The sequence below is a fragment of the Pseudomonas sp. WT-JTC genome, assembly GCF_056711565.1.
In genome coordinates this window covers 1,889,412-1,947,082 of sequence record NZ_CM160042.1, presented here as the reverse complement: position 1 = coordinate 1,947,082, position 57,671 = coordinate 1,889,412, and the positions used below count along the sequence as shown (strand labels likewise).

Annotated in this window: 49 protein-coding genes and 1 tRNA gene (2 of these 50 cut by a window edge); 23 read left to right on the top strand and 27 right to left on the bottom strand. The window is 59.9% G+C overall.

What is annotated here, in order from left to right; genetic code table 11:
* From AC06G5_RS08825 to cobA, 8 genes are all read left to right on the top strand, one after another.
* A protein-coding gene (locus AC06G5_RS08825) for a CmpA/NrtA family ABC transporter substrate-binding protein (RefSeq protein WP_413422035.1) crosses the window boundary here: on the top strand, positions 1–1,148 show its 3' portion. Its footprint begins 64 nt before the window's first position; the window shows 1,148 of its 1,212 coding nt (coding positions 65–1,212); its start codon lies off the left edge, out of view; the stop codon is at positions 1,146–1,148.
* A 15-nt stretch (positions 1,149–1,163) separates the two neighbouring features.
* Positions 1,164–1,739, top strand: a complete 576-nt coding sequence (locus AC06G5_RS08820) for an ANTAR domain-containing response regulator (protein ID WP_008021841.1) — start codon at positions 1,164–1,166, stop codon at positions 1,737–1,739.
* Between the two features lie 337 nt (positions 1,740–2,076).
* On the top strand, positions 2,077–3,288 hold the full coding sequence (locus AC06G5_RS08815) for a nitrate/nitrite transporter (RefSeq protein WP_104449766.1): 1,212 nt from the start codon (positions 2,077–2,079) through the stop codon (positions 3,286–3,288).
* A 7-nt stretch (positions 3,289–3,295) separates the two neighbouring features.
* Positions 3,296–4,963 (top strand): bifunctional protein-serine/threonine kinase/phosphatase, encoded by a 1,668-nt coding sequence (locus AC06G5_RS08810; RefSeq protein ID WP_413422032.1) that lies wholly within the window; start codon positions 3,296–3,298, stop codon positions 4,961–4,963.
* A gap of 290 nt (positions 4,964–5,253) precedes the next feature.
* Entirely contained in the window at positions 5,254–7,707 is a 2,454-nt protein-coding gene (gene nirB, locus AC06G5_RS08805) for a nitrite reductase large subunit NirB (RefSeq protein ID WP_413705387.1), read from the top strand.
* Complete coding sequence (gene nirD / locus AC06G5_RS08800) at positions 7,704–8,021, top strand: nitrite reductase small subunit NirD (protein WP_102698809.1); 318 nt, start codon at positions 7,704–7,706, stop codon at positions 8,019–8,021. The genes nirB and nirD overlap by 4 nt, the downstream gene beginning before the upstream one ends.
* Positions 8,021–10,738, top strand: coding sequence for a nitrate reductase (locus AC06G5_RS08795; RefSeq protein WP_413705388.1), 2,718 nt, complete (start codon positions 8,021–8,023; stop codon positions 10,736–10,738). The genes nirD and AC06G5_RS08795 overlap by 1 nt, the downstream gene beginning before the upstream one ends.
* 10 nt (positions 10,739–10,748) lie before the next feature.
* Positions 10,749–11,534, top strand: a complete 786-nt coding sequence (gene cobA / locus AC06G5_RS08790) for a uroporphyrinogen-III C-methyltransferase (RefSeq protein WP_480459250.1) — start codon at positions 10,749–10,751, stop codon at positions 11,532–11,534.
* A 75-nt stretch (positions 11,535–11,609) separates the two neighbouring features.
* On the opposite strand, the gene AC06G5_RS08785 is transcribed toward cobA, so the two are convergent.
* The 8 genes from AC06G5_RS08785 to ppsA form a co-directional block, all read right to left on the bottom strand.
* Positions 11,610–12,656, bottom strand: a complete 1,047-nt coding sequence (locus AC06G5_RS08785) for an OmpA family protein (protein WP_057399268.1) — start codon at positions 12,654–12,656, stop codon at positions 11,610–11,612.
* Between the two features lie 107 nt (positions 12,657–12,763).
* Entirely contained in the window at positions 12,764–13,354 is a 591-nt protein-coding gene (gene sigX / locus AC06G5_RS08780) for an RNA polymerase sigma factor SigX (RefSeq protein ID WP_075949123.1), read from the bottom strand.
* Positions 13,355–13,444: 90 nt separating this feature from the next.
* On the bottom strand, positions 13,445–14,269 hold the full coding sequence (locus AC06G5_RS08775; RefSeq protein WP_046053154.1) for a mechanosensitive ion channel family protein: 825 nt from the start codon (positions 14,267–14,269) through the stop codon (positions 13,445–13,447).
* A 2-nt stretch (positions 14,270–14,271) separates the two neighbouring features.
* Positions 14,272–14,520: a hypothetical protein gene (locus AC06G5_RS08770; protein ID WP_008017601.1), complete on the bottom strand. Its 249-nt coding sequence runs from the start codon at positions 14,518–14,520 to the stop codon at positions 14,272–14,274.
* 62 nt (positions 14,521–14,582) lie between these two features.
* Entirely contained in the window at positions 14,583–15,578 is a 996-nt protein-coding gene (locus AC06G5_RS08765) for a zinc transporter ZntB (RefSeq protein WP_413422023.1), read from the bottom strand.
* Between the two features lie 27 nt (positions 15,579–15,605).
* Positions 15,606–16,094 (bottom strand): ribonuclease E activity regulator RraA, encoded by a 489-nt coding sequence (gene rraA / locus AC06G5_RS08760; RefSeq protein WP_177323558.1) that lies wholly within the window; start codon positions 16,092–16,094, stop codon positions 15,606–15,608.
* A gap of 140 nt (positions 16,095–16,234) precedes the next feature.
* Complete coding sequence (locus AC06G5_RS08755; protein ID WP_413422021.1) at positions 16,235–17,224, bottom strand: alpha/beta fold hydrolase; 990 nt, start codon at positions 17,222–17,224, stop codon at positions 16,235–16,237.
* A 197-nt stretch (positions 17,225–17,421) separates the two neighbouring features.
* Positions 17,422–19,797 (bottom strand): phosphoenolpyruvate synthase, encoded by a 2,376-nt coding sequence (gene ppsA, locus AC06G5_RS08750; protein WP_008017605.1) that lies wholly within the window; start codon positions 19,795–19,797, stop codon positions 17,422–17,424.
* A gap of 174 nt (positions 19,798–19,971) precedes the next feature.
* Here ppsA and ppsR point away from each other — a divergent pair, with 174 nt between their 5' ends.
* Positions 19,972–20,790, top strand: coding sequence for a posphoenolpyruvate synthetase regulatory kinase/phosphorylase PpsR (gene ppsR, locus AC06G5_RS08745; RefSeq protein ID WP_008048584.1), 819 nt, complete (start codon positions 19,972–19,974; stop codon positions 20,788–20,790).
* Positions 20,791–20,916: 126 nt separating this feature from the next.
* Here ppsR and prpD read toward each other — a convergent pair whose 3' ends face one another.
* The 6 genes from prpD to AC06G5_RS08715 all read right to left on the bottom strand — a co-directional run bounded on the left by prpD (position 20,917) and on the right by AC06G5_RS08715 (position 29,478).
* Positions 20,917–22,401, bottom strand: coding sequence for a 2-methylcitrate dehydratase (gene prpD / locus AC06G5_RS08740; RefSeq protein WP_480459249.1), 1,485 nt, complete (start codon positions 22,399–22,401; stop codon positions 20,917–20,919).
* A gap of 124 nt (positions 22,402–22,525) precedes the next feature.
* Positions 22,526–23,716: a 2-methylaconitate cis-trans isomerase PrpF gene (gene prpF, locus AC06G5_RS08735; RefSeq protein ID WP_480459248.1), complete on the bottom strand. Its 1,191-nt coding sequence runs from the start codon at positions 23,714–23,716 to the stop codon at positions 22,526–22,528.
* 66 nt (positions 23,717–23,782) lie between these two features.
* Positions 23,783–26,377 (bottom strand): Fe/S-dependent 2-methylisocitrate dehydratase AcnD, encoded by a 2,595-nt coding sequence (gene acnD / locus AC06G5_RS08730; protein ID WP_480459247.1) that lies wholly within the window; start codon positions 26,375–26,377, stop codon positions 23,783–23,785.
* 205 nt (positions 26,378–26,582) lie between these two features.
* Positions 26,583–27,710 carry a bifunctional 2-methylcitrate synthase/citrate synthase gene (gene prpC / locus AC06G5_RS08725; protein ID WP_480459246.1) on the bottom strand — a complete coding sequence of 376 codons (1,128 nt, stop codon included), beginning with the start codon at positions 27,708–27,710 and terminating at the stop codon, positions 26,583–26,585.
* A 161-nt stretch (positions 27,711–27,871) separates the two neighbouring features.
* On the bottom strand, positions 27,872–28,762 hold the full coding sequence (gene prpB, locus AC06G5_RS08720) for a methylisocitrate lyase (RefSeq protein ID WP_008061726.1): 891 nt from the start codon (positions 28,760–28,762) through the stop codon (positions 27,872–27,874).
* Complete coding sequence (locus AC06G5_RS08715; protein WP_008017617.1) at positions 28,759–29,478, bottom strand: GntR family transcriptional regulator; 720 nt, start codon at positions 29,476–29,478, stop codon at positions 28,759–28,761. Before AC06G5_RS08715 ends, prpB begins: the two co-directional genes overlap by 4 nt.
* 296 nt (positions 29,479–29,774) lie before the next feature.
* Here AC06G5_RS08715 and rloA point away from each other — a divergent pair, with 296 nt between their 5' ends.
* The 4 genes from rloA (at position 29,775) to pabB (ending at position 34,371) form a co-directional block, all read left to right on the top strand.
* The gene (gene rloA, locus AC06G5_RS08710) at positions 29,775–30,311 is read left to right on the top strand and encodes a retropepsin-like aspartic peptidase RloA (protein ID WP_413422009.1); all 537 of its coding nucleotides are present in this window, start codon (positions 29,775–29,777) and stop codon (positions 30,309–30,311) included.
* Between the two features lie 5 nt (positions 30,312–30,316).
* Positions 30,317–31,852 carry an osmotic stress tolerance membrane protein RloB gene (gene rloB, locus AC06G5_RS08705; RefSeq protein ID WP_413422007.1) on the top strand — a complete coding sequence of 512 codons (1,536 nt, stop codon included), beginning with the start codon at positions 30,317–30,319 and terminating at the stop codon, positions 31,850–31,852.
* Positions 31,852–32,838 (top strand): alpha-L-glutamate ligase-like protein, encoded by a 987-nt coding sequence (locus AC06G5_RS08700; RefSeq protein WP_413422005.1) that lies wholly within the window; start codon positions 31,852–31,854, stop codon positions 32,836–32,838. The genes rloB and AC06G5_RS08700 overlap by 1 nt, the downstream gene beginning before the upstream one ends.
* 189 nt (positions 32,839–33,027) lie before the next feature.
* On the top strand, positions 33,028–34,371 hold the full coding sequence (gene pabB, locus AC06G5_RS08695; RefSeq protein ID WP_413422003.1) for an aminodeoxychorismate synthase component I: 1,344 nt from the start codon (positions 33,028–33,030) through the stop codon (positions 34,369–34,371).
* Between the two features lie 123 nt (positions 34,372–34,494).
* Here pabB and thrH read toward each other — a convergent pair whose 3' ends face one another.
* Positions 34,495–35,112 (bottom strand): bifunctional phosphoserine phosphatase/homoserine phosphotransferase ThrH, encoded by a 618-nt coding sequence (gene thrH / locus AC06G5_RS08690; RefSeq protein ID WP_413422001.1) that lies wholly within the window; start codon positions 35,110–35,112, stop codon positions 34,495–34,497.
* A 173-nt stretch (positions 35,113–35,285) separates the two neighbouring features.
* Here thrH and AC06G5_RS08685 point away from each other — a divergent pair, with 173 nt between their 5' ends.
* The 3 genes from AC06G5_RS08685 to AC06G5_RS08675 all read left to right on the top strand — a co-directional run bounded on the left by AC06G5_RS08685 (position 35,286) and on the right by AC06G5_RS08675 (position 38,934).
* On the top strand, positions 35,286–36,026 hold the full coding sequence (locus AC06G5_RS08685) for a phosphoadenylyl-sulfate reductase (RefSeq protein WP_007971943.1): 741 nt from the start codon (positions 35,286–35,288) through the stop codon (positions 36,024–36,026).
* Positions 36,027–36,607: 581 nt separating this feature from the next.
* Positions 36,608–38,149 (top strand): NCS1 family nucleobase:cation symporter-1, encoded by a 1,542-nt coding sequence (locus AC06G5_RS08680; protein ID WP_413421999.1) that lies wholly within the window; start codon positions 36,608–36,610, stop codon positions 38,147–38,149.
* A 56-nt stretch (positions 38,150–38,205) separates the two neighbouring features.
* On the top strand, positions 38,206–38,934 hold the full coding sequence (locus AC06G5_RS08675; protein WP_007988885.1) for an aspartate/glutamate racemase family protein: 729 nt from the start codon (positions 38,206–38,208) through the stop codon (positions 38,932–38,934).
* A gap of 147 nt (positions 38,935–39,081) precedes the next feature.
* Here the strand turns inward: AC06G5_RS08675 and AC06G5_RS08670 are convergent, their stop codons facing one another.
* Complete coding sequence (locus AC06G5_RS08670; protein ID WP_413421997.1) at positions 39,082–40,005, bottom strand: LysR family transcriptional regulator; 924 nt, start codon at positions 40,003–40,005, stop codon at positions 39,082–39,084.
* Positions 40,006–40,129: 124 nt separating this feature from the next.
* On the opposite strand from AC06G5_RS08670, the gene AC06G5_RS08665 reads away from it, so the two are divergent.
* Positions 40,130–40,876 (top strand): 3-oxoacyl-ACP reductase family protein, encoded by a 747-nt coding sequence (locus AC06G5_RS08665; protein WP_413421995.1) that lies wholly within the window; start codon positions 40,130–40,132, stop codon positions 40,874–40,876.
* A gap of 59 nt (positions 40,877–40,935) precedes the next feature.
* Here the strand turns inward: AC06G5_RS08665 and AC06G5_RS08660 are convergent, their stop codons facing one another.
* Entirely contained in the window at positions 40,936–41,631 is a 696-nt protein-coding gene (locus AC06G5_RS08660; RefSeq protein WP_413421993.1) for an HAD-IA family hydrolase, read from the bottom strand.
* A 249-nt stretch (positions 41,632–41,880) separates the two neighbouring features.
* Between AC06G5_RS08660 and AC06G5_RS08655 the strand changes: the two genes are divergently transcribed.
* Positions 41,881–45,003 (top strand): RHS repeat-associated core domain-containing protein, encoded by a 3,123-nt coding sequence (locus tag AC06G5_RS08655; RefSeq protein ID WP_480459245.1) that lies wholly within the window; start codon positions 41,881–41,883, stop codon positions 45,001–45,003.
* A gap of 116 nt (positions 45,004–45,119) precedes the next feature.
* On the opposite strand, the gene AC06G5_RS08650 is transcribed toward AC06G5_RS08655, so the two are convergent.
* From AC06G5_RS08650 to AC06G5_RS08630, 5 genes are all read right to left on the bottom strand, one after another.
* Positions 45,120–45,302 (bottom strand): hypothetical protein, encoded by a 183-nt coding sequence (locus tag AC06G5_RS08650; protein ID WP_413421989.1) that lies wholly within the window; start codon positions 45,300–45,302, stop codon positions 45,120–45,122.
* Positions 45,303–45,318: 16 nt separating this feature from the next.
* A complete protein-coding gene (locus AC06G5_RS08645) occupies positions 45,319–45,786 on the bottom strand; it encodes a glycine zipper domain-containing protein (RefSeq protein WP_413421987.1) in 468 nt (155 codons plus the stop codon).
* Between the two features lie 113 nt (positions 45,787–45,899).
* On the bottom strand, positions 45,900–46,268 hold the full coding sequence (locus tag AC06G5_RS08640) for a bacteriocin (protein ID WP_102672845.1): 369 nt from the start codon (positions 46,266–46,268) through the stop codon (positions 45,900–45,902).
* A 310-nt stretch (positions 46,269–46,578) separates the two neighbouring features.
* Complete coding sequence (locus AC06G5_RS08635; protein WP_108218939.1) at positions 46,579–46,767, bottom strand: hypothetical protein; 189 nt, start codon at positions 46,765–46,767, stop codon at positions 46,579–46,581.
* A gap of 145 nt (positions 46,768–46,912) precedes the next feature.
* Positions 46,913–47,233, bottom strand: a complete 321-nt coding sequence (locus AC06G5_RS08630) for a YbjQ family protein (protein ID WP_007971919.1) — start codon at positions 47,231–47,233, stop codon at positions 46,913–46,915.
* Between the two features lie 151 nt (positions 47,234–47,384).
* Between AC06G5_RS08630 and AC06G5_RS08625 the strand changes: the two genes are divergently transcribed.
* Positions 47,385–47,969 carry a hypothetical protein gene (locus AC06G5_RS08625; protein WP_413705393.1) on the top strand — a complete coding sequence of 195 codons (585 nt, stop codon included), beginning with the start codon at positions 47,385–47,387 and terminating at the stop codon, positions 47,967–47,969.
* Between the two features lie 134 nt (positions 47,970–48,103).
* Here the strand turns inward: AC06G5_RS08625 and AC06G5_RS08620 are convergent.
* Positions 48,104–48,193 (bottom strand) — tRNA-Ser (locus AC06G5_RS08620).
* Between the two features lie 308 nt (positions 48,194–48,501).
* On the opposite strand from AC06G5_RS08620, the gene AC06G5_RS08615 reads away from it, so the two are divergent.
* The 3 genes from AC06G5_RS08615 to AC06G5_RS08605 all read left to right on the top strand — a co-directional run bounded on the left by AC06G5_RS08615 (position 48,502) and on the right by AC06G5_RS08605 (position 51,261).
* Positions 48,502–49,191 (top strand): crotonase/enoyl-CoA hydratase family protein, encoded by a 690-nt coding sequence (locus tag AC06G5_RS08615; RefSeq protein WP_413421982.1) that lies wholly within the window; start codon positions 48,502–48,504, stop codon positions 49,189–49,191.
* Positions 49,192–49,405: 214 nt separating this feature from the next.
* A complete protein-coding gene (locus AC06G5_RS08610) occupies positions 49,406–50,128 on the top strand; it encodes a lysophospholipid acyltransferase family protein (RefSeq protein WP_413421980.1) in 723 nt (240 codons plus the stop codon).
* Between the two features lie 161 nt (positions 50,129–50,289).
* Complete coding sequence (locus AC06G5_RS08605; protein WP_413421978.1) at positions 50,290–51,261, top strand: magnesium and cobalt transport protein CorA; 972 nt, start codon at positions 50,290–50,292, stop codon at positions 51,259–51,261.
* A 100-nt stretch (positions 51,262–51,361) separates the two neighbouring features.
* Here AC06G5_RS08605 and AC06G5_RS08600 read toward each other — a convergent pair whose 3' ends face one another.
* The 3 genes from AC06G5_RS08600 to AC06G5_RS08590 all read right to left on the bottom strand — a co-directional run bounded on the left by AC06G5_RS08600 (position 51,362) and on the right by AC06G5_RS08590 (position 55,554).
* Positions 51,362–52,084 (bottom strand): amidotransferase, encoded by a 723-nt coding sequence (locus AC06G5_RS08600; protein ID WP_413421976.1) that lies wholly within the window; start codon positions 52,082–52,084, stop codon positions 51,362–51,364.
* A 95-nt stretch (positions 52,085–52,179) separates the two neighbouring features.
* Positions 52,180–54,324 (bottom strand): 3-hydroxyacyl-CoA dehydrogenase NAD-binding domain-containing protein, encoded by a 2,145-nt coding sequence (locus AC06G5_RS08595; protein WP_480459244.1) that lies wholly within the window; start codon positions 54,322–54,324, stop codon positions 52,180–52,182.
* Between the two features lie 24 nt (positions 54,325–54,348).
* A complete protein-coding gene (locus AC06G5_RS08590; RefSeq protein ID WP_429369299.1) occupies positions 54,349–55,554 on the bottom strand; it encodes an acetyl-CoA C-acetyltransferase in 1,206 nt (401 codons plus the stop codon).
* A gap of 599 nt (positions 55,555–56,153) precedes the next feature.
* Here AC06G5_RS08590 and AC06G5_RS08585 point away from each other — a divergent pair.
* Positions 56,154–56,975: a c-type cytochrome gene (locus AC06G5_RS08585; protein WP_480459243.1), complete on the top strand. Its 822-nt coding sequence runs from the start codon at positions 56,154–56,156 to the stop codon at positions 56,973–56,975.
* A gap of 116 nt (positions 56,976–57,091) precedes the next feature.
* Here the strand turns inward: AC06G5_RS08585 and AC06G5_RS08580 are convergent, their stop codons facing one another.
* A protein-coding gene (locus AC06G5_RS08580) for a transglutaminase family protein (protein ID WP_413421968.1) crosses the window boundary here: on the bottom strand, positions 57,092–57,671 show its 3' portion. Its footprint extends 230 nt past the window's final position; 580 of the gene's 810 nt are visible here — the last part of the coding sequence; its start codon lies beyond the right edge, outside the window — the gene reads right to left on this strand; its stop codon occupies positions 57,092–57,094.

The window sequence follows — 57,671 nt, the reverse complement described above, 5'->3', positions numbered from 1 at the left end:
AAATCAATCTCGGCTTCATGGCCCTGAGCGACTGCGCCTCGGTGGTTGTCGCCGCCACCCAGGGCTTCGCCCAACCCCACGGCTTGACCCTGAACCTCAAGCGCCAGTCGTCCTGGGCCAACCTTCGAGACAAGCTGGTCAGCGGCGAACTCGATGCAGCCCACAGCCTCTACGGTCTGGTCTACGCCGTTCACTTGGGCATCGGTGGTGTGGCCGCGACCGATATGGCCGTGTTGATGGGCCTGAATCAGAACGGCCAGAGCATCAATCTGTCCCGCGGCTTGCAGGCGCTGGGAGTGACCAGTCCTGAGGCATTGGATCGGCACGTGCACCAAACTCGCTCAAAACTCACCTTCGCCCAGACTTTTCCAACCGGCACCCATGCCATGTGGCTGTATTACTGGCTCGCCAGCCAGGGCATTCACCCGCTGCAGGATGTCGACAGCGTGGTGGTGCCGCCGCCACAAATGGTCGCGCACCTGCAAGCAGGGCGCATCGACGGTTTATGTGTCGGTGAGCCCTGGTCCGCCAGCGCAGTGCAACAGGGTCTTGGTTTCACGATGGCGACCACCCAGACCCTCTGGCCCGATCACCCGGAAAAGGTCCTGGGCTGCACCCGCGCCTTCGTCGAGCAATACCCCAACACTGCCCGCGCGTTGGTGATGGCGATTCTGGAGGCCAGTCGCTTCATCGAAGAAAGCAGCGAAAATCGTCGCAGCACCGCGCAATTGCTCAGTGCAGCGCAATACCTCGATGCACCACTGGAATGCATCGAGCCGCGCCTGCTGGGCGACTATGCCGATGGTCTGGGCAATCGCTGGCAAGACCCGCACGCCCTGCGCTTCCATGGTGAAGGCGAGGTCAATCTGCCGCATCTGTCCGATGGCATGTGGTTCATGACCCAATTCCGTCGCTGGGGTTTGTTGCGCGACGACCCGGATTACCTGGCCGTGGCCCGTCAAGTCCAGCAACTAGACTTATATCGTGAAGCGGCCAGCGCTGTAGGTGTCGCGGCACTGGGTAAGGAGATGCGCAGCAGTCAGTTGATCGACGGCAAAATCTGGGACGGCTCGGACCCGGCCGGCTATGCCCGCAGTTTCAAACTGCACGCCCTGAGCGACAGCTCAACCCTTTTTGCCAGCCGCTGACAGGAGACCACGAACATGCTGCGTATCCTGCTGATCAACGACACTGCCAAAAAAGTCGGACGCCTGAAGGCCGCCCTGACCGAGGCCGGTTTCGAAGTGATCGATGAATCCGGCCTGACCATCGACTTGCCCGAACGCGTCGAAACGGTGCGTCCGGATGTGATCCTGATCGATACCGAGTCACCGGGGCGCGATGTCATGGAACAAGTGGTGCTGGTGACTCGCGACCAGCCCCGACCGATTGTGATGTTCACCGACGAGCACGACCCCGAGGTGATGCGACAGGCGATCAAGTCCGGGGTCAGTGCCTACATCGTCGAAGGCATTCACGCACAACGCCTGCAGCCGATTCTCGATGTGGCCATGGCGCGCTTCGAAAGCGACCAGGCCTTGCGTGCCCAGTTGCATGCCCGCGACCAGCAATTGGCCGAGCGCAAGCGCATCGAACTGGCCAAAGGGCTGCTGATGAAAATGAAGAATTGCAACGAGGAAGAGGCCTACACCCTGATGCGCCGCCAGGCGATGAGCCGACAGCAGAAGCTGATTCAAGTGGCGGAGCAGATCATTGCCATGAGCGAGTTGCTTGGCTGAAGTCCAGTGGTGAATGTTCTATTGCCTTCGCGAGCAAGCCCGCTCCCACAGGTTTTGTGGACACCCACTATCCATGTGGGAGCGGGCTTGCTCGCGAATGGCGGCGACTCGGTCTCTAACTGTTGGCACAAATCTCGCTAAGTAATCACCACAGGTAACCAACGGCGGTTGCCCCACCTACGACAAAGACGTCGCGCACCTCATTTGCCCCTGGCGAATCGGGTCGCGGCGTTTTTTCGTTTTGGCCCCACAGCACGGGGCCGGTGGTGCGGCCGTAACGGCGCCCCACCTGCAAGCTCATGACTCCTTCCGAGACTCTTCACAGCTGAGGTGCGCGATGAATTCAAGCTTCTGGAAATCTGGCCATACACCGACATTGTTCGCAGCCTTCCTCTATTTCGACCTGAGCTTCATGGTCTGGTATCTGCTCGGACCTCTGGCGGTACAGATCGCCGCCGACCTGCACCTGACAACGCAGCAACGCGGCCTGGTGGTGGCCACGCCCATTCTGGCCGGGGCGGTCTTGCGTTTTATCATGGGAATGCTGGCTGATCGCCTGTCGCCCAAAACAGCCGGCCTGATCGGTCAGGTCATTGTAATCTGCGCCCTGTTCGGCGCCTGGAAACTCGGTATCCACAGCTACGAGCAAGCGTTGCTGCTGGGGCTGTTCCTAGGCATGGCCGGCGCGTCTTTCGCCGTCGCCCTGCCCTTGGCATCGCAGTGGTATCCGCCGCAGCATCAAGGCAAGGCCATGGGCATCGCCGGTGCAGGGAACTCGGGTACGGTGTTCGCCGCATTGATCGCCCCGGTGCTGGCGGCGGCGTTTGGCTGGAGCAACGTGTTCGGCTTCGCCCTGATTCCGCTGATCCTGACCCTGATCGTCTTCGCCTGGCTGGCCAAAAACGCCCCCGAGCGGCCAAAAGCCAAATCCATGGCCGACTACTTCAAGGCCCTGGGCGATCGTGACAGCTGGTGGTTCATGTTTTTCTACAGCGTGACGTTCGGCGGCTTCATCGGCCTGGCCAGCGCCCTGCCCGGTTACTTCAACGACCAGTACGGCCTGAGCCCGGTCACTGCCGGCTACTACACCGCTGCCTGCGTGTTCGGTGGCAGCCTGATGCGCCCCTTGGGCGGTGCGCTGGCTGACCGTTTCGGCGGTATTCGGACCTTGCTGGCGATGTACACCGTCGCGGCAATCTGCATTACCGCTGTAGGTTTCAACCTGCCGAACTCCTACGCCGCACTGGCGCTTTTCGTCTGCACCATGCTCGGTTTGGGTGCCGGTAATGGCGCGGTATTCCAGTTGGTGCCGCAGCGTTTTCGTCGGGAAATCGGCGTGATGACCGGCCTGATCGGCATGGCTGGCGGCATCGGTGGTTTTGCCCTCGCGGCCGGCATGGGCGCGATCAAGCAAAGCACCGGCAGCTATCAACTGGCGCTGTGGTTGTTCGCCAGCCTCGGCGTGCTGGCCTGGTTCGGCCTGCACGGCGTGAAACGCCGCTGGAGAACCACCTGGGGTTCGGCCGCCGTGACAGCTGCGCGGGTCTGAGGTCGCGATGAGCCTGCAACTGAGTTTCGCCGAAGCCAGCGCCATCGGTCCCCGCGAGGAAAACCAGGATGCCTTGCGCCTGGTCACGCCGGCTCCTGCGCTGGCGGCGAGCAAAGGCTACCTGTTCGCCATCGCCGACGGTGTCAGCCAGTGCGCCGATGGCGGTCTGGCTGCCCGTTCGACGTTGCAGGCGCTGGCGCTGGATTACTACGCCACGCCGGAAACCTGGAGCGTCGCCCAGGCACTTGACCGTCTGCTGTTGGCACAAAACCGCTGGTTGCAGGCCAACGGCGGCGGACAACCGCTGCTGACCACCCTCAGTGCGCTGGTCCTGCGCGGTCGGCGTTTTACCCTGGCCCATGTCGGTGATTGTCGGGTGTATCGCTGGCACGCCGATCGATTGCAGCGAATCAGCGAGGATCACGTCTGGGACCAGCCGGGCATGCAACATGTGCTGAAACGGGCGCTGGGCCTCGATCAACATCTGGTGCTGGATTTTCTTGACGGTGAGTTGCGCCCCGATGAAAGTTTCGTCCTGCTCAGCGATGGCATCTGGGCCGTCCTGGGCGATACCGCCATTGCGGCGATCCTGCGTGATCAACCGGACTTGAAAAGCGCTGCGCAAACCCTGGTCAATGCCGCACACCTGGCGGGCAGCCAGGACAATGCCAGCGCTTTACTGGTGCGGATTGATGCCCTCGGTGAAGCAAGCATTGGCGATGCGTTGATTCACTTGCAGCAATGGCCACTGCCGCCAGCCTTGAAACCGGGTCAGGCGTTCGAGGGCTGGCAAGTCGAGGGGATCGTCGCCCAGAGCCAGCAATCACTGCTTTATCGCGTTCGCGACAATCAGCAACAACCCTGGCTGCTGAAAACGCTGCCGGGGCGCCTGCACGACGATCACCAGGCCGGGCAAGCACTGCTGTCGGAAGAGTGGTTTCTCAAACGCGTGGCCGGTCGACATTTTCCTGAAGTCCATGCCGCCAGTCAGCGTCAGCATTTGTACTACGTGATGCGTGAATATTCGGGCGCTACCCTGGCGCAACGGTATGAGCAAAGCGGACCGTTGCCGCTGCCCCAGTGGCAAGACATCGCCGAACGCTTGTTGCGAGCGGTCGGCCTGTTGCATCGACGGCAGATTCTGCATCGCGATATCAAACCGGAAAACCTGTTACTGGGGCACGATGGTGAGCTGCGCCTGCTGGATTTCGGCCTCGCCTACTGCCCCGGTCTCTCGCAAGATCTACCCTGGGCCCTGCCGGGTACACCCAGTTACATCGCGCCAGAAGCCTTTCGCGGCGAAATGCCGACGCCACAGCAGGACTTGTACGCCGTCGGTGTGACCTTGTATTTCCTGCTCACCGGGCACTATCCCTATGGCGAAATCGAAGCGTTCCAGCGCCCCAGGTTTGGCATCCCGGTCAACGCCAGCCGCTACCGGCCCGACTTGCCGGACTGGATCGCCCATAACCTGGAGCGCGCCGTGGCGGTGGCCCCCGATCAACGCTTCGAAACGGCGGAAGAATGGCTGCTGCTGATCGAACAGGGCGAACGCCGCAGTTTGAATGTGCGCCCCAAGCCGTTGCTGGAACGCGAGCCACTGAAAGTCTGGCGGACATTGGCGCTGGTATCGCTGTTGCTCAATCTGGTGCTGCTGGTGGTTGCGCTCCATTAGCGGGCAGCGCGCTTTGAATCGGTGCATTCCCTCACGATTCTGTCCCTATGAAGAGGATGAACGCCAATAAACACGGGACCTGAGCGACTTGGCACAACCGCTGCATTACCTCTTTCAACAGACATAAAGCGCAGGCTTCAACGACGAAGGCTGCACTTCCCGAGAGAACGGGACCAGGACAAAGGTGTCCTCGCCAGGTAACTGGCGGGACGCCTTTTTTTGTTTGCGCAAAATTTGTCGAGCATGGCCTGAACCCTGATGAGGCAGGCCTGAGCTCCCCGGAGAACCTGATGAAAAAACTAAAACTGGTGATGATCGGCAACGGCATGGCCGGGGTCCGGACCCTGGAAGAACTGCTCAAACTGAGCACAGAGCTGTACGACATCACGGTCTTCGGCGCCGAACCGCACACCAACTACAACCGCATCCTGCTGTCGCCGGTGCTGGCGGGCGAACAGACCTTCGAAGAGATCGTGCTCAACGACCTGAGCTGGTACCTGGACAACAACATCAAACTGCTGCTCAACCGCAAAGTGGTGGAGATCGACCGGGTCAGGCGCCGGGTCATTGCCGAAGACGGCAGCGAAGCCGAATACGATCGCCTGCTGATCGCCACCGGCTCGACACCTTTCATCCTGCCCATTCCCGGCAACACCCTTGAGGGCGTGATCGGCTACCGCGACATCGCCGACACCCAGGCCATGATCGACACCGCGAAAACCCACCGGCACGCCGTGGTGATCGGTGGCGGTCTGCTCGGCCTGGAGGCCGCCAACGGCCTGATGCTGCGGGGCATGCACGTCACCGTGGTACACATCGGCGAGTGGTTGATGGAGCGGCAACTGGACAAGACCAGCGGCCAATTACTGCAAACCGCCCTGGAGGCTCGTGGCCTGCACTTTCGCCTGTGCGAACAGACCCAGGCCTTGCACGACGCGGGCAACGGCCGGGTCGGTTCGGTGCAATTCAAGAACGGCGACATCATCCCCGCGGATCTGGTAGTGATGGCCGCCGGCATTCGCCCCAATACCGAACTGGCGGAGAAATCCGGCATTCCGTGCAACCGCGGGATTCTGGTCAACGACACCCTGCAAACCTACGACCCGCGGATCTATGCCATCGGTGAGTGCGCCAGTCATCGCGGCATCGCCTATGGTTTGGTGGCGCCACTGTTCGAACAGGCCAAGGTCTGCGCCAACCACCTCGCGCAACTCGGTTTTGCCACCTACAAGGGCTCGGTGACCTCAACCAAACTGAAGGTCACCGGCATCGACCTGTTTTCCGCCGGCGACTTCATGGGTGGTGAAGGCACCGAGACCATTACCCTCTCGGACCCGATCGGCGGGGTCTACAAAAAACTGGTGATCAAGGATGACGTGCTGGTCGGCGCCTGCCTGTACGGCGACACGGCAGATGGCGGCTGGTATTTCCGGCAGATCCGTGAAAACCATGCCATCAGTGAGATCCGCGATCACTTGATGTTCGGTGAAAATGCACTCGGCGACGTAGGACACCAGGGCCAGGACAAAGCCATGAGCATGGCCGACAGTGCCGAGGTCTGCGGCTGCAACGGCGTGTGCAAAGGCACCATCGTCAAGGCGATCCAGGAGCACGGGCTGTTCAGTGTCGACGAAGTCAAGAAACACACCAAGGCGGCCAGCTCCTGCGGTTCATGCGCGGGTTTGGTGGAGCAGATCCTGATCAACACCGTGGGCGGCGCCGCCGACGTCAAGCCGAAAAGCGAAAAGGCCATCTGCGGCTGCAGCGATCTCAACCACGGACAGATCCGCCAGGCCATTCGCGAGCAGCACCTGCTGACCATCGCCGGCACCATGAGCTACCTGAACTGGCGCACACCCAATGGTTGCGCCACTTGCCGGCCGGCACTCAATTACTACCTGATTTCCACCTGGCCGGGGGAAGCCAGGGACGATCCGCAATCGCGCCTGATCAACGAAAGAGCTCACGCCAACATCCAGAAAGACGGCACTTACTCTGTCGTCCCGCGGATGTGGGGCGGTGTGACCAATCCTTCGGAACTGCGGCGCATTGCCGACGTTGCCGACAAGTACAACGTGCCGATGGTCAAGGTCACCGGTGGCCAGCGCATCGACTTGCTGGGCATCCGCAAGCAAGACCTGCCAGGGGTATGGAAAGACCTGGACATGCCGTCCGGCCACGCCTACGGCAAATCCATCCGCACGGTGAAAACCTGCGTCGGCAGTGAGTTCTGCCGCTTTGGCACCCAGAACTCCACACAGTTGGGTATCGAGCTGGAACATGACCTGTTCAACATGTGGTCACCGCACAAGGTGAAACTGGCTGTCTCCGGTTGCCCGCGCAACTGCTCGGAAGCCGGCATCAAGGATGTAGGAATCATCGGCGTGGACTCCGGCTGGGAGATGTACATCGGCGGCAACGGCGGGATCAAGACCGAAGTCGCGGAATTCTTCGTCAAACTGAAAACCGCCGAGGAAGTCCGCGAATACAACGGTGCATTCCTGCAGCTCTATCGCGAAGAAGCCTTTTATCTCGAACGCACCGTGCACTACCTGCAGCGGGTCGGCATGGACCATATCAAGAAAGCCGTGCTTGAGGACCCGGAGCGTCGCAAGGCGCTCAACGATCGCCTGCAATTCTCGCTGTCGTTCGAACAGGACCCGTGGAAGGAACGCCTGGAACAGCCACAGCTGAAAAAAGAATTCGACGTCATCCCCGTGAAAAACCTGGAGGTGCTGGCATGAACTGGCTGGATATCTGCGCACTGGATGAAATCAATGCCCTGGGCTCGCGGATCGTCGCCGGCCCAAAGGGAGACATCGCGATTTTTCGTACCAGCGACGACGAAGTGTTCGCCCTCGATGACCGCTGCCCGCACAAGGGCGGCCCGCTGTCCCAAGGCCTGATCTACGGCAAACGAGTGGCCTGCCCGCTGCACAACTGGCAAATCGATCTGCAAAGCGGCGAAGCCCTGGCCCCGGACGTCGGCTGCGCCCACCACCACCCGGCACGGGTCGAAAATGGCCGAGTGATGCTGGCCTTGCGGGACGCAGGCTGATGGACCGCCAGATCACCGCGTCCACCTGCTGTTACTGCGGGGTCGGCTGCGGGGTGCTGATCGAGCACGACGGCGAGCGCATCCTCGGCGTCAGCGGCGATCCGGCACACCCGGCCAATTTCGGCAAACTGTGCAGCAAGGGCTCGACCCTGCACCTGACCGGGGACGTGACGGCGCGGGCGCTGTACCCCGAACTGCGCCTGGGCAAAGGCCTTGCCCGCCACCGCACCGACTGGGATACCGCCCTCGATCACGCCGCCAGCGTTTTTGCCGCGACCATAACCGAACATGGCCCGGACAGCGTGGCGTTCTACATTTCCGGGCAACTGTTGACCGAGGACTACTACACCTTCAACAAGCTGGCGCGTGCCCTGGTGGGTACCAACAACATCGACAGCAATTCGCGGCTGTGCATGTCCTCGGCGGTGGTCGGCTACAAACGCAGCCTGGGTGCCGACGCCCCGCCCTGCAGCTACGAAGACCTGGAGTTGAGCGATTGCGTGATGATCGTCGGCAGCAACATGGCCTACGCCCATCCGGTGCTGTTTCGTCGGCTGGAAGAAGCCAAATCCCGCCGGCCGCAGATGAAAGTCATCGTCATTGACCCACGTCGTACAGATACCTGCGATCTGGCTGACCTGCACCTGGCGATCTTGCCTGGCACCGATGTCGCCCTGTTCCATGGGATTTTGCATCTGCTGCTGTGGGAAGACTGGATTGATCGTGACTTCATCAGGGACCACACCGAAGGTCTGGCTGAGCTGAAAAGCCTGGTGCGTGACTACACGCCGCAAATGGTTTCGCAGCTCTGCGGAATCAGCGTCGAGCAATTGCAGCAATGTGCCGAGTGGGTCGGTACATCACCAAGCTTTCTGTCGCTGTGGTGCATGGGGCTTAATCAGTCCACCGCAGGCAGCGCGAAAAACAGTGCACTGATCAATCTGCACCTGGCCACCGGGCAAATTGGCCGCCCGGGTGCCGGCCCTTTCTCGTTGACCGGTCAGCCGAATGCCATGGGCGGGCGGGAAACCGGTAGCCTGTCTAACCTGCTGCCGGGCCATCGTGACGCCGCCAACGCTGAGCACCGTGCCGACGTGGCCGCTTACTGGGGCGTTGATCAACTGCCTGAAAACCCGGGGCTGACTGCCATCGAGTTGTTTGAGCAGGTGGCCAGCGGCAAGATCAAAGCCTTGTGGATCGCCTGCACCAACCCCGCGCAGTCTCTTCCCGATCAGACTGCCGTGCGCGCGGCACTGGAAGCCTGTCCGTTCGTGGTCTTGCAGGAGGCCTTTCGCACCACTGAAACCGCCAGGTTTGCCGACCTGTTGTTGCCCGCCGCCAGCTGGGGCGAAAAGGACGGCATGGTGACCAACTCCGAACGGCGTATTTCCCATGTCCGCCGCGCGATCGTCGCACCGGGTGAAGCACGTCCGGACTGGGCGATCACGGTGGATTTCGCACAGCGTCTGGAGAAACATCTGCGTCCGGAAGCGACCAGCCTGTTTGCCTTTGAAACCCCGGCGCAGGTCTTCGACGAATACAAACAGCTGACGCGTGGTCGGGATCTGGACTTGTCCGGGATCAGCCACGGGTTGCTCGACAAAATCGGCCCGCAACAATGGCCCTTTCCTACGGGGTCCAGCGCAGGCACCGCCCGCCTCTATCTCGACGGCATTTTCCCGACTTCCAGCGGACGCGCACAGTTCGTGGCCGATCCGTATCGTGCCGCCAAAGAGCAACGCGATGCACGCTTCCCGCTGACCCTGATCACCGGCCGCCTGCGTGATCAATGGCACGGCATGAGCCGCACCGGCACCGCCGCGCAGTTGTTCGGTCATGTCAGTGAAGCCGTGTTGAGCCTGCACCCGGATGAGCTGCGCCGGCATCGCCTGCAAACAGGCGATTTGATCAGCCTGAAAAGCCGCCGCGGCGCGGTGATCATGCCGGTCGCCAGTGACGACAGTGTGCGTCCGGGCCAAGCCTTCTTGCCGATGCATTTTGGTGACCGTTTTCTCAAGGGGGGCGTGAACAGCCTCACCCTGCCCGCCTTCGACCCTTTGTCGAAACAACCGGAGCTCAAACACAGCGGCGTGCGCCTGGAACCGGTGCAATTGCCTTGGCACCTTTTCGCGCTGATAGAGGGCGATGTCCAACAACATTTTGAGACTCTACGCCCTCTCTGCGAGGCGTTTTCCTACGTCAGCCTCAGCCTGACCGGTCGCGAGCGCCCTGCACTGCTGATACGCGCTGCCAGCGCCATGGCGCCAGATCCGCAACTGCTGCGCGATATCGATCAATGCCTGGGGCTAAACGATGGACCGGTCCTGGCCTACGACGATCCACGACGCTCCATCGGTAAACGCGTGCGGATCGAGAACGGCCGGATCACCGCGATCCGCTTGGCGGGTGAAACCCTCGCCCGGCACTGGCTGCAAAACCTCTGGCTTGAAGGTCGCGCCGATGAACAGCTACGGCGCTGGCTGCTGGCGCCACTGAGTGCCCCACCGGGCCAGGTCGACGCTGAAGAGATCGGCAACAAAACCCTGTGCAACTGCAAAAACGTCAGCCAGAACGCGGTCTGCGCCGGCATCCGCCGCGGCCTGGACTTGCAGGGCTTGAAACAAGAATTGGGTTGCGGCACGCAATGCGGCTCCTGCGTCCCGGAAATCAAGCGTTTGCTGGCCGCCACAGCGCAGCCGCAAGCCGCCATCTCGTGAGGAAAACACTATGAGTGCAAAAGTCTGGCTGGTGGGTGCAGGTCCCGGCGATCCCGAGTTACTGACCCTCAAAGCTGTTCGGGCGTTGAGGGAAGCGGATGTGGTGCTGATCGACGATCTGGTCAACGACGCGGTGCTGGAACATTGCCCCGATGCACGGATTATTCCGGTGGGTAAGCGCGGTGGCTGTCGTTCAACGCCGCAAGCCTTTATCCATCGCCTGATGCTGCGTTATGCCCGCCAGGGAAAATGCGTGGTGAGACTCAAGGGGGGCGACCCGTGCATCTTCGGGCGTGGCGGTGAAGAAGCGCAGTGGCTACGCGAGCGTGGCATCGAGACCGAATTGGTCAACGGCATCACTGCCGGGCTGGCAGGCGCGACGCAATGCGATATTCCATTGACCTTGCGCGGCGTGGCACGCGGGGTGACGCTGGTGACCGCCCACACTCAGGATGACTGCAGCCTGAACTGGCAAGCGCTGGCCCAAGGTGGCACGACACTGGTGATCTACATGGGGGTGGCAAAGCTCAGCGAAATCCGTGAGCAATTGCTGGCGGGGGCAATGGCCGCAGACACGCCGGTTGCGATGATTGAAAACGCGTCGTTGCCGCATCAACGGGAATGTCGAAGCAGCCTGATGGCAATGGAGGAAGATGCCTGTGCCTTCGAGTTGAAAAGCCCGGCAATCCTGGTGATCGGCGCAGTCGCAGCTAACGCCATCCCCTCCTGTGGGAGCGAGCCTGCTCGCGAAGAGGCTCCATTCGTCGACATCAATGCTGGACTTCAACGCGCCTGACGCGTCCTTCCTCACCAAATCGCAGGCAAAGAAAAGCCCGGCCTGAGCCGGGCTTTTCTCAGAGCTGCGCGCTAATTACTTAGCGTGAGCTTCAACCTGCGCTTCTACGCGACGGTTAACAGCGCGACCAGCTTCAGTTTTGTTGTCAGCAACAGGGCGGGATTCGCCGTAGCCAACGGACTGAACGCGGGACGACTCAACACCGTACTGGTTGGTCAGAACTTGCTTAACGGCGTTTGCACGACGCTCGGACAGTTTCTGGTTGTAAGCGTCAGGACCGACGTTGTCAGTGTGACCTTCAACAGTAGTGGTGGTCGATGGGTACTGCTTCATGAAGTCAGCCAGGTTCTTGATGTCGCCGTAGCTGTTTGGCTTGACTACCGACTTGTCGAAGTCGAACTTCACGTCCAGCTCTACACGAACGACTTCAGCAACAGCCGGGCAGCCATCAGCGTCAACAGTTACGTTGGCCGGGGTGTCCGGGCACTTGTCGACATTGTCGCAAACGCCATCGTTGTCGCTGTCGGAGCAGACTTCTGGTGCTGGAACCGGAGCAGCAGCAGGCTTGTTGCCGCCACCGAAGTTCACACCCAGACCTACGGACGGGATGTAGTCCCAACGGCCGTTGTCCAGTTTGTAGTCAGCTTCTACGCCAGCACGAGCGTAGACGTTTTCGAGGAAGTAGTACTTCAGGCCAGCGCCAGCAGTCAGGAAAGTCGACTGGTCACGACCGGTGTGGCCGTCAGCGGCTACGTTGGTCATGCTGCCGTGCTTGACACCACCTTGAACGTAAGGACGCAGAGCGTCGCCAGCGTTGTTGAAGTGGTACTGAGCGTTCAGACCGAACTGGTCGCCTTCGATTTTCTGATTACCAGTACCGTTGTTCGAACGGGTGTGGTCGTCATTGTTGTAGGTCAAGTTCAACGATACGTCGTCGGTCAAGAAGTAACCGATGGAGGCGCCAGGAGTGTAGCCGTCTTCAACGTTGTTAACGCTGTCGTTGTACTTCTTCCCGTAGTTGAGCTCGCCTTCAACTGCGCCTTGGCCTTGTGCCAGTGCGCCGAACGAAGTAGCGGCAATAAGAGTACCAATGGCCAAGCCCAAGGTGTTTTTCAGTTTCATCCGTTAAATCCCCATCTGGTGATTGTGAAGCAGTCCCGCAAACCGGGGGACAACTCGGCGGCAAGTCTAACAGAACTTGCCTACACGTAAGAGATATTTGCGCTGAACTAAGTTTCAGCAATGCCTGCAAATTTCTCACGCAATTTATCCAGAGCGCGTTTGTACCGCATTTTTGTTGCACTCAAACCCATATGCATGATGTCTGCGATCTCCTGAAACTCCAGCTCTGCGACAAAACGTAGCACCAGAATTTCGCGGTCAATCGGATTCACATACACCAGCCAGCGATCAAGTCCACCCTTTTCCTCAGGTTTCGGCGCCTTTTCTTCGGACGCTTCCTCGAGGGGGTCAAGACTCAATGCGTCCATCAAGCGACGCTTTCGCCGTTCCTTCCGATACTGTGTGATGCACTCGTTGTACGTGATGCTATATAGCCACGTCTTGAACTTCGATTTACCTTCGAAGTTCTTCAGGCCATACAGCACCTTCAACATGACCTCCTGACAGACATCGTCTGCATCACGATCGTTCCCGAGATATCGCGCACACACATTAAATAATGTTCGCTGGTAACGCCGCATCAGTTCTTCATAGGCGCGTGTTACGTGAAACAGCTCGGTATGCGAGCGCGCGACCAACTCCTCATCAGAGAGCTCGCGGGGGTCGTAGCGCATGGATAACGATTGGGCTTTATTCAAAACAAGTCGGGCCGACAGTCAGGTCAATGTCCGCCGCAGCCAGCATCAGCGGGCATTTTGCGGCGGCATACATTAGCAGGGTTTGCCGGGTTAGCGGCTACTCACATGCTGCTCAAGGAGGATCCGATTGGAAAGAGAGACTAGCTCACCCTCATCGGTCAGCAATGTGGTTTTAACCGTGCCGATCTCTTCGATCTGGCCTTCGACCTCGCCAACACGCACTTGTTGCCCAACCTGGTACAGCTCACGCACGTAGATACCCGCAAGGATCTGGCCGGCAATTTCCCGGCTTCCCAAGCCCATGGCCAGCGCTACCGCCAGACCAACGGTTATCAAAACGATCACGATCACATGGTTCAGCAGGTCGGTCTTGACCTCCAACTGGCTGATCGCAACCGAAATACTGATGATGATCACCAGGCCCTGGGCAATTCGTCCAAGCCCTGCAGCATAGTCCAGGCCTACGCCTTCTGCCGCTCCACGCACCAGCCCGTTGGCCAGTTGCGCCAGTAAAACGCCTACCAGCAACACCAGCGCCGCGCCGAAAACCTTCGGTACATACAACGCAAGCATATCCAGCGTAGCTGAAACTCGTTCAAGCCCAAGAGATTCTGCGGCAGAAACCAGAAAAATCAGCAGGACGAACCAATAGACGATCTTGCCGATCAGGGTCGAAATGGGAACCTGCAATCCGGCGCGGGACAGCAGCTTGGTCAGACCGGTGCCACCCATCAAGCGATCAAGGCCCAATTTGGCGAGCAATTTGGAAAGCAGGGTGTCCAGCAGCTTGGCCACGACGAAACCCAACAGCAGCACGACCAGTGCGCCGAACAGGTTCGGAATGAAGTTCGCAACCTTGGTCCACAACGCAGTCATTGCAGTGACGAGGCTCTGGGTCCAGAGATCAAGTTCCATATTCAATCAGCCTTATCAGCAGTGCGAGCGGTAGGTTTGCGAAGACGGGACACTGGCGCGACATGGGCCGAGCCGTTGTTCAGGGCGATCATCAGGGCGGGCAGCCAGCGGCCAAGCAGGCTGAACAGATCGCCTGCGCCGACCTGGCGGTTGGCGGTTTTGAGTACTCGCCCAAGGCACGCATCGTCGTCCCGGGTGGACGGTGAGGCGTTGAGCATGTCGCGCAAAGACTGTTCAAACGGATCGTGCATACGCACCTCTCGTGATGTCTGTGGAAGACGCGGTGAGTTTTGATCGGGTCACATGGTTTCCCTCAGACCCAGCGCAAACGTCGGAACAACCACCACTGCCCCAGCGCCACCGAGACCATCATCAGGCAGGCGATCAGAAAGCCATAAGGGCTGGCAGAGAATGGAATTCCACCGACGTTGATCCCCAGAAGCCCGGTCAGAAAACTCATCGGCAAAAAGATCCCGGTGATGACGCCAAAGCGATACATCGTGCGATTCATGCGCACGCTCAACCGACGGTCTTCCGCTTCCAGAACCAGCCCCACCCGCTCCCGGGTCAATTCCAGCTCTTCGAGGTAGCGGGTCAGGCTGTTGTTCAATTCGTTCCAGTAATCACCATCGTCCTCGACGAACCAGGGCAACTTGATCCGGGTCAACTGCCCGAAAATATCCCGCTGCGGAGCAAGAAAACGCTTCAACGCGGCGGCCCTGCGACGGATCTGCAATACTGCACCGTGTTCCGGCGCATACCGTTCGTCGGCATCCAGCTTTTCTTCTTCCTCATCGACCACTTCCGAGAGGTCGCTGACCAGATCCTGCACCTTGTTGGTGAGGTACTGCGCCATGTACAGGATGAGTTCGGAGGCTGTTTTCGGCCCTTTGCCGTCGGCCAATTGCACCAGCAACTCTTCAGTGGCGCGCAATGGACGCAAACGCAGGGAAATGACCCGCTGGGCAGAACCGAAGATCCGCACCGACACCATGTCTTCCGGCTCGGCACCGGGGTTCAGATTGACCCCGCGCAAAAATAGCAGCAGTTCGCTGTCGGAAAGCTGTAAAAGTCGCGGACGGGTGTTTTCTTCGAGCAACAGGTCACAGCTGAATTCGCTCAGACCACTGGATTTGCGTAACCAGGTCCGGGTTTGCGGATGACTGCGATCCCAGTGCAGCCACAGGCTTTCATGCGCCTGCAGCTGCAAGTCATCAAGTTCAGTCCGGGCAATCGAACGCGCGCCGCCTCTACCGTCCAGCACCAGGGCATGCACCAGCCCCCATTGCGCGTTTTCTTCCTCGAACATCCGCACTCCTCTGATCTGCAGCCGTTTTTATTCAGGCATTTTCAGCGGGCTGGGCGAGATGATCACGCCGTTGTTGTCCGCATAGATGTAATGGCCCGGATGGAAGGTCACGCCAGCGAAGGTCACGGCAACGTTGAGATCACCGATCCCGCGCTTGTCGGTTTTCATCGGGTGGCTGGCCAGCGCCTGGACCCCCAGGTCGGTTTGCGCAATGACGTCGACGTCACGGATGCAACCGTAGATCACCAGGCCTTCCCAGCCATTATTGGCCGCTTTCTCGGCGAGCATGTCGCCCAGCAGCGCGCGGCGCAGGGAGCCCCCGCCATCGACCACCAGAACCTTGCCATTGCCCTTGAGCTCGACCTGCTCCTTGACCAGCGAGTTGTCTTCGAAACACTTGATGGTCACGATTTCGCCACCGAAAGAATCACGGCCGCCGAAATTGCTGAACATCGGTTCCAGCACCTGCACCAGTTCCGGATAGGCATCGCACAGGTCAGGCGTGAGGTAATGGATCATCGAGAAACTCCTGTAAAGAGGAAGACAGCACGAACATCAGTGATGGCTCAGTCACGGAAAGTGACCAGAACAGCTCAATGCGTCATATCTTAGCCGCAAGCCGACCAGAGCGAAATGCCCTTGTTAGAGCATCAGGTTCAAACCGCCGCGGCCAAATCCCCTTGCTCTCCCAACAACGGCGTCTGCTGATCCGCCAGCCAGCGAACCACCAAAGGCCAGACTTCAGCCTGGGCAGGTTTGCTGACAAGCATTTCAACATGGCCGAAATTATCGACAAAACCCTGGTCACGACCCAGATTGATAAATTGCTTGTGCTCGGAACCGAACTGCTCGAACAGTTTGCGACAAGCCCACGCGGGATCCTGATGATCACCCGCTGCGCTCACGGCAAGCACCGGTAACTTGACCTCGGCCAAACCGTCCCACCAGTTTTTATCGGCATCGCCGAAGCGCCCGAACAGACCGTACCAACGCATGCTTTCCAGGGCCAGGCCGATAGGCTCGTCCTCCGGACCGCGCTTGAGCCTTGATCCGGACAACTGGGCAAAACGTTTGAGAATGAAGCGACCGCTCCACTCCACCGGCGGAATCTTCAATGGCCAGTAGGTGCGACTGACCTGGGCGCCAAAAAACGCCGCCGAAGCCACGACTGGCTCACCGATGTACTCGCCGCCCAGCGCCGCTGCCAGTGTAATGCCGCCCAGCGAGTGACCGATCCAGTGCGGGACCTGCCCGCTCTGTTCGCGCACGAACGCGCCAATGGCCGGCAAGTCATAGCGAGCGTAGTCAGCGACACGGTTCTTGCGATAGTCGTGGTTGCGCTGGGACAGGCCGTGACCGCGCATTTCCGGAATCCAGACGTCGAACCCCAACCGGGCCAGATAAGCGCCCAACCCCAGGCCCTTGGGAGAAAACCAGAACCGGCGATTGGAAAAACTGCCGTGCAGCAGGATCACCGGCACACCGCGGGAAGACGGCTCATCGGCCAAGCCGAGACGCGTCACAGCCAGCTCGACGGTGAAGTCAGGGCTGTTGCCGGGCTTCAAACGATACACATCTTCGCTCAGATCACCGCGCCGTTCGGCGCTGATCAGGGCGACAGGAAATAGGTTGCTGCTGCTTTGCATAATCTCTTGCACAAAAAAGGGCGGCATCCTACAGGAGCCCGCCCTACTTGAATCTCAAAAAGACCGCTCCCTGTAGGAGCGAGCCCTGCTCGCGAAGAACCTCAGGACACCACGTTTATCCAGGATAAACGCGTTATCGTTGAAGTCCATCGCGAGCAAGCTCGCTCCTACAGAGAGAGCGGCCCGTTTTCACACGATCAAGCCGAAGCCTGACCCTCAGCCAGGAAGAACCAGGTTTCCAGCACGGAGTCCGGGTTCAACGACACGCTTTCGATGCCCTGTTCCATCAGCCACTTGGCCAGGTCCGGGTGGTCCGAAGGGCCCTGACCGCAGATGCCGATGTATTTGCCGGCCTTGTTGCACGCGGCAATGGCATTGGCCAGCAGCTTCTTGACCGCCGGATTTCGCTCATCGAACAGGTGCGCAATGATCCCGGAGTCACGGTCCAGGCCCAGGGTCAACTGGGTCAGGTCGTTGGAGCCGATGGAGAAACCGTCGAAGAATTCAAGGAATTCTTCCGCCAGGATGGCGTTGGACGGCAGTTCGCACATCATGATCACGCGCAGACCGTTCTGGCCACGGGCCAGACCGTTTTCCGCCAGCAGATCGACCACCTGGCTCGCTTCGCCCAGGGTACGGACGAACGGCACCATGATTTCGACGTTGGTCAGGCCCATCTCGTTGCGCACACGCTTCAGAGCGCGGCACTCGAGCTCGAAGCAGTCGCGGAACGATTCGCTGATGTAACGCGACGCACCGCGGAAGCCCAGCATCGGGTTCTCTTCTTCCGGCTCGTACAGCTTGCCGCCGATCAGGTTGGCGTATTCGTTGGACTTGAAGTCCGACAGGCGCACGATGACTTTCTTCGGCCAGAACGCAGCCGCCAGGGTGCTGATGCCTTCGACCAGTTTCTCGACGTAGAAGCCTACCGGATCGTTGTAGCCGGCGATGCGCTTGTCGACGCTTTCCTTGATGTCCAGCGGCAGGCCGTCGTAGTTCAGCAGTGCCTTGGGGTGCACGCCGATCATGCGGTTGATGATGAACTCCAGGCGAGCCAGGCCCACACCGGCGTTCGGCAGCTGTGCGAAGTCGAAGGCGCGGTCGGGGTTGCCGACGTTCATCATGATCTTGAACGGCAGCTCAGGCATGGCGTCAACGGAGTTCTTCTTGATGTCGAAGCCCAGTTCGCCTTCGAAGATGAAACCGGTGTCGCCTTCAGCGCAGGAAACGGTCACGCCCTGGCCGTCTTTCAACAGCTGGGTGGCGTTGCCACAACCGACTACGGCCGGGATACCCAGCTCACGGGCGATGATCGCCGCGTGGCAGGTACGGCCGCCACGGTTGGTGACGATGGCGCTGGCACGCTTCATGACCGGCTCCCAGTCCGGGTCGGTCATGTCGGACACCAGTACGTCGCCTGGCTGGACCTTGTCCATCTCGGACACGTCCTTGATGATGCGCACCTTGCCGGCGCCGATGCGCTGGCCGATGGCGCGACCTTCCACCAGCACGGTGCCGGTTTCTTTCAACAGGTAACGTTCCATGACGTTGGCCTGGGTGCGGCTTTTCACGGTTTCCGGACGGGCCTGCACGATGTACAGCTTGCCGTCGTCACCGTCCTTGGCCCATTCGATGTCCATCGGGCACTGGTAGTGCTTCTCGATGATCATCGCCTGCTTGGCCAGCTCGCTGACTTCGGCGTCGGTCAGGCAGAAACGTGCGCGCTCGGCCTTGTCCACGTCGACGGTCTTGACCGAACGACCGGCCTTGGCCTCGTCGCCGTAGATCATCTTGATGGCCTTGCTGCCCAGGTTGCGGCGCAGGATCGCCGGGCGACCGGCGGCCAGTGTGCCTTTGTGGACGTAGAATTCATCCGGGTTCACCGCGCCTTGCACGACGGTTTCACCCAGGCCGTAGGCGCCGGTGATGAACACCACGTCACGGAAACCCGATTCGGTATCGAGGGTGAACATCACGCCGGCGGTGCCGGTTTCGGAGCGGACCATGCGCTGTACGCCGGCCGACAGGGCTACCAACTTGTGGTCGAAGCCCTGGTGCACGCGATAGGAAATCGCGCGATCGTTGAAAAGGGAGGCAAATACTTCCTTGGCGGCGCGAATGACGTTTTCGACACCACGGATGTTCAGGAAGGTTTCCTGCTGACCGGCGAAGGATGCGTCCGGCAGGTCTTCGGCGGTAGCGGAAGAACGCACGGCCACGGCCACGTCAGGATTGCCGGCGGACAGCGCTGCGAACGCGGTGCGGATTTCGGTATTCAGCTTTTCAGGGAACTCGGCTTCCATGATCCATTGACGGATCTGGGCACCGGTCTTGGCCAGGGCATTCACGTCGTCGACATCCAGTGCATCGAGGGCATCGTGAATCTGCTGATTCAAGCCGCTCAGTTCCAGGAAATCACGATAAGCCTGAGCGGTCGTGGCAAAGCCACCGGGCACCGATACACCGGCACCTGCCAGGTTGCTGATCATCTCGCCCAGGGATGCGTTCTTGCCCCCCACATGCTCAACATCGTGTTTGCCGAGCTTATCGAGGGAAACTACGTACTCTACCAAGGTGATCTCTCCACTAACTGTGTTGGAAAAGCTCAGAAACCGGCTGCTCTATGGAGCGTTTGCCAGCTATATGGCCTGGACCTGGAAAATAAGTGAGAATGCGGGCCATTGGCGGCCGGCAAATCGCGCCTATCATATCCAAGATTCGTCACTAGCTTAAGGCCCAAGGTGCAAATGAAACGATCTGCTTTCTTTATCTCCGATGGTACCGGCATTACCGCCGAAACCCTGGGTCAAAGCCTTCTGGCGCAGTTCGAAAACATTACCTTCAGCAAAGTCACGCGGCCGTATATCGACAACGTGGACAAAGCGCGGGCCATGGTACAACAAATCAACAAGGCCGCCGAAACCGACGGCTTCCGTCCGATCATCTTCGACACAATTGTCAATCAGGACATTCGTGAGATTCTCGCAACCTCGAATGGTTTCATGATCGACATCTTCTCGACGTTCCTGGCACCGCTTGAACAGGAACTGACCGAGCATTCTTCCTATACCGTGGGCAAGTCCCACTCCATCGGCGCCAACACCAATTACATGGAGCGTATCGAGGCCGTAAACTTCGCCCTCGACAACGACGACGGCGCACGCACGCACTATTACGACAAGGCCGACCTGATACTAGTGGGCGTGTCGCGATGTGGTAAGACGCCGACGTGCCTGTATATGGCGATGCAATTCGGTATTCGCGCAGCCAACTACCCGCTGACCGAAGACGACATGGAACGCCTGCAACTGCCGTCCGCCCTGCGCGCCCACCAGCACAAGCTGTTCGGCCTGACCATCGACCCGGACCGCCTCACCGCGATTCGCAACGAACGCAAACCCAACAGCCGCTATTCGAGCTACGCCCAGTGCGAGTTCGAGGTGCGCGAGGTCGAGAACCTGTTCCGCCGCGAAAACATCCCGAACATCAACTCCACGCATTTTTCCGTGGAAGAAATCTCCGCGAAGATTCTCGTGGAGAAAGGCGTCGAGCGGCGGTTCAAATAGATTTGTAGCGCCTGATCTGCCGCCTTCGCGAGCAAGCCCGCTCCCACATTTGACCGAGTTTACCCAGGAGGAATGCGATCAAATGTGGGAGCGGGCTTGCTCGCGAATGAACGATAACGCGGTCTCCTAGATCACAAACAAATCAACAAACCGGTTCACCGGCGTTGCCTCAAGCCGCGCCTGGTCCTTGCACAACGCAAAAATCTCTTCGCTACGCTGACGGGTGAATCGTGTCAGCAGGTTCGCCCTGAACTTTTCCTCCAACAACGGAATGCCCTCGGCACGGCGTCGACGATGGCCAATCGGGTACTCCACCACCACGTTCTCGGTGCTGGACCCGTCCTTGAAAAACACCTGCAGCGCATTGGCAATCGAGCGTTTATCCGCCTCCAGGTATTCGCGGGTGTAACGCGGTTCCTCGACGATAACCATCTTGTCGCGCAGCACATCGATGAGCGGATGCGCCCTGTGGAAATCGTCTTCGTAGTGCTCGGCCACCAGATTGCCGAAGGCCAGCGGCACGGCAGTCATGTACTGGATGCAATGGTCTCGGTCGGCGGCATTGGCCAGCGGCCCGACCTTGAAAATGATGCGGATCGCCGACTCGTGGGTGGTGATGACGATCCGGTCGATTTCATGCAGGCGATTACGCACTTGCGGATGTAGCGTCACTGCCGCTTCGCAGGCCGTTTGCGCGTGGAACTCGGCGGGAAAACTGATCTTGAACAGCACGTTTTCCATCACGTAGGTACCGTACGGTCGCGACAAACTGAATGCACGCTTGTCTGCTGGCTTGAGTGCCAGATCGTTATTCGTATGGCTGAACAGCACGTCGTAGAAGCCCCACTGCCTGGCCGTCAGCACACCGGGAATGCCCATTTCGCCACGCATCGCAATGTCCGCCAGGCGCACGCCACGACTGGACGCATCCCCCGCCGCCCAGGACTTGCGCGAGCCGGCATTCGGTGCATGCCGGTATGTACGCAGGGCCTGACCGTCCGCGAAGGCGTGGGACAACGCCGACAACAACTGCTCGCGATTGGCGCCCATCAGCTTGGCCGTGACCGCGGTCGAGGCGACCTTCACCAGAATCACGTGATCGAGGCCGACACGGTTGAACGAGTTTTCCAGGGCGATCACGCCTTGAATCTCGTGAGCCATGATCATCGCCTCAAGTACCGTACGCACAGTCAGCGGCGCCTCGCCATTGGCCAGGCGCTTTTGCGACAGGTGATCGGTCACCGCAAGAATGCCGCCGAGGTTATCCGACGGATGCCCCCACTCGGCGGCGAGCCAGGTGTCGTTGTAGTCGAGCCAGCGCACGATGCAACCGATATCCCAAGCCGCCTTGACCGGATCCAGCCGAAAAGACGTACCGGGAACCCGAGCACCGAACGGCACCACGGTACCTTCGACCACGGGCCCCAGGTGCTTGGTGCATTCGGGGAAACGCAGGGCCAGCAGGCCGCAACCCAAGGTATCGATCAGGCAGTTACGGGCGGTGTCCAGCGCCTCTTCGGACTCGATCTTGAAATTGAGGACGTAATCGGCAATGTCCTGCAGGACCTTGTCGTAGTCGGGGCGGTTGTTCAGGTCGACGTTGGCACTCATGTTCGATTCACTCTTGCAGGAGCGAGCTCGCTCGCGAAAAACTCAAGACCGCTGCTGGTTATCTGGTTTACGCGTTATCGCTCACGACCATCGCGGGCAAGCCAGCTCCTACAGAGGGTATGGGTCAGAACGAATCCCCCGGCACGCGCACGTACCCTTCCATCAACACCCGCGCACTGCGACTCATGATCGCCTTGTTCACGGTCCATTCGCCGTTGACCTGGCTGGCCTCGGCGCCGACGCGCAAGGTGCCGGACGGGTGACCGAAGCGCACCGCGTTGCGCTCGACACCGCCCGCAGCGAGGTTCACCAATGTGCCGGAAATCGCGGCGGCCGTTCCGATCGCCACGGCCGCCGTCCCCATCATCGCGTGGTGCAACTTGCCCATGGACAGTGCACGCACCAGCAGGTCGACATCCCCTGCGGCAATCGCCTTGCCGCTGGACGCCACGTAGTCCGCCGGTTTGGCCACGAAGGCCACTTTCGGGGTGTGTTGGCGTTTGGCGGCTTCGTCGATGTTCGAAATCAGCCCCATGCGCAACGCACCGTAAGCACGGATGGTTTCGAACATCAGCAAGGCTTTCGGGTCGCCATTGATTGCGCCCTGCAACTCGGTGCCTTTGTAGCCGATGTCTTCGGCATTGATAAAAATTGTCGGGATACCGGCGTTAATCATGGTCGCCTTGAAGGTACCGACGCCGGGCACTTCCAGATCATCCACAAGGTTGCCGGTAGGAAACATCGAACCGCCACCGCCCTCTTCGTCCGCCGCCGGATCGAGGAACTCGATCTGCACTTCGGCCGCCGGGAAGGTCACGCCATCGAGCTCGAAATCGCCGGTTTCCTGCACTTCACCGTTGGTGATCGGAACGTGGGCAATGATGGTCTTGCCAATGTTGGCCTGCCACACGCGAACCACCGCCACACCGTTGTGCGGGATGCGGCTGGCGTCCACCAGGCCATTGCTGACGGCGAACGAACCGACGGCCGCCGACAGGTTGCCGCAGTTGCCGCTCCAGTCGACGAAAGGCTTGTCGATGGACACCTGACCGAACAGGTAGTCGACATCGTGATCGGCCTTGATGCTTTTCGACAGGATCACGGTCTTGCTGGTGCTGGAGGTCGCGCCGCCCATGCCGTCGATTTGCTTGTCGTACGGGTCGGGGCTGCCGATCACGCGCAACAGCAAGGCATCGCGAGCAGGGCCGGGAACCTGTGCCGATTCAGGCAAATCCTTGAGGCTGAAAAACACGCCCTTGCTGGTGCCGCCACGCATGTAGGTAGCAGGAATCTTGATTTGCGGTGCATGAGCCATAGTGCTCGTTACTCCTGATCTGAAAGCAGACACGGGACTCAAAGCCCCGTGTCTGCAATGCGTGTATTAAACGGCAACCGCCGATTCTTCGAGGAAGTCCTGAGCAAAGCGTTGCAACACGCCGCCCGCTTCGTAGATCGACACTTCTTCAGCGGTGTCGAGGCGGCAGGTCACCGGCACCTCGACGCGCTCGCCGTTCTTGCGATGGATCACCAGCGTCAGCTCGGCGCGCGGCGTGCGATCGCCGATCACGTCGTAGGTTTCGCTGCCATCGATGGCCAGGGTATGGCGGTTGGTACCCGGTTTGAATTCCAGCGGCAACACACCCATGCCCACCAGGTTGGTGCGGTGAATGCGCTCGAAACCTTCGGCGGCGATCGCTTCCACACCCGCCAGGCGCACGCCCTTGGCGGCCCAGTCGCGGGACGAACCCTGACCGTAGTCGGCGCCGGCGATGATGATCAGCGGCTGCTTGCGATCCATGTAGGTTTCGATGGCTTCCCACATGCGCATCACTTTGCCTTCCGGCTCGACACGGGCCAGCGAACCCTGCTTGACCTTGCCGTTTTCCTGAACCATTTCGTTGAACAGTTTCGGGTTGGCGAAGGTCGCGCGCTGCGCGGTCAGGTGGTCACCACGGTGAGTCGCGTAAGAGTTGAAGTCCTCTTCCGGCAGGCCCATTTTCGCCAGGTATTCGCCGGCGGCGCTGTCCAGCATGATGGCGTTGGACGGCGACAGGTGATCGGTGGTGATGTTGTCCGGCAGTACCGCCAGCGGGCGCATGCCCTTGAGCGGACGCGCGCCGGCCAGCGCGCCTTCCCAGTACGGCGGACGGCGGATGTAGGTGCTCATCTCGCGCCACTCGTACAACGGCGCGACTTTCGGGCCGGTGTCTTCGTGGATGGCGAACATCGGGATGTAGACCTGACGGAACTGCTCGGGTTTTACCGAGGCTTTCACGACTGCGTCGATTTCTTCGTCGCTTGGCCAGATGTCCTTGAGACGGATTTCCTTGCCGTCGACCACGCCCAGTACATCCTTCTCGATGTCGAAACGGATGGTGCCGGCGATGGCGTAAGCGACCACCAATGGCGGCGACGCGAGGAACGCTTGCTTGGCGTACGGGTGAATCCGGCCGTCGAAGTTACGGTTGCCGGACAACACCGCAGTGGCGTACAGGTCGCGGTCGATGATCTCTTGCTGGATCACCGGGTCCAGTGCGCCGGACATGCCGTTGCAGGTGGTGCAGGCGAAAGCCACGACGCCGAAACCGAGCTGCTCGAGCTCATCGGTCAGGCCGGCTTCATCGAGGTACAGCGCCACGGTTTTCGAGCCCGGTGCCAGGGACGACTTGACCCAAGGCTTGCGGATCAACCCGAGCTTGTTGGCATTGCGCGCCAGCAGGCCGGCGGCGATCACGTTGCGCGGGTTGCTGGTGTTGGTGCAACTGGTGATGGCGGCGATGATCACCGCGCCGTCCGGCATTTGGCCCGGTACGTCTTCCCACTTTCCGGAGATGCCTTTCGCCGCCAGATCCGAAACCGCCACACGGGCGTGCGGGTTGCTCGGGCCAGCCATGTTGCGCACTACCGAGGACAGATCGAAGGTCAGGCCGCGCTCGTACTGTGCGCCCTTGAGGCTGTCTGCCCAGAGGCCCGTGGTCTTGGCGTAGTTCTCGACCAACTGCACCTGCTCGTCTTCACGACCGGTGAGCTTGAGGTAGTCGATGGTCTGCTGGTCGATGTAGAACATCGCCGCGGTGGCGCCGTATTCCGGGGCCATGTTGGAGATGGTTGCACGGTCGCCGAGGGTCAGCGCGGAGGCGCCTTCGCCGAAGAACTCCAGCCAGGCACCGACCACTTTCTGCTTGCGCAGGAACTCGGTCAACGCCAGCACCATGTCGGTGGCGGTGATGCCCGGCTGCAGCTTGCCGGTCAGTTCGACGCCAACGCTTTCCGGCAGACGCATCCAGGAGGCGCGGCCGAGCATCACGCTTTCGGCTTCCAGGCCACCGACACCGATGGCAATCACGCCCAGTGCATCGACGTGCGGGGTGTGGCTGTCGGTGCCGACGCAAGTGTCGGGGAAGGCCACGCCATCACGCACTTGAATCACCGGAGACATTTTCTCCAGGTTGATCTGGTGCATGATGCCGTTGCCTGGCGGGATCACGTCAACGTTCTTGAACGCCTTTTTGGTCCAGTTGATGAAGTGGAAGCGGTCTTCGTTGCGACGGTCTTCGATGGCGCGGTTCTTCTCGAACGCCTCGGGATCGAAACCGCCACGCTCGACGGCCAGGGAGTGGTCGACGATCAACTGCGTCGGCACCACCGGGTTGACTTGCGCCGGGTCGCCGCCTTGCAGGGCGATGGCGTCACGCAGGCCGGCGAGGTCGACCAGCGCGGTTTGGCCGAGAATGTCGTGGCACACCACGCGGGCCGGGAACCACGGGAAGTCGAGGTCGCGCTTGCGCTCGATGAATTGCTTGAGGGATTCGGTGAGCGTGGCCGGGTCGCAGCGACGCACAAGGTTTTCCGCCAGCACACGGGAGGTGTACGGCAGGGTGTCATAGGCGCCAGGCTGGATCGCCTCGACCGCTGCGCGGACATCGAAGTAATCCAGGTGGCTGCCGGGCAGCGGTTTACGGAATTGTGTGTTCATCGTCAGGACTCGGTCACGGTAGTTACAAAAGGCGGGGCCAGACACCGGTACTGAAGTGAACTCGGTCAAATGTGGGAGCGGGCTTGCTCGCGAAAGCGGTGTATCAATCAACATCAATGCTGGATGTCAGTCCGTCTTCGCGAGCAAGCCCGCTCCCACACTGGTTTTCGGTTCATTCAGTGACCAGCGCTGTAGCCTCCACCATTCAGCGTTGTTCGATTGGTACGAACTTGCGCTGTTCAACGCCGGTGTACTCGGCGCTTGGACGGATGATGCGGTTGTTGGCGCGCTGTTCGTACACGTGGGCGGCCCAGCCGGTCAGGCGCGAGCAGACGAAAATCGGTGTGAACAACTTGGTCGGGATGCCCATGAAGTGGTACGCCGAGGCATGGTAGAAGTCGGCGTTCGGGAACAGTTTCTTCTGCTCCCACATGGTCTTGTCGATGGCTTCGGACACCGGGAACAACACCTTGTCACCCACTTCGTCAGCGAGCTTCTTCGACCAGCCCTTGATCACCTCGTTGCGCGGATCGTTGTCTTTATAGATCGCGTGGCCGAAGCCCATGATCTTGTCCTTGCGCTCGAGCATGCCGAGGGTGCCTTTGATCGCGTCTTCCGGCGACGAGAAACGCTCGATCATTTCCATCGCCGCTTCGTTGGCACCGCCGTGCAGCGGGCCGCGCAGCGAGCCGATGGCTGCGGTGATGCACGAAAACAGGTCGGACAGGGTCGATGCGCAAACACGCGCGGTGAAGGTCGACGCGTTGAACTCGTGCTCCGCGTAGAGGATCAGCGAAACGTTCATCACCTTGACGTGCAGCTCGCTCGGTTTCTTGCCGTGCAGCAGGTGCAGGAAGTGGCCGCCGATGGACGGCTCGTCGCTCACGCAATCGATGCGCTTGCCTTCGTGGCTGAAGCGATACCAGTAAGTCATGATCGCCGGAAAGGCGGCCAGCAGACGGTCGGTCTTGTCATGCTGCTCGGAGAAATCCGCCTCGGGTTCCAGGTTGCCCAGGAACGAGCAGCCAGTACGCATCACGTCCATCGGGTGGGCGTCGGCGGGGATGCGTTCCAGCACTTCTTTCAGTGCTTGCGGCAGGTCACGCAGCTTGCCCAGCTTGGCGATGTAGGCGCTAAGTTGCGCTTTGCTCGGCAACTCGCCGTACAGCAGCAGGTAGGCAACTTCTTCGAACTGCGCGTCAGCCGCCAGTTCACGAACGTCATAACCACGATAAGTCAGACCGGCACCCGACTGGCCCACGGTGGACAGTGCGGTTTGCCCGGCTACCTGGCCACGGAGCCCGGCGCCACTGAGTACTTTTGCTTCGGCCATTGCTGTCTCCAATTCTTGAATTTTTTAGGGAAACCAATCTTTCATCTGTAGGAGCGAGCTTGCTCGCGATGGACGTCAATGATGACGCGGGAAAACTGATACCCCGCGGTGTATAGCCCACCATCGCGAGCGAGCTCGCTCCTACAGGTACACGGTGTTCATTATTTCTTTGCGGCAAACAACGCATCGAGCTTCTGCTCGAAGGTGTGGTAGTCGATGCGATCGTAAAGCTCCATGCGCGTCTGCATGGTGTCGATGACGTTCTGTTGCGTGCCATCGCGGCGGATCGCGGTGTAGACGTTTTCTGCAGCCTTGTTCATGGCGCGGAACGCCGACAGCGGGTACAGCACCAGCGATACATCGGCAGCGGCCAGCTGTTCGGTGGTGTACAGCGGCGTCGCACCGAACTCGGTGATGTTGGCCAGGATCGGCGCTTTCACACGGCTGGCGAACAGCTTGTACATTTCAAGTTCAGTGATGGCTTCCGGGAACACCATGTCGGCGCCGGCTTCGATACACGCGGCGGCGCGATCCAGGGCAGACTCCAGGCCTTCCACCGCCAGGGCGTCGGTACGGGCCATGATCACGAAGCTGTCATCGGTACGCGCATCGACGGCCGCCTTGATGCGGTCGACCATTTCCTGCTGGGTCACGATTTCTTTATTGGGACGGTGACCGCAGCGCTTGGCGCCGACCTGGTCTTCGATGTGAATCGCCGCGGCACCGAACTTGATCATCGATTTGACAGTGCGAGCGACGTTGAACGCCGAGGAACCGAAACCGGTGTCCACGTCCACCAGCAATGGCAGATCGCATACATCGGTGATACGGCGCACGTCGGTCAGCACGTCATCCAGACCGGTGATGCCCAGGTCTGGCACGCCGAGGGAGCCGGCAGCCACCCCGCCACCCGACAGGTAGATCGCCTTGAAACCGGCGCGCTTGGCCAGCAGCGCGTGGTTGGCGTTGATCGCGCCGACCACTTGCAGTGGATGTTCACTGGCGACCGCATCGCGGAAACGCTGGCCTGGTGTGCTCTTGTTCAAACTCATGACTCACCTCGTTTGGCTGTCGGGTTAACGCCGTCCTGGTAGTGACGGGCGATATTGCGTTTGGAGGCGCCGATGTGACGGCGCATCAACAACTCGGCCAGCTCACCGTCACGGTCGGCGATGGCATCGAGAATGCGGTGGTGCTCGGCGAACGCCTGGTGCGGGCGATTGGGCGTGGTGGAAAACTGGATGCGGTACATGCGCACCAGCTGATAGAGCTCGCCGCAGAGCATTTGGGTCAGCGTGCGGTTGCCGCTGCCCTGGATGATTCGGTAATGGAAGTCGAAATCGCCTTCCTGCTGGTAATAGCCCCTGCCTGCCTGAAACGCTTCATCGCGCTCATGGGTTTCCAGGACCCGACGCAATTCGTCGATTTCCTCGACACTCATGCGCTCGGCGGCGAGGCGACAGGCCATGCCTTCCAGGGATTCACGGATTTCATAAAGCTCAAGCAGCTCGGCGTGATTGAGCGACACCACCCGCGCGCCGACATGCGGTACGCGAACCAGCAGGCGCTGGCCTTCCAGACGGTGGATGGCCTCGCGCAGCGGGCCACGGCTGATGCCGTAGGTGCGCGCCAGCTCCGGTTCGGAGATTTTGCTGCCCGGCGCGATCTCGCCTTTGACGATAGCCGCCTGAATGCGACGAAAGACGTTCTCGGACAGGGTCTCCGTATCGTCCTGCGCTAAAACCGGGGGATCGAGTTGATCCAGCATATTGTCGACACCTTGTGAGCCAATGCCGCAAAAACTAACGAATACAGGCGACACAGTCAAAGGATAAATCGATATTGTCGACAATCTTCTGATAACCGGTTGCACCATAACGAAGCAACCTGACGGTGCATAGCCACCCGCCAGCGCTGGCGCCAGCAAACCACCGTGCTAGAATGCCGCCGCATTTGTTTGTCACATCTGCACTGTCTGTCATAAAACCCTGATAGGCATACGAGGGAGCTTGCGCAGCGATGCCAGGGCCTTGAATCAAGTCGGACCGCTGCGCACCAGGATTTATGAGACTCAAGCCCTTCCCTGCCTTCCTTTATTTACTTTGCCTGCCCGGCTACGCAATGGCTGGGGAAAAGACCGTGTATGGCCTCAATGAGTACGCATCGCTCAATGGCATTGATCTGGAAGTGGCGGCCAAACTCGACACAGGGGCGAAAACCGCATCCCTGAGTGCACGGGATATCAAGCGTTTCAAACGCAACGGCGAGTCGTGGGTGCGCTTTTATCTGGCCATCGACGCCGCCCATTCGCACCCGATCGAACGCCCGCTGGCCCGTGTCAGCAAGATCAAGCGCCGGGCCGGCGACTACGACCCGGAGGAAGGCAAGAAATACACCGCCCGTCCGGTGATCGAACTGGATATCTGCATGGGCTCGGCCCTGCGCAGCATCGAAGTGAACCTGACCGACCGCAGTGCCTTCCAATACCCGCTACTGATTGGCTCCGAAGCGCTCAAGCGCTTCGATGCACTGGTTGACCCCAGCCTTAAATATGCTGCCGGCAAACCCGCCTGCACCACCGACGCTTATACCGCCGAGTAATTCAAATGCGCTCTCTTACCCTTCATCTGAAACTGCTGATCGCCATCCTGGTGGTGCTGGGCATTTCAGTTACGGCCTACCAGATCTTCGTGCTGGGCATTCCGGTAACCGAAGACGCCACCGACGACTTGTGGAACATCGACGCCAAGGTCGAGTTCGTCGCCAGTGCCAAGGACCCGGTCAAGATCCAGATGTTCGTGCCACCACTGAGCCGCGACTTCGTCAGCCTCAACGAGAGCTTCATCTCCAATAACTATGGCGTGGCGGTGAACCGGGTCGACGGCAATCGCAAGGTCACGTGGTCGGCACGCCGGGCCAAAGGCAATCAGACGCTGTATTACCGCCTGGTGCTGACCAAGCGTTATTCCGGTGAGAAAGCCAAGATCAAAGGTCCGACCTTTCGCGACAGCATGACCATCGAAGGCCCGGAGAAAATCGCTGCCGAAGCCCTGCTCGCACCGATTCGCCAGCACTCGGCCGACGTCGAAACCTTCGTCGGCGAAGCCATCAAGCGGGTCAACAACCTCAACGACGACAACGTGAAACTGTTGCTGGCCGGTGATCCATCCACCGCGCACAAGGCAAAAATCGTCGAGTTGCTGCTGTCCATCGCCCATGTGCCGATCGAGAAGGTCCACACCATTCGCCTGGTGGCCGACCAGCCGCAACTGCCGGAACTGTGGCTGCGCAGCTTCAATGGCACCGACTGGCTGTACTTCAACCCGGAAACCGGTGAACAGGGCCTGCCGTCCGACCGCCTGCTGTGGTGGACCGGCGACGAAAACCTGATCACCGTCGACGGCGGCAAGAAAGCCAACGTGACCTTCAGCCTGAACAACAGCGAAATGAACGCCATTCGCCTGGCCAAGCTGACCGACGAAAACACCGACGCCAACTTCCTCGAGTACTCGTTGTACGGCCTGCCGCTGCAAACCCAGCAGACTTTCATGATCATGGTCATGATCCCGATCGGCGTGCTGGTGATCCTGATCCTGCGCAATCTGGTCGGCATCCAGACCCTGGGCACCTTCACTCCGGTGCTGATCGCCCTGGCCTTCCGCGAAACCCAGCTCGGCTTCGGTATCATGCTGTTTACCATCATCACGGCGCTGGGCCTGTCGCTACGCTCCTATCTCGAACACCTGAAGCTGCAAATGCTGCCGAGGCTGTCGGTGGTGCTGACGTTCGTGGTGGTGTTGATTGCGGCGATCAGCCTGTTCAGCCATAAACTCGGCCTGGAGCGCGGCTTGTCGGTGGCGCTGTTCCCGATGGTGATCCTGACCATGACCATCGAACGCCTGTCGATCACCTGGGAAGAACGTGGCGGCGGCCATGCCATGAAAGTGGCCATTGGCACACTGTTCGCCGCGTCCCTGGCACACCTGATCATGACCGTGCCGGAACTGGTGTACTTCGTGTTCACCTTCCCGGCGATCCTGCTGATCCTGGTGGGCTTCATGCTGGCTATGGGCCGTTATCGCGGTTATCGCCTGACCGAACTGGTGCGTTTCAAGGCCTTCCTGAAAAAGGCTGACGCCTGATGTTCGGTTTCTGGAAAACCTGGAAGGCCCTGGAAGCCCGGGGCATCATGGGAATCAATCGGCGCAACGCAGACTACGTGCTCAAGTACAACAAGCGCAGCCTGTACCCGATCGTCGATGACAAGATCATCACCAAGGAGCGCGCCATTGCCGCCGGCATTCACGTGCCGGAACTCTACGGGGTGATTTCCACCGAGAAGGAAATCGACAATCTCGAAGAGATCGTCGACGGACGCAGTGACTTCGTGATCAAACCGGCCCAGGGCGCTGGCGGTGATGGCATCCTGGTCATCGCCGACCGCTTTGAAGGGCGTTATCGCACGGTGTCCGGCCGGATCATCAGCCATGAAGAAATCGAGCACCAGATTTCCAGCATCCTCACCGGCCTGTACTCCCTGGGCGGTCACCGTGACCGGGCGCTGATTGAATACCGCGTGATTCCGGACCAGATCTTCAAGAGCATCAGTTACGAAGGCGTGCCGGACATCCGCATCATTGTGTTGATGGGCTACCCGGTGATGGCCATGCTGCGTCTGCCGACGCGTCAGTCCAACGGCAAGGCCAACCTGCACCAGGGCGCCATCGGCGTCGGTGTGGACCTGGCCACCGGCCTGACCCTGCGCGGCACCTGGCTGAACAACATCATCAACAAACACCCGGACACCACGAATGCCGTGGATGGCGTGCAACTGCCCTACTGGGACGGTTTCATGAAGCTTGCCGCTGGCTGTCATGAGTTGTGCGGGCTGGGCTACATCGGTGTCGACATGGTCCTGGACCAGGAAAAAGGCCCGCTGATTCTGGAGCTCAACGCCCGGCCGGGGCTGAATATCCAGATTGCCAATGACTGCGGGTTGACGTCGCGCACTCATGCGGTGGAAGCACGACTGGAAGACCTGAAGGCTCGTGGCGTGACCGAAACGGTCGCAGAGCGCGTGGCGTTCGTGCAGGAAATGTTTGGGCATATTCCTGCGGTCGTGGGTTGAGGTCCTTCTCCTGTAGGAGCGAGCTTGCTCGCGATGGACGTCAACGATAACGCGTGCTGCCTGATTGCCCGCGTTATCCGGCGTTTTTCGCGAGCGAGCTCGCTCCTACAGCAATCAATCCCCTCTAGGAGCAATTCTCCGAGGGGACTACAATCGCCACCCCGCCTCGATGGCTGATCTCCCCCGCCCATGCTGACCTGTTCCGTACACCCGCTGCCCTATCGCGCCAACCCCGCCCAATACTTCGCGGCGATTCGCCATGCGCCCGGTGCCGTGCTGCTCGACAGTGGCCGCCCCGGCGCCGACCGCGGTCGCTATGACCTGCTCAGTGCCTGGCCGCTGGAACAGCTGACGGTATCGCCCGACGAAAGTGGCGACGCTTTCCTGCAACGCCTGCGCGAAAACCTGACACACCTGGGCGAAGCTACTTTGCCGACACCTTATGAGTTGCCGTTTGCCGGTGGATTGATCGGTTACCTGAGTTACGACTTCGGCCGGCATCTGGAGCGCCTGCCGAGCCAGGCGCGGGACGACCTGCAACTGCCTGACGCGCGTTTCGGCCTGTACGGCTGGGCATTGATCAGCGATCACCTTTCGCTGACCAGCCAACTGGTGTTCCACCCGACTCTGCCCGACAGCGAACGTCAGCGCCTGATCGACCTGTTCAGCCAGCCTGCAGCGGAAGTGCTTGCTCCATTCAAACTGCTCACCCCGATGACTGCCGACTTGAGCGCTGACGAGTATCAACAGGCAATCGAGCGCATCCAGCAATACATTCAGGCCGGCGACTGTTATCAGGTCAACTTCGCCCAGCGTTTCCGCGCGCCCTGCCAGGGTGATCCGTGGGCCGCTTACTGTGCACTGCGCGCAGCGTGCCCGACGCCTTTTTCCGGTTTCCAGAGCTTGCCCGACGGCGATGCCGTACTCAGCCTGTCACCGGAACGCTTCGTCAAAGTCAGCCAGAGCCATGTGGAAACCCGCCCGATCAAGGGTACTCGACCTCGGGGCCTGACGCCTGAGCAAGACGCGGCGAACGCCGCCGAACTGCTGGCCAGCCCCAAGGATCGCGCGGAAAACCTGATGATCGTCGACCTGCTGCGCAATGACCTCGGCCGGACCTGCCGCACCGGTTCGGTACGGGTGCCGGAACTGTTCAGCCTGGAAAGTTACCCGAACGTGCATCACCTGGTGAGCAGTGTCACCGGTGAACTGGCGGATGACCGCGACGCTCTGGATCTGATCGCCGGCAGTTTCCCCGGCGGCTCGATCACCGGCGCACCAAAGATTCGCGCCATGCAGATCATCGATGAGCTGGAGCCAACCCGGCGCGGACTGTATTGCGGTTCGTTGCTTTACCTGGACGTGCGCGGCGAGATGGACAGCTCCATCGCCATCCGCAGCTTGCTGGTCAAGGACGGGCAGGTGTGTTGCTGGGGCGGCGGCGGGATTGTCGCGGACTCGGAGTGGCAGGCTGAGTACCAGGAGTCGATCACCAAGGTGAAGGTGCTGCTCGATACGCTGCAAAACCTCTGATCACACCCATCCCTGTAGGAGCGAGCTTGCTCGCGATGGTCGTTAACGATAACGCTGGAAACCTGACACCCCGCGGCGCTCGCAGGTTCATCGCGAGCAAGCTCGCTCCTACAGGGAATGTGATTACAAACTCAGGGCCCGGTTCGAAGCCTTGATGAACTCCTGCTTCAGCTCTGCAAAACTGTGCACTGCCGGGAACTGCGGGAATTCCGCAATCACGTTGTCCGGCGCATGGAACAGGATCCCGGCATCGGCCTCGCCCAGCATCGTGGTGTCGTTGTAGGAATCCCCCGCAGCGATCACCCGGTAGTAGAGGCTCTTGAAGGCCAGGACCGACTGACGCTTGGGATCTTTCTGACGCAGTTGATAGCCAGTGACTCGCCCACTGTCGTCAGTAATCAGACGATGGCAGAGCAAGGTCGGGAAGCCCAGTTGGCGCATCAGCGGCTGGGAGAACTCGTAGAAGGTGTCTGACAGGATCACCACCTGGAACCGCTCGCGCAGCCAGTCGACGAACTCGATGGCGCCGTCCAGCGGCTTGAGCGTGGCGATCACTTCCTGAATGTCGGCGAGCTTCAGGCCGTGCTCGTCGAGAATCCGCAGGCGCTGCTTCATCAGCACGTCGTAGTCGGGAATGTCCCGGGTGGTAGCCCTGAGGGACTCGATACCGGTTTTTTCGGCGAAGGCGATCCAGATTTCCGGGACCAGCACACCTTCAAGATCCAGACAGGCAATTTCCACAAGACACTCCCATTTGTATTGATTATTGAGTCGAGCGAGCAAAAAGACTGCCGAACTCTAGCGACTCGGGCCTGCCTGCGCAACGCAGAGGATGCCCCGGCCCGTGCGGCTTTTTGTTACCATCAACCCCATATAGAGCGCCCAGCGCCACCGACCTGTAGGAAGCCGCCCTGATGAGCCCAACGTTCGACGTCGTGGAACTCGCCACGACCTATGCCAACAAATCCGCCCAGGACATCCTGAAACTCGCGTTTGCCGAGTTCGGCGATGACCTGTGGATATCTTTCAGCGGCGCCGAGGATGTGGTGCTGGTGGACATGGCCTGGAAGCTGAACAAGAACGTCAAGGTGTTCAGCCTCGACACCGGCCGCTTGCACCCCGAGACCTACCGCTTCATCGATCAGGTGCGCGAGCACTACAAGATCGACATCGAGCTGGTGTCGCCGGACTACACGAAACTCGAACCTTTCGTGAAGGAAAAAGGCCTGTTCAGCTTCTACAAGGACGGCCATGGCGAATGCTGCGGCATCCGCAAGATCGAACCGTTGCGCCGCAAGCTGTCTGGCGTGAAAGCCTGGGCCACCGGCCAGCGTCGGGACCAGAGCCCCGGCACCCGCAGCGCCGTCGCGGTGATGGAGATCGACACCGCGTTCTCCACGCCTGAACGCACCCTGTACAAGTTCAACCCGCTGGCGCAAATGACCAGCGAAGAGATCTGGGGCTACATCCGCATGCTGGAACTGCCTTACAACAGCCTGCACGAGCGCGGCTTCATCAGCATCGGCTGCGAACCCTGCACCCGTCCGGTACTGCCTAACCAGCATGAGCGCGAAGGCCGCTGGTGGTGGGAAGAAGCGACGCAGAAGGAATGCGGGTTGCATGCGGGGAATATCATCAGCAAGTCCAAAGCCTGATCCCGAGCCATGTGATACCCCTCTGTAGGAGCGAGCTTGCTCGCGATGGACGTCAACGATAACGCGTGCTGCCTGAGTGCCCGCGTTATCCAGAGTTTTTCGCGAGCATGCTCGCTCCTACAGGGTTTTCGTAATACCCGTAAATGTGTACACAAGAATGTCACCGTCGGTGCCATTTATGTGTGCACTTTTTGTTTCTGCGCCCCCAAAAGTTACATCCCACCGCCTGATGTGCGCCGCCACGCCCTCCTGAGTCCCTTTCTTAAAATAAATACCTGTTCAATCGGTCAATTTAAATTATTTATTTTTCAGTAAATTGGCGATAAGCCATAACAAAACGAAATGAGCAGCACGTTTCATAGAACTCCCGACTGGCACAGTTCTGGCTTAAGTGCATACATGTTTTGTATACAATCAACTCAAAACATACACACACTTTAGATCCGCAAGCCTGAAGCGCCCTATCCCGTACAGGCTGCAGATGCCCCGTAACCAATGATTTTCGCCACCCGCGACGAAGATTTGTCGAGCCAACGCTCATGCACAGTCATCGCGATGTCGAGCATCAGGAGCCTGCCGGAATGCGTACTAGTCTCTCCAATAACAACATCGCGCTGGATCTACCCTCCTCCCATTCCACCCACATCGCCGACAATCAGGCGCATCACAGCCCTGTCGTGCTCAGCCCCCGACTGCACAACAAAGACCTGGCGCCGACCAAGGCCGAAGGCCGGCGCTGGGGCCGCTACAGCATCTTTGCCCTGTGGACCAATGACGTTCACAACATTGCCAACTACTCCTTCGCCATCGGTCTGTATGCCCTGGGCCTGGGTGGCTGGCAGATCCTGCTGTCCCTGGGGATCGGTGCGGCGCTGGTTTACTTCTTCATGAACCTGTCCGGCTACATGGGGCAAAAGACCGGGGTGCCGTTTCCGGTCATCAGCCGAATCAGTTTCGGCATTCATGGGGCGCAGATTCCTGCGTTGATCCGCGCCGTGATAGCCATCGCCTGGTTCGGTATCCAGACGTACCTGGCGTCCGTCGTCTTTCGCGTGTTGTTGACAGCGGTCCATCCCGGGTTCGCCGACTACGACCACAATTCGATCCTGGGCCTGTCGACCCTGGGCTGGGTGTGTTTTGTCGCGATCTGGTTCGTGCAACTGGCGATCCTTGCCTATGGCATGGAGATGGTGCGGCGCTACGAGGCGTTTGCCGGCCCGGTGATTCTGCTGACCGTCGCCGCCCTCGCCGCGTGGATGTACACCCAGGCCGACGCGACCATTGCCTGGTCGATCCGAGAGCCGCTGACGGGCGGTGAGATGTGGCGCAACATCTTTGCCGGTGGCGCGCTGTGGCTGGCGATCTACGGTACGTTGATCCTCAACTTCTGCGATTTCGCCCGCTCTTCGCCGTGCCGCAAGACCATCAAGGTCGGCAACTTCTGGGGCCTGCCGGTGAATATCCTGGTGTTCGCCGCCATCACCGTCCTGCTGTGCGGTGCGCAGTTCCAGATCAATGGCCGGATCATCGAAAGCCCGACCGAAATCATCGCCTCGATCCCCAACACCTTCTTCCTGGTGCTCGGCTGCCTGGCGTTCCTGATCGTCACCGTGGCGGTGAACATCATGGCCAACTTCGTCGCCCCAGCGTTCGTCCTCAGCAACCTGGCCCCGAAATACCTGACCTTCCGCCGCGCCGGGCTGATCAGCGCGACCATCGCCGTGCTGATCCTGCCGTGGAACCTCTACAACAGCCCGCTGGTAATCGTGTACTTCCTGTCCGGCCTCGGCGCCCTGCTCGGTCCGTTGTACGGCGTGATCATGGTCGACTACTGGCAGGTACGAAAAGGCCGGATCAACGTGCCGCAGTTGTACAGCGAAGACCCTGACGGCGCGTATTACTACAGCCGCGGTGTCAATTTGCGCGCGGTGGCGGCGTTCATTCCTGCAGCCTTGATCGCCATCGTCCTGGCATTGGTACCGGGCTTCCACAGCGTGTCGCCGTTCTCCTGGCTGATCGGTGCCGGGATCGCCGGAATGCTCTACCTGATCATCGCCAAACGCCAACCGCACTATGCCGATGTCAGTGGCGAATCAATCGCAGTCGAAAACGCCAGCCATTAATCCTGTCGCGGCCTGACGTTGTCGGGCCGCGGAACCACCTGCAATAAGGACTCCCCATGCGCATTCTCGTGGTCAACGTCAACACCACCGAATCCATCACCCAGGCCATCGCCCGCTCGGCGCAAGCCGTCGCGTCGCCCGGCACGGAAATCGTCGGCCTCACCCCGCACTTCGGCGCCGACTCCATCGAGGGCAATTTCGAAAGCTACCTGGCGGCCATTGCGGTCATGGACCGGGTGATGTCCTACGACCAGCCCTTCGATGCGGTAATCCAGGCCGGTTACGGCGAACACGGCCGTGAAGGCCTGCAGGAATTGCTCAACGTGCCGGTGGTGGATATCACCGATGCCGCCGCCAGCACGGCGATGTTCCTCGGTCACGCCTATTCCGTGGTCACCACCCTCGACCGCACCGTGCCGCTGATCGAAGATCGCCTCAAGCTCTCCGGCCTCTGGGATCGCTGCGCCTCGGTTCGGGCCAGTGGTCTGGCCGTGCTGGAACTGGAGCACGAGCCGCAGCGCGCACTGGAAGCCATCGTGCATCAGGCCGAACTGGCGGTGACCCAGGACAAGGCCGAAGTGATTTGCCTGGGCTGCGGCGGCATGGCCGGACTGGACGAGCAGATTCGCCGACGTACCGGCGTACCGGTGGTGGATGGCGTCACGGCGGCGGTGACCATCGCCGAATCGCTGGTGCGATTGGGGTTGTCGACATCGAAGGTGCGGACTTATGCGACACCGCGGCCGAAAAACATCATTGGCTGGCCGGGGCGGTTTGCTCGTTAAGTTCGCAACTGTTGACCGAGTTGCCTCCTTCGCGAGCAAGCCCGCTCCCACACTGGATCTGCGTTGAATACAGATGTTGTATTCACTACAGATCAAATGTGGGAGCGGGCTTGCTCGCGAAGGGGGCAACCCGGTCTAGAACTTGGCTCAAACCGCACTGAACCTCTGCCCCAACCCCCGCTCGGCAAACTGTTCAATGATGAAATCGACAAACACCCGGGTCTTGCCGGGCAGCAGTTTGTGTTCGGCGTAATAGACGGAGGTGTAGCCATCGTCGATGTACCAGTCCGGCAACACCCGCTGCAATCTGCCCGACTCCAGATAGCCCGCAGCAAACGGCATGCTCACCAGCGCAATGCCCAGACCCTGCGCGGCCGTGGCGCAGGCAGCCTCGGAATCGCTCATGGTCATCCGCGCATTGAGCGTCAACGGGCTGTGCTGGTGATTGCGATGGGTCAACTGCCAGGAGCGCACACGACCGGTTTGTGGCGAGCGGATCAGAATCCCGTCATGGTGCTTGAGGTCATCCGGCTCGCTGATCGACGCATGAGCCTCGAGGTAAGCCTGCGAAGCCACCAACACCCGATGCGCCGGGCTCAGCCTGCGCGCCACCACGCCCTGGGGTAACTCAAAGCCGCCGCCGATTGCCGCGTCGAAGCCCTGCCCGATCAGATCGACCTGGCGGTTGTCGAAGTGCCAGTCCGGGTTGATCGCCGGGAATCGCCGCAGAAACTCGCCGAGCATCGGCACAATGTACAAACAACCGAACACCGTCCCCATGCTGACTTTCAAAGTGCCCGCCGGCTGCCCTCCGGCACTGGCGAGATTGGCCACGGCATTCTGGATCGTGTGCAGGCTGCCGCTGACTTCGCCGAGAAACAACTGACCGGCCTCCGTCAGGGTCAGCCTGCGCGTGCTGCGCTGAAACAATCTGACGCCCAGGCGCGCCTCGAGCTTGGCGACGCTCTTGCCCACTGCCGCCGGGGTCAGACTCAAGCGTCGCGCCGCTTCTGCAAAGCTGCCGACCTCAGCGCTGCGCACAAAGCATTCGATACTGCTGAAGGTTTCCATAGTCGCCACTATAAACTTTTGGTTTACACAGACTATCGCAATTATGGTCTACACAGCATGTAATCCTGAATCGATACTAGGCTCCATCAACCGGGACATCTCGCCTCGGGACTTGGAGATCGACATGACTACTCAGAACCTCAGCGGCAAAGTGGCATTGATTCAAGGTGGTTCCCGTGGCATCGGCGCAGCCATCGTCAAGCGCCTGGCTGCTGAAGGCGCAACCATTGCCTTCACTTATGTCAGCTCGACGGCAAAAGCCGAAGCACTGCAGGACAGCATTACCGCCAAGGGCGGCAAGGCCCTGGCCATCAAGGCTGACAGCGCCGACGCCGAGGCGATCCGCGGTGCCGTCTCAGCCACGGTAGAAGCCTTCGGTCGCCTGGATATCCTGGTCAACAATGCGGGGGTACTGGCCGTCGCGCCGCTGGCCGAGTTTAAACTCGAAGACTTTGACCAGACCCTGGCCATCAACGTGCGCAGCGTGTTCATCGCCACCCAGGCCGCCGCCAGACACATGACCGAAGGCGGTCGCATCATCAACATCGGCAGCACCAACGCCGACCGCATGCCCTTCTCCGGTGGCGGCCCGTACGCCATGAGCAAGTCGGCACTGGTCGGCCTGACCAAAGGCCTGGCCCGTGATCTCGGCCCGCAAGGCATCACCATCAATAACGTGCAACCAGGTCCGGTCGACACCGACATGAACCCGGCCGACGGTGACTTTGCGGAAAGCCTGATCCCGATGATGGCCGTGGGCCGTTACGGCAAGGCCGAGGAGATCGCCAGCTTCGTCGCCTACCTCGTCGGCCCTGAAGCCGGCTATATCACAGGGGCCAGCCTGACCATCGACGGTGGCTTCGGCGCCTGACGCATTAAACGCGATCAAAGTGTGGGATCGCCGCACCGCCGCTCCCACATTTTTTGTCGTCAGGCCCGCTCAAGCGCCGGCAAACCATAAGCGCCCGGCTCGAACGCCTTCAACGTACGAAGAATACCGTCGGCATGTGCATACCTGGCATCGGCCATTGCCGCATCCGGAATTGCAATCGCCGTCATCCCCGCCGCCTTCGCTGCGGTGACACCAAAGGGCGAATCCTCGAACACCAGGCAATCCTCGGGCGCGACGCCAAGGCGCCGCGCCGCCGTCAGGAAAATATCCGGTGCCGGTTTGGCCGCGCCCACCTCGGGGTCATCGGCGGTGACGATGAAGTCGAACAAGGCGAACCAGTCGCGGTGCAAGGTGGTTTTCTGGCCGAACGACTGGCTTGAAGAACTGGTACCGACGGCAATGGGAATGTTGTTGGCCTTCAGATGCCGTACCAGCTCCTGTGCGCCAGGCATTGCTTGCGCGGTAGGAAAACGCTCGCGCATCAGCGGCTCGCGGATCACCAGAAACTCTTGCGCCGTAATCGGCAAGTCCAGCGCTTCAACCACATAACGCGCCAGATCGCCCGCACCCCGACCAATGATGTTCTGTTTGATGCTCCAGTCGAACGTCCGGCCATAACGCGCGGCGATAATGGCCGTGACTTCGGTGTAGATGCCCTCTGTATCCAGCAACAAGCCGTCCATATCAAAAATCACGGCCTTGATCGGGCCGAATGCTTTCAGTGGTGCATTCATCGCATCTGATCCGTTTTCCGAGGCATCGCGGGCAGCTCAGGAACGGCCTGATGCCCGAATGGATTAAAGGATTCAGCAGCATAGCGAGCGCCGCTGGCCCAGAGCAACGATGAAATCCAGAACCACGCCGAATGGCTCTACGTTATTTAGCGAATCGCCCTACAGCAAACGCCAACCTTGCTGACTTCTTTCCTTGCAGGTCATCCGCAGAGTCTCGGACTCCACATTCCGCCAAGCGAAAGTCTGCCGATGTTCGATCCCCAAAAGGTATTGGCATGCCCCACCAGCGGTCCCCTGACACGGGCGTACAGGATCGAAAGCGCAGGGCGCACCGCCACTCACAACTGCCCTGTGTCGATGGTTACCGGCGAAGTACTGCTGACCCTGACCGAAGGCACCCTCGACGGGATCTTGCCGTTCGACTTCACCCGCTTCTATCGCACCAGTGCCGTCGAACTCGACAGCGGCCTCGGTTTTGGCTGGAGTCATTCGCTGTCCCAGCACCTGGAACTTCACGGCGGGCAGGTGCTGTGGATCGACCCCGAAAACCGCCGCACGCCGTTTCCTTGGCCGGTGGCGGCGCGCCCACTGATCCACAACAACCTTTCGCGGGCGGCGATTTACCTCGGCGAGAAAACGGACGAACTGATCCTCGCCCTGGCCGGCGACGTGGCGCGTTTTTATCACTTCCACGACGGCCGGCTCAGCGCGATCAGCGACGCCTATGGCAACCGCCTCACGGTACAGCGTGACCGCTTTGACCGGATTCAGCGCCTGGACAACGGCTCCGACCGCGCCTTGCTGCTGCGTTACGACCTCAAGCACCTGGTGGCCGTCGACTATCAGGTGTTTCAGCGCAGCGGCTCCGAGGCGCACACCTGGCGCACCGAACAGACACTGGTCAGCTACCGCTACGACGCCCGCCAGCGCTTGATCGAGGCAACCAACGCCGCAGGTGAAAGCGAGCGCTATGACTACGACGAGCAGCACGTCATCCTGCAACGGCAACTGGCTGGCGGCGCGAGTTTCTTCTGGGCGTGGGAGCGCTCGGGCAAGGCAGCCCGCTGCATCCGTTACTGGGCCTCGTTTGCGCAGATGGAAGTGCGTTACATCTGGGACGATCAGGGCCGGCTGATCGCACTGCTTGCGCCGGATGAGACGCCCATGTCCTACGAGTATCGTCACCATTTCCTGCACACCCGCACCCACAGTCAGGCGACGTGGAGCTACCAACGCAATGCCCAAGGCGACATCACTGCCGTCACCGATCCCGACGGGCAGATCACCCGCTTCTTCTACGACCCGCTGGGACGCTTGCTGACTATCCGTTTTCCCGACCAGAGCAGTCACCGGTTTGTCTGGAACGCCTTGGGACAATTGCTGGAAGAGACCCTGCCGGACGGTGCTCTTCGCACTTTTTCCTACGATGCGTTGGGGCGGCAGATTACCCGGCAGGACGAACACGGTGCCGTCACCGGTTTTGAGTGGGACGCCATGGGCCGACTGACCCGGACTACGCTGCCCACCGGTGCCCGCCGTGTCTGGCGCTATAACACCTATGGCCAGGTCGCTGCCAAAACCGACGAACTGGGACGGGTAACCCGTTACGAATACGCCGACGACCTGCACTTGGTCAGCCGTCGGATCAACCCCGACGGCAGCGCACTGAAGTACCGCTACGACCCTGCGCAATTGTTGCTCACAGAGATCGACAACGAGGTCGGTGACACTTACCGGCTGGACTACACCCAGGGCGGATTGATCCGACAGGAAACCGGATTCGATGGCCGTCGTACCGCCTACAGCTACGACTTCAATGGCCAGTTGCTGGAGAAAACCGAGTTTGGCGACGACGGCTCGCAGCTGGTTACCGGCTATCAACGTGACAGCGCTGGGCGGCTACTGGTCAAAACTCTGCCCGATGGGGTCAAGGTCGAGTACCACTACGACAACTTCGGGCGACTGATCAGCGTCGATGACGGCCAGGACCATCCGCTGGAGTTCGAATACGACCGCCAGGACCGGTTGATCACCGAGTATCAGGGTTCGGGTACCCTGCGTTACGGCTACGACGCCTGCGGTCGGCTCAAGCGTATAAGCCTGCCGGACGCCTGCGTCCTCGACTATCACCACGCCAAGGGGGGCGCACTTACTGCCATCGACCTCAACGGCACGCGCCTGACCAGCCATCGTTTTGTCGGCGGACGCGAACAGCAACGCCAACAGGGTCTGCTGCTCAGCGATTATGCCTACGACGAGCAAGACCGTTTGCAGGCCCATGCCGTCAGCCAAAAGCAACGACCACTGTACCGCCGCAAGTATGCCTACAGCACCAAAGGCAATCTCCTGCAAATTACCGACAGCCGCCACGGTTCACACCGCTACCAATACGACGCGCTCGACCGCCTGACCGGAGTGCGCCACGCCCGCGACCAGTCCGCAGAGAACTTCACCCACGACCCGGCCGGCAACCTGCTGATCCACGACCGCCCCGGCCCGCGCGTACTCCAGGGCAACCGCCTGCGCCGCCGCGGCGACAGCCACTACGACTACGACGCCTTCGGCAATCTGATCCGCGAATGTCGCGGTATGCCGCCCCGGGTCACCGAGTTCACCTACGACAGCCAGCACCGCCTGATCAGCGTCAGCACCCCGGAGGGTAAAAGTGTCAGCTACCGCTACGACGCCTTCGGCCGGCGCATCCGCAAAACCATCGACGGCCAGACCACGCAATTCTTCTGGCAAGGCGACCAGCTCATCGCTGAAAGCGGCCCCCGACATTACCGCAGCTACGTCTACGAACCCGGCAGCTTCCGCCCACTGGCGCTGCTCGACGGCAAAGGTCGGGCAGACGCCTGCCCGTTCTACTACCAACTCGACCATCTCGGCACCCCGCAGGAACTGACCAGCTACGCCGGCGCCATCGTCTGGTCCGCCAAATACACCGCCCACGGCAAACTCCGCGAACCGAGCCACGGCAACGACGAACGCCTCGAACAGCCGCTACGGTTTCAGGGGCAATACTTCGATACTGAGAGCGGCCTGCACTACAACCGGCATCGCTACTACCATCCGGACATCGGTCGTTATCTGACGCAGGATCCACTCAAGTTGGCCGGCGGGTTGAACCCGTATCGATACGCCCGGAACCCGACGGGGTGGGTGAGTCCGTCGGGGTTGGGCGGAAATTGTCCGCAGGCGAGCAAGCCGGGATGTCTGGTGACGGATCGGGGGGGAGTGGCAAAGGTTGATGAAGGTGAGCCTGATGCGCCCTCACCAAAACTTCCAAAAAGCTACTTGTATCGCGGGAACTCACGGGAGTCCTGGGAGATTTCTGAAACCGCAATTGAACCCATTGGTTCGACTGTTTAAAGAAATAATCGGGACCCGGACTTCCTCACTGTCGCTTCGTAATAGCTTGCTCACCCGGTCCATCGCCATCGGCATGACTTGGCGATGGACACGTTCGACCCGGCAACCCGGCTCGATCAATCCTCGTCCTCTTCCTCATCTTCAAAATCAATGTTCCCCACATCGCCCGCATCATCAGCATCGTTAAGCGGCACCGTTGCATCATCCATCAGCGATCCCGGATCTTCATTGCCGGGATCGTTGATAAGCGGCAGTTCGCTCGGGCCTTTTTCTTCCTTGCCTTCGGTTTCCGCAGTCATGGTATGCCTCGCTTAACTAGTGATGCTTCTTGTGGTGCTTGTTCGAGTGTTTATAACCGTTACCGGAATGGGAATGGCCGCTATCACTCCCCAGATCATTGCCGACCGCGCCGCCCGCTGCACCGCCAAGGCCCGCGCCGATGGCCGATCCGGTCGAACCACCAAGACTGTTGCCGACCACCGAACCACCCGCCGCGCCCAAACCACCGCCTACCGCCGCCTCGGTGCGACTGTGTTTGGGCGCGCCAATGGCACTACCGGCCGCTCCGCCGACACCCGCACCAATCGCTGCGCCAGTACTGCCGCCCACCTGGCCACCCACAACGTTGCCCAACACCCCACCAAGACCACCGCCTACCGCGGCATCTCCATTACCTCCCGCCAGCGCCACCTGAGAGACCAGCAATCCAAAAACAATCGCAGGCAACATCAATCGTCGAGCATTCAGGCTTGCGGTTTTATTGCCGTCGGTTTTCGGATTCATGGCACACCTCGCATTCTTCAGGAGTATGGAAGATTTGAGCCGCTGCGGCGTAAAACGTTCATAAATGAAAAAGCCCGGCATCAAGCCGGGCTCTTTTCAATTCTGGATCAGGATCAGTGACGCTTGTGACCATTGGCCAGGTTGCTGCCTACGCCGCCGCCCAATGCACCACCCAAGCCTGCGCCGATGGTGGCACCGGATTTGCCGCCGAGGCTGTTACCGATCACCGAACCACCGGCCGCACCGACACCGCCACCGATAGCAGCGCTGGTGCGATGACCTTTTTTGGCGGCAACTGCGCTGCCCGCCGCGCCAGCGACGCCCGCACCAATCACTGCGCCAGTGCTGCCGCCCATCTTCTGGCCGACCACGTTACCCAATGCGCCGCCCAAGCCACCGCCCAGCGCGGCAGTACCGTCACCAGCCATTGCACCTTGAGCAACCAGAAGCCCCAGAACCAGAGCGGGCAGTGTTAAACGCATGACAAAAACCTCAAAAATAGGGGTACACAAAAAGGGGGCGAGATTGAATGCTTTTGCGCGGATAAAGTCCAGCACACCGGTCCAACTTCGCGATTGGCGACGATTGGACAGCATTTTTGAAAAAGGTTTTATGACGGACAAAAAAAAGCCCGCTGGGGAGACGGGCCAGGTGTTGCTTTCTAACGGATGAGTCGAGATTACGGAGGGAGCTGTGAAAAGTTTGTGAAAGATCAGCCGCCTGAAAATTTTGTCATGCAACCCTTTCGATCATCAAAACCCCCGTTCGTTGACGGGGTTTACTCGCGTTCGTTTACTTCCTGACCGGTGCTGTCACCCTGGGCAGGAATTTGCCCTTCAGTACCCGGCACGCCCTGGTCTTGATCTTGTCGACCTCTGTCTGGTCCTCGCCGAAACTGGCCACATACTGGGTCTGGCCACACCGCACGCAATTGTTGATCGGAAACTCTGCGCCATCGTCCTCGATATACGGATCAGCCATCTCATCACCCCTTTCAAAAAGCGGGATCGACACCGGCAAGCCCTTTTGCCGAAACAATATCGATCGCCAAGGTTTTTCAGACTAGCCGGTCACTAATGGACTTGCCGTTCTGATTTCCCCGTGACCGACGAATGGCTTCGTACTTTCACCGCAACTTGACTGCAGTCCCGGTCACAAACACCACGACCATCCCGCCCTTGCCGGCCGGCATGCTGATTTCATAATCAAGCCCGACCACCGCGTCCGCCTGAAGCGCCCGCGCCCGCTCCTTGATCTCATCGGTGGCCTGAATGCGCGCTTCCTTCAACGCTCGCTCCAGTGTCTGGGAGCGCCCGCCAAAAAAGTCGCGCATCCCGGCAAACACGTCACGGACGACGTTGATCCCTTGCACCGACTCGGCGCTGACGATGTCCAGGTAGGCCGTAATTTGCCGACCTTCAATGGAATGGGTGGTAGTGGTGATCATTGCTGTTCCTTCCTGTTCAGATATTCAGCCAGTGCATCGAACGCCGGCAATGTTACGGGATCAGCATCTCCCCCACCCGCACCAATGCCAGGGCGCCACTTTTCCACTGCTATGCTGATAGCGTCGGTTCTCTACACTGGAGACGAGCAGCATGACAGCAGAAGGCAATCATTTCCCCTTCACTTTCAAGACTATTGCCTACTCAACCGGAGGCTTCCTTGTCGCCTTGGTATCTGCCACAAAGCTGCTCGACACTTACTTCGAGTTGACGTTGTTGGCAGATACCAAAGGCTGGCTGGTACGTGCGTGGAACTGGCTTCTGTTAGAAACGCCAATGCCGAATTGGTCGCTGCTGATGATTAGCGCGGCGTTGATCAGCATTCTGACCGCAGCGATTTACTACTACCGCACCCCTGACGGAACTTACGGCGAGCTACATGAGATAGAGCGAAAGGTTTACAAAACGAACAACCCTCAGTTTCCACAGTTGACAGATAACCAAACGCTGCTGATGGAAGCTTTGGCCTATCATGCAAACTTCAGGAAAATTGCAAACCTGGACTCGGTTTGCAAACTTGTCTCACTCAGCAAGCTGGAAGTTGAAGACGGTCTGAAGCAACTCCAGGCTAAACGTCTTGTGAAGCAAAAAGTGACACGGGGTACGTTCGGCGCCACCACTTTTGAACTTACCCTGGCAGGTAAGGACTATGCGTTAGAACGACTCAAGCTGACGTAGTAGAGACACACGGGACGTCGAAAGGTATGGATCGCAGTGTCAGAAGGCGGGATGTAGTGAGCAGTACAATCAAGTAGTACAGCTGAAAAAGAAAAACCCCCGCAAACCATGGATTTGCGAGGGTTCTCAGAATGTGGCGGTGAAGGAGAGATTCGAACTCTCGATACAGTTTCCTGTATACACACTTTCCAGGCGTGCTCCTTAAGCCACTCGGACACTTCACCGTATCTCTTCAAACATGTTCTGTCTGTCGAGGCGCGCTAATGTAGTCGAAAGCTTTTCTGATGGCAAACATTTTTTTCAGAATTTTCATGCGGTTAACGCGATTCAGCGTTTCAGCTCACTCTGGACCATGGCAAACCGGCCAATCTCCGGCTTCGCCCCCTCTTCTATATAGAGGGGAACGGGCAGCAGGCACGGCGGGCTACGCCTGGCGGGCGGGCAAAGGGTGACTGGCGGGTCAGTCACGGCGCTTTACCTGGCTTGCGGCGGTGGGTAACGTCTGCCCAACTTTATTGAAAGGAATAGCGTCATGAGTGAGTTGATTTCCTACCATCTCGAAGACGGTATCGCGACCCTGACCTTGAGCAATGGCAAGGTCAATGCCATCTCCCCGGATGTGATTGCCGCGTTCAACGCTGCACTGGATCAGGCCGTGACTGATCGTGCGGTGGTGATCATTACCGGCCAGCCGGGCATTCTCTCCGGCGGTTATGACTTGAAGGTGATGACGGCCGGCCCTAAAGAAGCCGTGGCACTGGTGACCTCTGGCTCGACACTGGCCCGTCGCCTGCTGTCGCACCCCTTCCCGGTGATCGTTGCGTGCCCGGGGCATGCAGTGGCCAAGGGCGCGTTTCTGCTGCTGTCCGCCGACTATCGCATCGGTGTTGAGGGCCCGTTCAGCATTGGCCTGAACGAAGTGCAGATCGGCATGACCATGCACCACGCGGGCATTGAGATCGCCCGTGACCGCCTGAACAAAGTGGCGCTTCAGCGTTCCGTGGTCAACGGCGAGATGTTCAGCCCGCAAGGCGCCGTGGCTGCCGGTTTCCTGGATGTCGTGGTGTCGGCTGAAGAACTGCAAGGCGCGGCACTGGCGGCGGCTCGCCAGTTGAAGAAGATCAACATGACCGCCCACAAGAACACCAAATTGAAAGTGCGCAAAGCGCTGCTGGAGGCCCTGGACAACGCGATCATCCAGGACCAGGCACATTTGGGTTAAGCCCGGACCTGCTACAAATAAAAGCCCGACCGTCGTGTCGGGCTTTTTCATACATGTCTGTGTTAAACGCCTGTAACTGCTCTAGACCGTATCTGACCGATTAGTCGGAAACATCAGCACAAACATCGGCTATCTCCCACTACTCTGGGAGCAATTGCCGAAAACAGTGCACATCCGTACACTGCGCCACCTTTTGTCCCGGTGGGGCCTGTAAATGCTGTTTTTGTTGCGTATGTCATTGATGGGCCTGCACTTTATTGTGGCGGGTGTGCTGGGTGTGATTCTCGGCCTGTGCCGGCCGTTCAACCCGGACAACAGCCGTCTGTGCGCACGCCTGTACGCGTGGCCGGCCATGTGTATATTGCGCTTGCGGGTGAAGGCCGAAGTCGGGCCGTTGATGGATAAGCCTGACAGCTGTGTGATCATCGCCAATCACCAGTCCAACTACGACTTGTTTGTGTTTGGCAACGTAGTGCCCCGTCGTACCGTGTGCATCGGCAAAAAGAGCCTGAAATGGGTGCCGCTGTTCGGGCAGTTGTTCTGGCTGGCCGGTAATGTGCTGATCGACCGTGGCAATGCGCACAAGGCGCGTAAGTCGATGTTGACCACCACCCACACCCTGCAAAACAAGGACACCTCGATATGGGTCTTCCCGGAGGGCACGCGCAACCTGGGTGAGGACTTGCTGCCCTTCAAGAAAGGCGCATTCCAGATGGCCATTGCCGCCGGGGTGCCGATCGTGCCGGTGTGTGTCAGCAGTTACGTCAAACACATGCGATTGAACCGCTGGCGCAGCGGGAAAATTCTGATTCGTTCGTTGCCGGCGATTCCCACCGCCGGATTGAGCCTGGACGACATGCCCATGCTGATTGCCCAGTGCCGCGAGCAGATGCGTGAATGCATCGATTCGATGGACCGGCAACTGCAAGCCGCCTGAACAAGAAAACCCGCCTGGCGCGGGTTTTCTTTTGTCTGCGAGACTTTACCGGCGAACTCGGCAGATTTAGCTGACTCGCAAACACTGCGAGGCTAAGCTGATCAACACTGGCATTGCATATGTTGCCAATTGAAAGCTGCCAAAAGAAGTGAACCACCATCATGGGTAGAGTTGTTGCTGCTGCGGTTTATAGCGCCGGTAAGAGAGTCACCAATATCACCCTCGACGAAGGCGCAGCCTGGGCTGCCAAGCCCGGACACTTTGTCTGGATCGGCCTCGAGGAGCCGAATGCCGAGGAGCTCTACAATCTGCAGCGCCAGTTCAACCTTCACGAACTGGCCATTGAAGACGCCCTGGAAAAGCACAGCCGGCCGAAGCTGGAAACCTTCGGCGATGCGCTGTTCATCGTGACGTATTCGCCCATCCGTCATGAAGGCAAACTCGAGTTCATCGAGACGCATATTTTTGCCGGCAATGGTTACATCATTACTGCACGCAACGGTCACTCGGCGTCCTACGCCCATGTCCGTCAACGCTGTGAGGCGCGTCCGCTATTGCTTGAGCACGGGGAAGATTTCGTTCTCTATGCCATCCTCAATTTTGTGATCGAGAACTACCAGCCGATGGGCGAAGTCATTCACGCGGAAATCGATGAGCTGGAGCGCAACGTGTTATGCGGCGTGTTGAATGACTACGACATCCAGAAGCTGCATGGCCTGCGTCGTGATGTTTTGCGCTTGCGTCGTTATGTGGCACCGATGATTGAGATCGGGGAGGAATTGCAACGGCTGAGTTTCCCGTTTATCGATAAAAACATGCGCCCGTACTTTCGCGACGTGCAGATCCATGTGACGCGGCAAATGGAAGACCTGACGACCCTGGCGGATATTGCCAGCCAGACGATTGAGGTCGGGGTGCTGCTGGAGGCCTCTCGCCAGAGCGTGGTGCAACGCAAGTTTGCGGCCTGGGCGGCGATTCTGGCCTTCCCCACGGCGGTGGCGGGGATTTACGGGATGAATTTCCAGAACATGCCGGAGTTGAACTGGCACTACGGCTATTTCGGCGTGCTGGGATTTATCACGGTGGGTTGTCTGGGGTTGTGGGCGAGTTTCAAGAAGTCGGGGTGGCTGTAGGAGCGAGCCTGCTCGCGAAAAACCTGAGAGCACCGTGGGCTGTCAGGTTTGGCGCGTTATCGTTCACCACCATCGCGAGCTGGGCTCGCTCCTACGGGTTTTAAACAGATGTTGGCTTGTGTGCGACAAACCGCATCATCCACTCGGCAACCGTGGTGCCGTGGTGCTCCTGATCCAGGCTCGCGATACCTTTGGAGTAGACCTGCTCACCCAGTGCCTGCTGGCGAATCTCCAGCAGGGCGCGGGAGTAGTCGTGGATGAACTCCGGATGCCCCTGGAAGCACAGCACCTGGTCGTTGATGTGGTAGGCGGCATACGGGCAGAAATCGCTGGAGGCAATGACCGTGGCGTTCTCCGGCAGCGACGTGACCTGGTCCTGGTGGCTGATCAGCAGCGTCAGCTCTTCGCGCACCGGATTCATCCATGGCGCCTTGGCGGCGAGCTTGTATTTGTGGGTGCCGACACCCCAACCCTGGGTCGCACGCTCGCTCTTGCCGCCGAGCAGCAATGCCAGCAACTGATGACCAAAGCAGACGCCCAGCAGCTTGTCGCCGCGCTCGTAGCGGGTCAGAAGGTATTTCTTGAGGGTTTCGATCCACGGGTCGGTGCCGAAGGAATCGGCCTTGCTGCCCGTCACCAGGTAGGCGTCGAATGTCAGGTCGTCGCTTGGGTATTCACCCTGCACCACGTTGTAGACCGTGAACTCGGCGGCAATCGGCTGCTGCGAAAACAGGTGTTTGAACATCTGCCCGTAGCCCTGATATTGGTCAACCAATTCCGGACGCAGGTGGTCGGTTTCCAGAATGCAGATGCGTAACGACATAAAAAATACCTGACACGTGATGGGAATAATGCACACCCCAGAGCCTGCCCTGAAACACCGTGACAAGGCAAGCCCCGAAATGCGTCATCGCGCCCTTAGAATGCCTCCCCTTTGGCGGCCTTCTCCAGCAGCAATGCAGGCGGTGCGAACCGCTCGCCATATTGCTTGGCCAGGTATTGGGCGCGGGCGACAAAGTCCTGCACGCCGTACTGGTTGATGTACTGCAGCGCACCGCCGGTCCACGCGGCAAAACCGATACCGAAGATCGAGCCAACGTTGGCATCCGCCGTCGAGGTCAACACGCCCTCCTCCACACAGCGCACGGTTTCGATGGCTTGCACGAACAGCAAGCGATCACGCACATCCTTCGGTGAAATCTGCCCGTCGGTTTTCTCGAAGCGGGTTTTCAACTGTGGCCACAGGTGTTTCTGGCCGCCCGCCGGATACTCGTAGAAACCACCCCCGGCAGCCTTGCCCGGACGCTTGTATTCATTGAGCAACAAGTCAATCACGGCAAATGCCGGATGCTCTCGCAGCGGTTTGCCCTCTGCCTGCAGGTCCTTGGCTGTTTGCAGGCGGATATGGTTCATCAGGCTGAGGGAAACTTCGTCAGAGATCGCCAGCGGCCCTACAGGCATGCCGGCTTTGCGTGCTTCAGTCTCGATCATCGCTGCGTTCACACCTTCACCCAGCATGGCAATGCCTTCGTTGGTGAAGGTGCCGAACACCCTTGAGGTGAAGAAACCGCGGCTGTCATTGACCACAATCGGGGTTTTCCGGATTTGCAGGACGTAATCGAACCCACGGGCCAAAGTTTCGTCGCTGGTATTGGCGCCCTTGATGATTTCCACCAGCGGCATTTTTTCCACGGGGCTGAAAAAGTGCAGGCCGATGAACTTGCTCTGATCGGGCACGGCGCACGCCAGGCCGCTGATCGGCAAGGTCGATGTGTTGGAAGCGATCACCGCGTCCGCGCCGACGACCTTTTGCGCCGCCAACGACACTTTGGCCTTCAAGTCACGATCCTCGAACACGGCCTCGATGATCAGGTCGCAACCAGCCAGGTCGGCATCGCTTGCGGTGGTTTGAATGCGTGCCAGAACGGTGTCGCGTTGCTCGATGCTCATTTGTCCGCGAGCGACTTGCTTGTCCAGCAGCGCCGCCGAATGCGCCTTGCCCTTCTCCGCCGCGGCGATGCTGATGTCCTTGAGCACCACCTCAATACCGGCTAACGCGCTGACAAACGCAATTCCGGCGCCCATCATCCCGGCACCGAGCACCCCGACCTTGCGGGTGACATAAGGCGCAAAGCCTTGAGGCCGCGAGCCGCCGGCATTGATTTCGTTGAGCTGGAACCAGAACGTGCCAATCAGGTTTTTCGAGACCTGGCCGGTGGTCAGCTCGGTGAAATAGCGGGTTTCGATCAGGTGCGCCGTGTCGAAATCCACTTGGGCGCCCTCGACCGCTGCGCACAGGATTTTCTCCGGTGCGGGCATCGTGCCCTGGGTTTTGCTGCGCAGGATCGACGGTGCAATCGCCAGCATCTGAGCGACTCGCGGGTTTGACGGCGTACCGCCCGGAATCTGGTAACCCTTCACATCCCAGCGTTGTACCGCCGCCGGGTTGGCGAGAATCCACGCCTTCGCCTTGGCCATCAGCTCTTCGGAATCTGCTGCCAGCTCGTCGATCAACCCCGCCTGCAACGCCTGTTGCGGGCGAACTTTCTGGCCTTCGAGCAGGTATGGCAGGGCTTTTTCGATTCCGAGCATGCGCACCATGCGCACCACGCCCCCGCCGCCCGGCAGCAGGCCGAGGGTGACCTCCGGCAGACCGAGTTGCACCGACGGGTTGTCCAGCGCTACGCGATGATGGCAGGCCAGGCAGATTTCCCAGCCGCCGCCGAGTGCCGCGCCGTTGATCGCCGCAACCACCGGTTTGCCGAAGGTTTCCAGGGTGCGCAACTGGCCCTTGAGGGTCAGTACCATGTCGTAGAAGGCTTTGGCTTCGGGCTTGCCGACCTTGATCAATTCATTGAGGTCACCGCCGGCAAAGAAGGTTTTCTTGGCCGAGGTAATGATCACACCGGCGATGCTGTCCTTGTCGGCCACCAGGCGCGCAACGCAGTCAGCCATGGCCTCGCGATACACCGCGTTCATGGTGTTGGCGCTCTGGCCTGGCATGTCGATGGTCAGGACGACGATTTGGTCCTGGCCTTTTTCGTAACGAATGGCTTCGTTCATAACTGGATTCCTTGAAGTCCGGGCTCAGAGGCGTTCGATGATGGTGGCAATGCCCATGCCGCCGCCGACACACAGGGTCGCGAGGCCATAACGCAGGCGCCGGGCTTCCAGTTCATCCAGCAGCGTGCCGAGAATGGCGCAGCCGGTGGCGCCCAGCGGGTGGCCCATGGCGATGGAACCGCCGTTGACATTGACCTTGTCCGGATCGACGGCCATGTCCTTGATGAATTTCAACACCACGGAAGCGAACGCCTCGTTGACCTCGAACAGATCGATGTCTTCGACCCGCAGCCCGGCCTTGGCCAACGCTTTGCGGGTCGCCGGCGCGGGACCGGTGAGCATGATGGTCGGATCGGTGCTGGTGACCGCCGTGGCGACAATCCGCGCCCGTGGCTGCAGGCCCAGCGCCCGGCCCTTGGCTTCGGAGCCGATGAGCATCAACGCCGCGCCATCGACGATCCCGGAGCTGTTGCCGGGGGTGTGCACATGATTGATCCGCTCGACATGGCTATAGACCCGCAGCGCGGTGGCATCGAACCCCATCTGCCCCATCATCTCGAAACTCGGCTTGAGCTTGCCCAGGCCTTCGAGGGTCGAATCGGCGCGGATGAACTCATCGTGATCGAGCAGGATGATGCCGTTCTGGTCTTGCACTGGCACCAGCGACTTGCTGAACGAACCATCGGCCCGCGCCCGCGCAGCCTTTTGTTGGGAATGCAGCGCGTAGGCATCGACATCCTGACGGCTGAAGCCTTCAAGGGTGGCGATCAGGTCCGCGCCCACGCCCTGTGGTGTGAAGTGACTGTGCAGGTTGGTCGCCGGGTCCAGCGCCCAGGCCCCGCCATCGCTGCCCATCGGCACCCTGGACATCGACTCGACACCACCGACCACCACCAGGTCCTCGAAGCCGGAGCGCACTTTCATCGCACCGAGGTTGACCGCCTCCAGCCCCGAAGCACAGAAACGGTTGATCTGTACCCCCGCCACGCTGACATCCCAATCGGCCACCTGAGCGGCGGTCTTGGCGATGTCAGAGCCTTGATCGCCAATCGGCGTCACGCAGCCGAGCACCACGTCATCGACCTGGCTGGTGTCCAGCGCCGTGCGCTGTTGCAGCGCAGTGAGCAAACCGGCAACCAGGTCCACCGGTTTGACACTGTGCAAGGCGCCGTCGGCCTTGCCTTTGCCACGGGGCGTGCGTAACGCGTCGAAAATCAATGCTTGGGTCATGACGTCCTCGAACCACAGTGCGGGAGGGTGAATATCGAGTGCTCACTCTTGGCCCGAGCCGCGTTTGATTCAATGACCGCAGCGCTCACAGATGTTGACGCTCACGCTCAGACGGACGGTAGTGAGCTACCGGATTTACCGATTCCGGACACCAAGCTGTCTAGCCAACGGGCGCCAAGAAAGCTGGCAATAGGCCTCATGTCTTTTTTAAAGCGAATCGTAACAACTCCATACGAAATGGATCTAAGCCAAGCGCTGCGCGGGCTCTAAGGTGAACTTGTACGAAGTTGTCGTCGGGTTTTGCCGAGGCGCTCGTCGCTACAGGAAGTGCACCTGCCGTCATGGAGCAATGCAGGCAGGCATCAGGAAATAACAATAAAGGCGGTCAAGCCATGTTCAAACAATCGAAAGTACGACAAGCCGGGCTCATCCTTTTCGCCACCACATTGTTGTTGATATTGCCGAACCTGACCAAGGTGATCGGCTAGTCGCGTCTGAAAGATACGGCGTCACGGTTTTTGAATTGCCACTATCAAAATGTGACTGGCCCGCTACCCGGGCCAGCGTGGCTGTGCCAACCTTGGCGGCACTTCCACGACATGGACGGCGATCATTTGAAAATACTCATTCTGCTCGGGGCCCTGCTGTTCGGCTCGCCCCTGTATGCCGCACAGCTGAACCTGGAGCTGGGCGCGAACAGTCGCACCTGGCAGACCGAGGAATTGCTCAAGCATCCTCAGGTTCAAACCATCGACATCAGCGACGACGTTTCCTACAAACGGGACATGAGCTACCGCGCCGTGCCTCTGTCCGCGTTGCTGACCGGCATCAAGCCCGACGACCACCTGCAAGCCGTGGCCCTGGATGGCTTTGCCGCCGAAATGGCCGCAGCGCCGTTGCTCAACTCCCAGGGGGCACAGGCGTGGCTGGCGATTGAAGACCCTGGCAAGCCCTGGCCACCGCTATCCGAAGGCAAGCCAGGCGCCGGGCCGTTCTATCTGGTCTGGACCAACCCGCAGGCCGGCAACATCAGCCCCGAACAATGGCCGTTCCAGGTCACGAGCATCAAACGCCTGGCGCCCGTGGCCGAGCGCTTTCCCGCCCTGCTGCCCGATCCGGCATTGAGGGCCGATGATCCGGTGTACAAGGGTTTTGCGTTGTTCCAGAAGAACTGCCTGGCATGCCATCGACTCAATGGCGCTGGCGACTCGCAGTTCGGGCCGGACCTGAATATTCCGTACAACCCGACCGAATATTTTGGCGCGGACTTCCTCAAGCGCTACATCCGCGATCCACAGAGCTTGCGCCAGTGGCCGCAGGCGAAGATGCCAGGGTTCTCCACCGAGGTGTTACCGGATGGGGACCTGGGGATGTTGGTGGGGTATCTCAAGCATATGTCGGGCCGGAAGGTGAAGCCCTAAGCCTTGTGCTGTATGGACCGGCCTCTTCGCGAGCAAGCCCGCTCCCACATTGGAATTGCTGTGCGCCGCAAATCAAATGTGGGAGCGGGCTTGCTCGCGAAGCGGTATCCCCGATCCTACTGCTGCTGCACTGAAATCACCGGCGCTGGCGTCGGTGAAACCAGCACCTTGGCATGCATCTGCTCACACCCGCCGCCCCGACGCATCCCGCGCACCGGGCAGGCATCCAGGTAATCCAGGCCCACCGCCAGTTTCAGGTGACGTTCCGGCCGGGCCAGTTCGTTGGTCACGTCGAAGCTGTACCAGGCGTCATCCAGCCAGGCCTCGGCCCAGGCGTGGCTGGCCAGGTGTTCGCTGTTCTCGCTGTACAGATACCCCGACACATAACGCGCCGGAATACCCAGGCTGCGCGTGCAGGCAAGAAATGCATGGGTATGGTCCTGACACACGCCAGAGCGCCCGGCAAAAGCCTGGGCTGCGCTGGTGTCCACTTCCGTGGAGCCCGGCGTATAGGTCATATGCTGGTTGAGTCCATGCATCAGATCGATCAACGCCGTGCGATCACGGCGTTGCTTGCACGCGTTCTCGGCGAACGAACGCAGGGCGGAGTCGGCTTCAGTCAAACGGGTGAAACGCAGAAACGGCAGTGCCGACTGGCTCTCGTGCTCGGCCTCACGCAACTCGTCGATATCGACC

Coding starts and splice junctions, on each gene's coding strand:
- AC06G5_RS08820 (WP_008021841.1), top strand. CDS start 1,164: ATGCTGCGTATCCTGCTGATCAACGACACTGCCAAAAAAGTCGGACGC.
- AC06G5_RS08815 (WP_104449766.1), top strand. CDS start 2,077: ATGAATTCAAGCTTCTGGAAATCTGGCCATACACCGACATTGTTCGCA.
- AC06G5_RS08810 (WP_413422032.1), top strand. CDS start 3,296: ATGAGCCTGCAACTGAGTTTCGCCGAAGCCAGCGCCATCGGTCCCCGC.
- nirB (WP_413705387.1), top strand. CDS start 5,254: ATGAAAAAACTAAAACTGGTGATGATCGGCAACGGCATGGCCGGGGTC.
- nirD (WP_102698809.1), top strand. CDS start 7,704: ATGAACTGGCTGGATATCTGCGCACTGGATGAAATCAATGCCCTGGGC.
- AC06G5_RS08795 (WP_413705388.1), top strand. CDS start 8,021: ATGGACCGCCAGATCACCGCGTCCACCTGCTGTTACTGCGGGGTCGGC.
- cobA (WP_480459250.1), top strand. CDS start 10,749: ATGAGTGCAAAAGTCTGGCTGGTGGGTGCAGGTCCCGGCGATCCCGAG.
- AC06G5_RS08785 (WP_057399268.1), bottom strand. CDS start 12,656: ATGAAACTGAAAAACACCTTGGGCTTGGCCATTGGTACTCTTATTGCC.
- AC06G5_RS08775 (WP_046053154.1), bottom strand. CDS start 14,269: ATGGAACTTGATCTCTGGACCCAGAGCCTCGTCACTGCAATGACTGCG.
- AC06G5_RS08770 (WP_008017601.1), bottom strand. CDS start 14,520: ATGCACGATCCGTTTGAACAGTCTTTGCGCGACATGCTCAACGCCTCA.
- AC06G5_RS08765 (WP_413422023.1), bottom strand. CDS start 15,578: ATGTTCGAGGAAGAAAACGCGCAATGGGGGCTGGTGCATGCCCTGGTG.
- AC06G5_RS08755 (WP_413422021.1), bottom strand. CDS start 17,224: ATGCAAAGCAGCAGCAACCTATTTCCTGTCGCCCTGATCAGCGCCGAA.
- ppsR (WP_008048584.1), top strand. CDS start 19,972: ATGAAACGATCTGCTTTCTTTATCTCCGATGGTACCGGCATTACCGCC.
- prpD (WP_480459249.1), bottom strand. CDS start 22,401: ATGAGTGCCAACGTCGACCTGAACAACCGCCCCGACTACGACAAGGTC.
- prpF (WP_480459248.1), bottom strand. CDS start 23,716: ATGGCTCATGCACCGCAAATCAAGATTCCTGCTACCTACATGCGTGGC.
- acnD (WP_480459247.1), bottom strand. CDS start 26,377: ATGAACACACAATTCCGTAAACCGCTGCCCGGCAGCCACCTGGATTAC.
- prpC (WP_480459246.1), bottom strand. CDS start 27,710: ATGGCCGAAGCAAAAGTACTCAGTGGCGCCGGGCTCCGTGGCCAGGTA.
- prpB (WP_008061726.1), bottom strand. CDS start 28,762: ATGAGTTTGAACAAGAGCACACCAGGCCAGCGTTTCCGCGATGCGGTC.
- AC06G5_RS08715 (WP_008017617.1), bottom strand. CDS start 29,478: ATGCTGGATCAACTCGATCCCCCGGTTTTAGCGCAGGACGATACGGAG.
- rloA (WP_413422009.1), top strand. CDS start 29,775: ATGAGACTCAAGCCCTTCCCTGCCTTCCTTTATTTACTTTGCCTGCCC.
- rloB (WP_413422007.1), top strand. CDS start 30,317: ATGCGCTCTCTTACCCTTCATCTGAAACTGCTGATCGCCATCCTGGTG.
- AC06G5_RS08700 (WP_413422005.1), top strand. CDS start 31,852: ATGTTCGGTTTCTGGAAAACCTGGAAGGCCCTGGAAGCCCGGGGCATC.
- pabB (WP_413422003.1), top strand. CDS start 33,028: ATGCTGACCTGTTCCGTACACCCGCTGCCCTATCGCGCCAACCCCGCC.
- AC06G5_RS08685 (WP_007971943.1), top strand. CDS start 35,286: ATGAGCCCAACGTTCGACGTCGTGGAACTCGCCACGACCTATGCCAAC.
- AC06G5_RS08680 (WP_413421999.1), top strand. CDS start 36,608: ATGCGTACTAGTCTCTCCAATAACAACATCGCGCTGGATCTACCCTCC.
- AC06G5_RS08675 (WP_007988885.1), top strand. CDS start 38,206: ATGCGCATTCTCGTGGTCAACGTCAACACCACCGAATCCATCACCCAG.
- AC06G5_RS08670 (WP_413421997.1), bottom strand. CDS start 40,005: ATGGAAACCTTCAGCAGTATCGAATGCTTTGTGCGCAGCGCTGAGGTC.
- AC06G5_RS08665 (WP_413421995.1), top strand. CDS start 40,130: ATGACTACTCAGAACCTCAGCGGCAAAGTGGCATTGATTCAAGGTGGT.
- AC06G5_RS08660 (WP_413421993.1), bottom strand. CDS start 41,631: ATGAATGCACCACTGAAAGCATTCGGCCCGATCAAGGCCGTGATTTTT.
- AC06G5_RS08655 (WP_480459245.1), top strand. CDS start 41,881: ATGTTCGATCCCCAAAAGGTATTGGCATGCCCCACCAGCGGTCCCCTG.
- AC06G5_RS08650 (WP_413421989.1), bottom strand. CDS start 45,302: ATGACTGCGGAAACCGAAGGCAAGGAAGAAAAAGGCCCGAGCGAACTG.
- AC06G5_RS08645 (WP_413421987.1), bottom strand. CDS start 45,786: ATGAATCCGAAAACCGACGGCAATAAAACCGCAAGCCTGAATGCTCGA.
- AC06G5_RS08640 (WP_102672845.1), bottom strand. CDS start 46,268: ATGCGTTTAACACTGCCCGCTCTGGTTCTGGGGCTTCTGGTTGCTCAA.
- AC06G5_RS08635 (WP_108218939.1), bottom strand. CDS start 46,767: ATGGCTGATCCGTATATCGAGGACGATGGCGCAGAGTTTCCGATCAAC.
- AC06G5_RS08630 (WP_007971919.1), bottom strand. CDS start 47,233: ATGATCACCACTACCACCCATTCCATTGAAGGTCGGCAAATTACGGCC.
- AC06G5_RS08625 (WP_413705393.1), top strand. CDS start 47,385: ATGACAGCAGAAGGCAATCATTTCCCCTTCACTTTCAAGACTATTGCC.
- AC06G5_RS08615 (WP_413421982.1), top strand. CDS start 48,502: ATGAGTGAGTTGATTTCCTACCATCTCGAAGACGGTATCGCGACCCTG.
- AC06G5_RS08610 (WP_413421980.1), top strand. CDS start 49,406: ATGCTGTTTTTGTTGCGTATGTCATTGATGGGCCTGCACTTTATTGTG.
- AC06G5_RS08605 (WP_413421978.1), top strand. CDS start 50,290: ATGGGTAGAGTTGTTGCTGCTGCGGTTTATAGCGCCGGTAAGAGAGTC.
- AC06G5_RS08600 (WP_413421976.1), bottom strand. CDS start 52,084: ATGTCGTTACGCATCTGCATTCTGGAAACCGACCACCTGCGTCCGGAA.
- AC06G5_RS08595 (WP_480459244.1), bottom strand. CDS start 54,324: ATGAACGAAGCCATTCGTTACGAAAAAGGCCAGGACCAAATCGTCGTC.
- AC06G5_RS08590 (WP_429369299.1), bottom strand. CDS start 55,554: ATGACCCAAGCATTGATTTTCGACGCGTTACGCACGCCCCGTGGCAAA.
- AC06G5_RS08585 (WP_480459243.1), top strand. CDS start 56,154: ATGGACGGCGATCATTTGAAAATACTCATTCTGCTCGGGGCCCTGCTG.